General features: G+C 58.8%; 50 protein-coding genes, 3 tRNA genes and 1 riboswitch (2 of these 54 cut by a window edge). Of the genes, 17 read left to right on the forward strand and 36 right to left on the reverse strand.

What is annotated here, in order from left to right; all coding sequences use genetic code 11:
* The 6 genes from lon to DTI93_RS03595 all read right to left on the reverse strand — a co-directional run.
* On the reverse strand, nt 1-2,281 hold the 5' portion of the coding sequence (gene lon, locus DTI93_RS03570; protein WP_249079665.1) for an endopeptidase La. The gene continues 323 nt to the left of window position 1, outside the view; the window shows 2,281 of its 2,604 coding nt (coding positions 1-2,281); it begins with the start codon at nt 2,279-2,281; its stop codon lies beyond the left edge, outside the window.
* A gap of 171 nt (nt 2,282-2,452) precedes the next feature.
* Complete coding sequence (clpX, locus tag DTI93_RS03575; RefSeq protein ID WP_043559908.1) at nt 2,453-3,715, reverse strand: ATP-dependent Clp protease ATP-binding subunit ClpX; 1,263 nt, start codon at nt 3,713-3,715, stop codon at nt 2,453-2,455.
* Nucleotides 3,716-3,784: 69 nt separating this feature from the next.
* Entirely contained in the window at nt 3,785-4,426 is a 642-nt protein-coding gene (locus DTI93_RS03580) for an ATP-dependent Clp protease proteolytic subunit (protein WP_043559905.1), read from the reverse strand.
* Between the two features lie 149 nt (nt 4,427-4,575).
* On the reverse strand, nt 4,576-5,904 hold the full coding sequence (tig, locus tag DTI93_RS03585) for a trigger factor (RefSeq protein WP_043559902.1): 1,329 nt from the start codon (nt 5,902-5,904) through the stop codon (nt 4,576-4,578).
* A gap of 67 nt (nt 5,905-5,971) precedes the next feature.
* Nucleotides 5,972-6,056, reverse strand: a tRNA-Leu gene (locus DTI93_RS03590).
* Between the two features lie 146 nt (nt 6,057-6,202).
* Nucleotides 6,203-7,681, reverse strand: coding sequence for an NAD(P)H-hydrate dehydratase (locus tag DTI93_RS03595; RefSeq protein ID WP_249079667.1), 1,479 nt, complete (start codon nt 7,679-7,681; stop codon nt 6,203-6,205).
* Nucleotides 7,682-7,741: 60 nt separating this feature from the next.
* On the opposite strand from DTI93_RS03595, the gene DTI93_RS03600 reads away from it, so the two are divergent.
* From DTI93_RS03600 to DTI93_RS03610, 3 genes are all read left to right on the forward strand, one after another.
* Complete coding sequence (locus DTI93_RS03600; protein ID WP_043559900.1) at nt 7,742-8,185, forward strand: hypothetical protein; 444 nt, start codon at nt 7,742-7,744, stop codon at nt 8,183-8,185.
* Nucleotides 8,186-8,671: 486 nt separating this feature from the next.
* Nucleotides 8,672-10,663 (forward strand): DEAD/DEAH box helicase, encoded by a 1,992-nt coding sequence (locus tag DTI93_RS03605; protein WP_249079746.1) that lies wholly within the window; start codon nt 8,672-8,674, stop codon nt 10,661-10,663.
* Nucleotides 10,660-11,958 (forward strand): class I SAM-dependent RNA methyltransferase, encoded by a 1,299-nt coding sequence (locus tag DTI93_RS03610; RefSeq protein ID WP_249079669.1) that lies wholly within the window; start codon nt 10,660-10,662, stop codon nt 11,956-11,958. Before DTI93_RS03605 ends, DTI93_RS03610 begins: the two co-directional genes overlap by 4 nt.
* A gap of 39 nt (nt 11,959-11,997) precedes the next feature.
* On the opposite strand, the gene DTI93_RS03615 is transcribed toward DTI93_RS03610, so the two are convergent.
* From DTI93_RS03615 to DTI93_RS03650, 8 genes are all read right to left on the reverse strand, one after another.
* Nucleotides 11,998-12,354: an iron-sulfur cluster assembly accessory protein gene (locus DTI93_RS03615; RefSeq protein WP_043561127.1), complete on the reverse strand. Its 357-nt coding sequence runs from the start codon at nt 12,352-12,354 to the stop codon at nt 11,998-12,000.
* A gap of 45 nt (nt 12,355-12,399) precedes the next feature.
* Nucleotides 12,400-12,846: an SUF system Fe-S cluster assembly protein gene (locus DTI93_RS03620; RefSeq protein WP_081563230.1), complete on the reverse strand. Its 447-nt coding sequence runs from the start codon at nt 12,844-12,846 to the stop codon at nt 12,400-12,402.
* A 7-nt stretch (nt 12,847-12,853) separates the two neighbouring features.
* The gene (locus DTI93_RS03625) at nt 12,854-14,065 is read right to left on the reverse strand and encodes an aminotransferase class V-fold PLP-dependent enzyme (protein ID WP_086441716.1); all 1,212 of its coding nucleotides are present in this window, start codon (nt 14,063-14,065) and stop codon (nt 12,854-12,856) included.
* Nucleotides 14,058-15,257, reverse strand: coding sequence for a Fe-S cluster assembly protein SufD (gene sufD / locus DTI93_RS03630; protein ID WP_081563232.1), 1,200 nt, complete (start codon nt 15,255-15,257; stop codon nt 14,058-14,060). Before sufD ends, DTI93_RS03625 begins: the two co-directional genes overlap by 8 nt.
* Nucleotides 15,254-16,024: a Fe-S cluster assembly ATPase SufC gene (gene sufC, locus DTI93_RS03635; RefSeq protein WP_043559896.1), complete on the reverse strand. Its 771-nt coding sequence runs from the start codon at nt 16,022-16,024 to the stop codon at nt 15,254-15,256. Before sufC ends, sufD begins: the two co-directional genes overlap by 4 nt.
* A 3-nt stretch (nt 16,025-16,027) precedes the next feature.
* Nucleotides 16,028-17,509: a Fe-S cluster assembly protein SufB gene (sufB, locus tag DTI93_RS03640; protein WP_086441718.1), complete on the reverse strand. Its 1,482-nt coding sequence runs from the start codon at nt 17,507-17,509 to the stop codon at nt 16,028-16,030.
* A complete protein-coding gene (locus DTI93_RS03645) occupies nt 17,484-17,978 on the reverse strand; it encodes an SUF system Fe-S cluster assembly regulator (protein WP_081563234.1) in 495 nt (164 codons plus the stop codon). The genes sufB and DTI93_RS03645 overlap by 26 nt, the downstream gene beginning before the upstream one ends.
* 148 nt (nt 17,979-18,126) lie before the next feature.
* Nucleotides 18,127-19,383, reverse strand: a complete 1,257-nt coding sequence (locus DTI93_RS03650; protein WP_081563235.1) for a DUF445 domain-containing protein — start codon at nt 19,381-19,383, stop codon at nt 18,127-18,129.
* A gap of 196 nt (nt 19,384-19,579) precedes the next feature.
* Between DTI93_RS03650 and DTI93_RS03655 the strand changes: the two genes are divergently transcribed.
* Entirely contained in the window at nt 19,580-22,372 is a 2,793-nt protein-coding gene (locus DTI93_RS03655) for a phosphoenolpyruvate carboxylase (RefSeq protein WP_043559893.1), read from the forward strand.
* 142 nt (nt 22,373-22,514) lie between these two features.
* Here the strand turns inward: DTI93_RS03655 and DTI93_RS03660 are convergent, their stop codons facing one another.
* The 4 genes from DTI93_RS03660 to DTI93_RS03675 all read right to left on the reverse strand — a co-directional run bounded on the left by DTI93_RS03660 (nt 22,515) and on the right by DTI93_RS03675 (nt 28,595).
* On the reverse strand, nt 22,515-23,846 hold the full coding sequence (locus DTI93_RS03660) for a voltage-gated chloride channel family protein (protein WP_154981390.1): 1,332 nt from the start codon (nt 23,844-23,846) through the stop codon (nt 22,515-22,517).
* A 45-nt stretch (nt 23,847-23,891) separates the two neighbouring features.
* Nucleotides 23,892-23,980: riboswitch (Fluoride riboswitch) on the reverse strand.
* Nucleotides 23,981-24,085: 105 nt separating this feature from the next.
* On the reverse strand, nt 24,086-26,197 hold the full coding sequence (gene fusA / locus DTI93_RS03665; RefSeq protein ID WP_043559890.1) for an elongation factor G: 2,112 nt from the start codon (nt 26,195-26,197) through the stop codon (nt 24,086-24,088).
* A 153-nt stretch (nt 26,198-26,350) separates the two neighbouring features.
* Complete coding sequence (gene rpmB, locus DTI93_RS03670) at nt 26,351-26,656, reverse strand: 50S ribosomal protein L28 (RefSeq protein WP_043559888.1); 306 nt, start codon at nt 26,654-26,656, stop codon at nt 26,351-26,353.
* Nucleotides 26,657-26,789: 133 nt separating this feature from the next.
* Nucleotides 26,790-28,595 carry an ABC transporter ATP-binding protein/permease gene (locus tag DTI93_RS03675; protein WP_249079670.1) on the reverse strand — a complete coding sequence of 602 codons (1,806 nt, stop codon included), beginning with the start codon at nt 28,593-28,595 and terminating at the stop codon, nt 26,790-26,792.
* Nucleotides 28,596-28,767: 172 nt separating this feature from the next.
* On the opposite strand from DTI93_RS03675, the gene DTI93_RS03680 reads away from it, so the two are divergent.
* Together DTI93_RS03680 and DTI93_RS03685 are read left to right on the forward strand one after the other, a co-directional pair.
* The gene (locus tag DTI93_RS03680; protein WP_249079672.1) at nt 28,768-29,604 is read left to right on the forward strand and encodes an NUDIX domain-containing protein; all 837 of its coding nucleotides are present in this window, start codon (nt 28,768-28,770) and stop codon (nt 29,602-29,604) included.
* A gap of 85 nt (nt 29,605-29,689) precedes the next feature.
* A complete protein-coding gene (locus DTI93_RS03685) occupies nt 29,690-30,805 on the forward strand; it encodes an AI-2E family transporter (protein ID WP_043561113.1) in 1,116 nt (371 codons plus the stop codon).
* A gap of 11 nt (nt 30,806-30,816) precedes the next feature.
* On the opposite strand, the gene DTI93_RS03690 is transcribed toward DTI93_RS03685, so the two are convergent.
* The 7 genes from DTI93_RS03690 to DTI93_RS03720 all read right to left on the reverse strand — a co-directional run bounded on the left by DTI93_RS03690 (nt 30,817) and on the right by DTI93_RS03720 (nt 36,327).
* A tRNA-Pro gene (locus DTI93_RS03690) sits at nt 30,817-30,893 on the reverse strand.
* A 75-nt stretch (nt 30,894-30,968) separates the two neighbouring features.
* Nucleotides 30,969-32,666: a MerR family transcriptional regulator gene (locus DTI93_RS03695; protein WP_249079674.1), complete on the reverse strand. Its 1,698-nt coding sequence runs from the start codon at nt 32,664-32,666 to the stop codon at nt 30,969-30,971.
* A complete protein-coding gene (locus tag DTI93_RS03700) occupies nt 32,663-32,974 on the reverse strand; it encodes an integration host factor subunit alpha (RefSeq protein ID WP_043561110.1) in 312 nt (103 codons plus the stop codon). Before DTI93_RS03700 ends, DTI93_RS03695 begins: the two co-directional genes overlap by 4 nt.
* Before the next feature lie 107 nt (nt 32,975-33,081).
* Nucleotides 33,082-34,077, reverse strand: coding sequence for a beta-ketoacyl-ACP synthase III (locus DTI93_RS03705; RefSeq protein ID WP_283162708.1), 996 nt, complete (start codon nt 34,075-34,077; stop codon nt 33,082-33,084).
* Nucleotides 34,078-34,085: 8 nt separating this feature from the next.
* On the reverse strand, nt 34,086-35,189 hold the full coding sequence (gene plsX, locus DTI93_RS03710; RefSeq protein ID WP_081563495.1) for a phosphate acyltransferase PlsX: 1,104 nt from the start codon (nt 35,187-35,189) through the stop codon (nt 34,086-34,088).
* A gap of 108 nt (nt 35,190-35,297) precedes the next feature.
* Entirely contained in the window at nt 35,298-35,504 is a 207-nt protein-coding gene (rpmF, locus tag DTI93_RS03715) for a 50S ribosomal protein L32 (RefSeq protein ID WP_043559883.1), read from the reverse strand.
* A gap of 220 nt (nt 35,505-35,724) precedes the next feature.
* Nucleotides 35,725-36,327, reverse strand: coding sequence for a DUF177 domain-containing protein (locus tag DTI93_RS03720; protein WP_166651601.1), 603 nt, complete (start codon nt 36,325-36,327; stop codon nt 35,725-35,727).
* A 185-nt stretch (nt 36,328-36,512) separates the two neighbouring features.
* Between DTI93_RS03720 and DTI93_RS03725 the strand changes: the two genes are divergently transcribed.
* Entirely contained in the window at nt 36,513-37,133 is a 621-nt protein-coding gene (locus tag DTI93_RS03725; protein ID WP_373364574.1) for an outer membrane protein assembly factor BamE, read from the forward strand.
* Between the two features lie 91 nt (nt 37,134-37,224).
* Here the strand turns inward: DTI93_RS03725 and DTI93_RS03730 are convergent, their stop codons facing one another.
* Nucleotides 37,225-37,713 (reverse strand): MarR family winged helix-turn-helix transcriptional regulator, encoded by a 489-nt coding sequence (locus DTI93_RS03730; RefSeq protein WP_052349035.1) that lies wholly within the window; start codon nt 37,711-37,713, stop codon nt 37,225-37,227.
* Between the two features lie 253 nt (nt 37,714-37,966).
* On the opposite strand from DTI93_RS03730, the gene rpsU reads away from it, so the two are divergent.
* A complete protein-coding gene (gene rpsU, locus DTI93_RS03735) occupies nt 37,967-38,170 on the forward strand; it encodes a 30S ribosomal protein S21 (RefSeq protein WP_026294133.1) in 204 nt (67 codons plus the stop codon).
* Between the two features lie 82 nt (nt 38,171-38,252).
* Here the strand turns inward: rpsU and DTI93_RS03740 are convergent, their stop codons facing one another.
* Together DTI93_RS03740 and DTI93_RS03745 are read right to left on the reverse strand one after the other, a co-directional pair.
* Nucleotides 38,253-39,665 carry a glycosyltransferase family 39 protein gene (locus DTI93_RS03740; protein WP_249079676.1) on the reverse strand — a complete coding sequence of 471 codons (1,413 nt, stop codon included), beginning with the start codon at nt 39,663-39,665 and terminating at the stop codon, nt 38,253-38,255.
* A 9-nt stretch (nt 39,666-39,674) separates the two neighbouring features.
* Nucleotides 39,675-40,139 carry an Lrp/AsnC family transcriptional regulator gene (locus DTI93_RS03745; RefSeq protein ID WP_043559880.1) on the reverse strand — a complete coding sequence of 155 codons (465 nt, stop codon included), beginning with the start codon at nt 40,137-40,139 and terminating at the stop codon, nt 39,675-39,677.
* Nucleotides 40,140-40,436: 297 nt separating this feature from the next.
* On the opposite strand from DTI93_RS03745, the gene trxB reads away from it, so the two are divergent.
* Both trxB and DTI93_RS03755 read left to right on the forward strand, forming a co-directional pair.
* Nucleotides 40,437-41,408 (forward strand): thioredoxin-disulfide reductase, encoded by a 972-nt coding sequence (trxB, locus tag DTI93_RS03750; RefSeq protein WP_103765589.1) that lies wholly within the window; start codon nt 40,437-40,439, stop codon nt 41,406-41,408.
* Nucleotides 41,409-41,691: 283 nt separating this feature from the next.
* Nucleotides 41,692-42,636 (forward strand): LysR family transcriptional regulator, encoded by a 945-nt coding sequence (locus DTI93_RS03755; RefSeq protein WP_052349033.1) that lies wholly within the window; start codon nt 41,692-41,694, stop codon nt 42,634-42,636.
* Here the strand turns inward: DTI93_RS03755 and DTI93_RS03760 are convergent.
* Together DTI93_RS03760 and DTI93_RS03765 are read right to left on the reverse strand one after the other, a co-directional pair.
* Complete coding sequence (locus DTI93_RS03760) at nt 42,617-42,904, reverse strand: HU family DNA-binding protein (RefSeq protein ID WP_043559877.1); 288 nt, start codon at nt 42,902-42,904, stop codon at nt 42,617-42,619. The genes DTI93_RS03755 and DTI93_RS03760 overlap by 20 nt on opposite strands.
* Nucleotides 42,905-43,038: 134 nt before the next feature.
* Complete coding sequence (locus tag DTI93_RS03765; RefSeq protein WP_249079678.1) at nt 43,039-43,521, reverse strand: MucR family transcriptional regulator; 483 nt, start codon at nt 43,519-43,521, stop codon at nt 43,039-43,041.
* Between the two features lie 211 nt (nt 43,522-43,732).
* On the opposite strand from DTI93_RS03765, the gene DTI93_RS03770 reads away from it, so the two are divergent.
* The 4 genes from DTI93_RS03770 (at nt 43,733) to DTI93_RS03785 (ending at nt 49,380) form a co-directional block, all read left to right on the forward strand.
* Nucleotides 43,733-45,928, forward strand: coding sequence for an FUSC family protein (locus tag DTI93_RS03770; RefSeq protein WP_081847696.1), 2,196 nt, complete (start codon nt 43,733-43,735; stop codon nt 45,926-45,928).
* Nucleotides 45,929-45,991: 63 nt separating this feature from the next.
* On the forward strand, nt 45,992-47,101 hold the full coding sequence (locus DTI93_RS03775) for a glycosyltransferase family 4 protein (protein ID WP_249079680.1): 1,110 nt from the start codon (nt 45,992-45,994) through the stop codon (nt 47,099-47,101).
* Nucleotides 47,098-47,946 (forward strand): fumarylacetoacetate hydrolase family protein, encoded by an 849-nt coding sequence (locus DTI93_RS03780; RefSeq protein WP_249079683.1) that lies wholly within the window; start codon nt 47,098-47,100, stop codon nt 47,944-47,946. The genes DTI93_RS03775 and DTI93_RS03780 overlap by 4 nt, the downstream gene beginning before the upstream one ends.
* 459 nt (nt 47,947-48,405) lie before the next feature.
* A complete protein-coding gene (locus tag DTI93_RS03785) occupies nt 48,406-49,380 on the forward strand; it encodes a flagellin (protein ID WP_249079684.1) in 975 nt (324 codons plus the stop codon).
* Nucleotides 49,381-49,391: 11 nt separating this feature from the next.
* On the opposite strand, the gene rmuC is transcribed toward DTI93_RS03785, so the two are convergent.
* Nucleotides 49,392-50,912 carry a DNA recombination protein RmuC gene (rmuC, locus tag DTI93_RS03790; RefSeq protein ID WP_249079686.1) on the reverse strand — a complete coding sequence of 507 codons (1,521 nt, stop codon included), beginning with the start codon at nt 50,910-50,912 and terminating at the stop codon, nt 49,392-49,394.
* 172 nt (nt 50,913-51,084) lie between these two features.
* A tRNA-Ser gene (locus DTI93_RS03795) sits at nt 51,085-51,174 on the reverse strand.
* Nucleotides 51,175-51,472: 298 nt separating this feature from the next.
* Between DTI93_RS03795 and rplU the strand changes: the two genes are divergently transcribed.
* From rplU to obgE, 3 genes are all read left to right on the forward strand, one after another.
* Nucleotides 51,473-51,787 carry a 50S ribosomal protein L21 gene (gene rplU, locus DTI93_RS03800; protein ID WP_043559869.1) on the forward strand — a complete coding sequence of 105 codons (315 nt, stop codon included), beginning with the start codon at nt 51,473-51,475 and terminating at the stop codon, nt 51,785-51,787.
* A gap of 28 nt (nt 51,788-51,815) precedes the next feature.
* Complete coding sequence (gene rpmA / locus DTI93_RS03805; protein WP_043559867.1) at nt 51,816-52,082, forward strand: 50S ribosomal protein L27; 267 nt, start codon at nt 51,816-51,818, stop codon at nt 52,080-52,082.
* A gap of 116 nt (nt 52,083-52,198) precedes the next feature.
* Nucleotides 52,199-53,206: a GTPase ObgE gene (gene obgE, locus DTI93_RS03810; protein ID WP_248460784.1), complete on the forward strand. Its 1,008-nt coding sequence runs from the start codon at nt 52,199-52,201 to the stop codon at nt 53,204-53,206.
* Between the two features lie 67 nt (nt 53,207-53,273).
* On the opposite strand, the gene DTI93_RS03815 is transcribed toward obgE, so the two are convergent.
* The 4 genes from DTI93_RS03815 to alsS form a co-directional block, all read right to left on the reverse strand.
* The gene (locus DTI93_RS03815) at nt 53,274-53,864 is read right to left on the reverse strand and encodes an LUD domain-containing protein (RefSeq protein WP_249079750.1); all 591 of its coding nucleotides are present in this window, start codon (nt 53,862-53,864) and stop codon (nt 53,274-53,276) included.
* Between the two features lie 11 nt (nt 53,865-53,875).
* Nucleotides 53,876-55,288, reverse strand: a complete 1,413-nt coding sequence (locus tag DTI93_RS03820) for a lactate utilization protein B (RefSeq protein ID WP_043559863.1) — start codon at nt 55,286-55,288, stop codon at nt 53,876-53,878.
* The gene (locus tag DTI93_RS03825; RefSeq protein WP_043559860.1) at nt 55,285-56,028 is read right to left on the reverse strand and encodes a (Fe-S)-binding protein; all 744 of its coding nucleotides are present in this window, start codon (nt 56,026-56,028) and stop codon (nt 55,285-55,287) included. Before DTI93_RS03825 ends, DTI93_RS03820 begins: the two co-directional genes overlap by 4 nt.
* Nucleotides 56,029-56,241: 213 nt before the next feature.
* Nucleotides 56,242-57,671 carry the 3' portion of an acetolactate synthase AlsS gene (gene alsS / locus DTI93_RS03830; RefSeq protein WP_043559859.1) on the reverse strand. It continues 253 nt past the right edge of the window, so 1,430 of the gene's 1,683 nt are visible here — the last part of the coding sequence; its start codon lies beyond the right edge, outside the window — the gene reads right to left on this strand; the stop codon is at nt 56,242-56,244.

Genomic DNA, 57,671 nt, shown 5'->3' on the forward strand with positions numbered 1-57,671 from the left:
GGATGCGTGTCAGCACACTGACGAGAGACGTGGTCAGCGCTGAACCCGCAGAAGGGCCATCCTTCGGCACGGCCCCCTCTGGCAGGTGCACGTGAATGTCCGTTTTCTCAAGCACGGCCGGGTCGATACCGAATGTCTCGGCACGGGACTTCACATAGGAGAAAGCCGCAGACACGCTCTCCTTCATCACATCACCAAGCTTGCCGGTATGACGGATCGTGCCCTTGCCCGGCATGGTCAGGCTCTCGATGGTCAGGATCTCTCCGCCAACCTGTGTCCAGGCCAGGCCCGTCACGATACCGATCTGATCCTCCTGATCAGCCTCACCATGACGGTAACGTGGGACACCGGCATAAACCTCCAGCGTCTCTGGCGTCACCTCGATCTTTTTCACCTTGCCAGACAGAATCTCACGCACGGCCTTACGCGCCAGACGGGCGATCATCCTCTCCAGACTGCGCACCCCGGCTTCCCGTGTATAAGACCGGATAAGCGCCAGAAGAGCCTCGTCTGTCACGTGCCATTCACCAGGCTTCAGATTATGCTCTTTCGCCTGCTTGGCCAGCAGATGCCTCTTGGCGATCTCCAGCTTCTCCTGTTCCGTATATCCAGAAAGGCGGATGATCTCCATGCGGTCCAGCAACGGCTGGGGCATGTCGAGAGAATTGGCCGTGGCGATGAACATGATGTCAGAAAGATCATATTCCACCTCGAGGTAATGGTCCCCGAACGTGTTGTTCTGTTCCGGGTCCAGCACCTCCAGCAGGGCGGAAGACGGATCCCCCCGCCAGTCCGACCCCAGCTTGTCCACCTCATCCAGCAGGAAGAGTGGATTGCTCACCCCGGCCTTCTTGATACCCTGGACAATCTTGCCCGGCATGGCACCGATATAGGTCCGTCTGTGACCACGTATCTCGGATTCATCCTTCATCCCCCCAAGGGAAATGCGGACATATTTCCGCCCTGTCGCCCTGGCGATGGACCGTGCCAGAGAGGTCTTGCCAACACCCGGAGGGCCAACCAGACAGAGGATCGGCCCCTTCAGCTTCTTCGCACGGCTCTGGACGGCCAGATACTCGAGGACACGTTCCTTGATCTTCTCCAACCCATAGTGATCAGCCTCAAGAACGTCTTCCGCCTTCTGGAGGGATTTTGCCAGTTTGGAGCGTTTCTTCCATGGCAGGCTGACCAGCCAGTCCAGATAACTGCGGACCACTGTGCCCTCGGCAGACATGGGGCTCATGCTCCGCAGCTTTTTCAGCTCGCCACGGGCCTTCTCCCTGGCTTCCTGGCTTAGCCCCTGCGTTTCGATCTTCTCTTCGATCTCGGCAAGTTCGTCACGGCCATCCTCGCCTTCACCCAGTTCTTTCTGAATGGCCTTCATCTGCTCATTCAGATAATACTCCCGCTGGGTTTTCTCCATCTGCTTCTTCACACGGCTGCGGATACGCTTCTCCACCTGAAGAACGTCTATTTCCGCTTCCATCCCCGCAAAGACACGCTCCAGCCTCTCCTCCACGGAGAGGGTTTCCAGCAGCTCCTGCCGTTCCGGAATCCGCAGGTTGAGGTGGCTGGCAATCGTATCCGCCAGACGGGACGGATCCTCCAGATGGCTGACCGAGGCCAGTACCTCCGGCGCCACCTTCTTGTTCAGCCGGGCATAATCCTCAAACCGTTTTACGGCAGAACGGGCCAGAGCTTCACGTTCCCCACCACGGGCACCCAGCTCATCAGGAAGGTCTTCCACAGAGCTCTGAAAATAGCCATCCTGCTCCTTCAGGCCAACAAGACGGACACGGCGCAGCCCTTCCACCAGAACCTTCACCGTACCATCGGGCAATTTCAGAAGCTGGAGGACGCTGGCAACCGTCCCGATGCGGAACACATCATCAACAGTCGGCTCATCTTTGCCCACATCTTTCTGGGACACGAGAATGATCTCACGGACATCCTCCGGCATCTGCTCCAGAGCATGGATTGATTTCTCACGTCCCACAAAGAGTGGAACAATCATGTGTGGGAAGACGACAATATTCCGCAGGGGCAGCACCGGCATGACAGGCGCTTCCTTCCGGGGCGACTGAACGGCCACTGTAGCCTTGCCGCTTTCAGCCTTGGAGGACGCAGCCTTCCTGCGAGGAGCCGCAGAAGCCTTGGCCTCTCCATCTTTACGGGTAGCAGACGTGGAAGCCGTACGCCGCGTCCGGGCGACGCTACCCTTGTCGGCATCCTTGGCAGCAGTCTTGCGGCGGGCTGTCTTTGGTTTCTTTTCGTCACTCATGCTTCAGGATCTCCATAACGGACGATCAAACCCCCGCCGCCCTGAAAAAGTGGCACGGCAAGGGGCTCTTTCATTCTGTATCTCTATGTGGGGTATCAAGGCACAAGGGACAATACCCCTGGCGCTGCGAAGCGCTGGCAGATGATGGAAATCTGCCAGCATCCGCCTCTTTCAGTCCGCCTGTTTTTCTTCCTCAGCCTGCTGGCCATGAACATAGACAGGCTCTGCACGGCCTTCCGCCACATCCCGGGTGACGACAACCTTGTCGACATTCTTCCGGCCTGGAAGGTCAAACATCGTTTCCATCAGGATTTTTTCCATGATGGAACGCAGACCCCGGGCCCCGGTCTGCCGCTCGATGGCACGGGCAGCAATCCCCTTGATGGCCTCTTCCTCAAACTCCAGCTCCACCCCTTCCATCTGGAAGAGACGCTGATACTGCTTGACCAGAGCATTTTTCGGCTCTGTCAGAATCTGGACGAGAGCGGCCTCATCAAGGTCATTCAGCGTGGCGATGACCGGCAGACGGCCAATGAATTCCGGAATCAGGCCGTATTTCATGAGGTCTTCCGGCTCGATATCCTTGAGGATATCTCCCAGCTTGCGGTCATCCTCGGAGCGCACATCCGCCCCAAAACCAATGCCACTGCCCTTGCCACGGGCACTGATGACCTTGTCCAGCCCGGCAAAGGCCCCGCCACAGATGAAGAGCATGTTGGTCGTATCGACCTGCACGAACTCCTGCTGCGGATGCTTGCGCCCTCCCTGCGGAGGAACGGAGGCCACCGTACCTTCCATCAGCTTCAGCAGAGCCTGCTGCACGCCTTCACCAGAGACATCCCGGGTGATGGACGGATTCTCCGCCTTGCGGGAAATCTTGTCGATCTCATCAATATAGACAATGCCACGCTGGGCACGTTCAACATTATAATCACAGGCCTGAAGCAGCTTGAGGATGATGTTCTCAACATCCTCTCCCACATAGCCAGCTTCTGTCAGTGTCGTGGCATCGGCCATGGTGAAGGGAACGTCCAGAATGCGGGCCAGTGTCTGGGCCAGCAGGGTCTTCCCCGTTCCCGTCGGACCGATCAGCATGATGTTGGCCTTGCCGATCTCGACATCACCAGCCTTTTCGGACTGCTCCAGCCGCTTGTAATGATTATGCACCGCCACCGAAAGCACCTTCTTGGCTTCACTCTGGCCAATGACATAATCATTGAGTATCTGGCAGATTTCCCGTGGAGTTGGCACCCCTTCACCACTGGTCACAGGGCCTGTGTTCCGCTCCTCACGGATGATGTCCGTGCACAGTTCAACACATTCATTACAGATGAATACGGTTGGCCCGGCAATGAGTTTCTTCACCTCATGCTGGGATTTCCCACAGAATGAACAATAAAGCGTATTCTTTGAATCGCTATCTTTTCCGCTCATTACAGCTCCTCAAACCCGTATGGGAGACGGGTATGTTCAGACCCCTGAATGCCCTGTTCAACAATCAGATCAGGCCCTTTTCTTCTCCGCGGGATGACGTGTCACAACCTCATCCACCAGCCCGAACTCCTTGGCCTCCGCAGCAGAGAGATAACGGTCACGCTCCAGCGCCTCCTCGATTTCCTCCAGCGCACGCCCTGTATGCTCACGGTAGATCTCATTCAGCCGGCGACGGATATGCAGGATTTCACGGGCCTGAATTTCGATGTCCGACGCCTGCCCCTGCGCTCCACCGGAAGGCTGGTGGACCATGACACGGGCATTGGGCAGGCAGAAACGGCGGCCCGCCTCACCGGCAGCCAACAGCAGTGACCCCATGGACGCAGCCTGACCGATACAGACCGTGCTGACCGGTGAACGGATATACTGCATGGTGTCGTACATCGCCAGACCGGCAGAAACGACCCCACCAGGGCTGTTGATATAGAAAGAGATTTCCTTGGTCGGGCTGACACTCTCAAGATAGAGCAGCTGCGCACAGATCAGAGACGAGACCTGGTCATAGACCGGGCCTGTCAGAAAAATGATACGCTCCTGCAAAAGCCGGGAATAGATGTCGAAAGAGCGCTCACCCCTTGAGGTCTGCTCCACCACCATTGGAACAAGAGTGTTATTGAACACGTCCAGAGGATTACGGTCTTCAATGCCCATAGGTATTTTCCTTTACAACTCCCCCTAGCCTAGCACACCCTCTTTGCCCGTGTCTTCGCACAGAATGGACTAATATCAGAGGAATCTTCCTGCCAAGAGCAAAAAAAAGGGGCAGCGGCTGCTGCCCCTTCCTTCCTCAGATGCAGCAATCAGTCAGCATCCGGAATGTTGGCCAGTTCCTCTGCCGTCACTTCCTTGTCGGTCACTTCAGCCAGCTCGATCAGATAATCGACGACCTTATCCTCAAGGATTGGCCCGCGCAGGGTATCGATGGCCTGAGGATTCTTCGTAAAGAACTCGAACACGGCCTGCTCCTGCCCCGGGTAACGGCGAGCCTCCTGCTGCATGGCAGAGAGCAGCTCTTCCTGCGAGACCTGGATGTCCTGCTTGCGGCCAAGCTCGGCCAGAAGCAGACCCAGCTTCACACGGCGCTCGGCAATCCTGCGATAGTCGGCCCGCAGGGTTTCCTCATCCTTGGCAGCATCCTTCTCATCAAGGCTGCCATTCTTGCGCTCAGCCTCGATACGGCTCCAGATCTGGCCGAACTCGGCATCCACCATGCTCTGCGGTGCCTCAAAGTCAACCTTCTCGGACAGGATGTCCAGCAGGTCCCGCTTGATGCGCATACGGGAAAGCTGCTTGTACTCGCCCTCTGCCTGCTCGGCAATCAGCTTGCGCATCTGCTCGACGCTCTCCAGCCCCAGAGACTTGGCAAACTCATCATCAATCGTCGGATCGACCGGCTTCTTCAGCGCATTGGCCTTGATCTCGAATGTAGCTTCCTGACCGGCGAGCTCCTTGGCCTGGTAATTCTCCGGGAAGGTCACCGTGATCGTGCGTTCCTCACCCGGCTTCATGCCTTCCATCTGCTCGGCAAAACCGGGGATGAAACCAGCACCGCCAATCTCGACATTGACATCCTCGGCCGTGCCACCATCAAACGGCACGCCATCCTTCTTGCCAACGAAATTGACGTTCAGCACATCACCCTTGCCAGCCGGACGGTTCTCATCCACCGTCTCGAACTTGCGGTTGCGCTGGGCAACCTCGGCCAGAGCCTTGTCCACAACCTCATCAGCAACTTTGGCACTGTAGCGGGTCAGCTTCGTGCCTGCCATGTCCGGGGTCGGGATTTCTGGCAGGATTTCCATCTCCAACGTGAATTCGAAGGGCTTGCCCTCAGTTCCACCAGAAACGATCTCAACCTTCGGCTGCATGGCCGGGCGGATGTCACGCTCTTCCAGCAGGGACTTCACGCTCTCCTGCACCAGCTTTTCCGTCACTTCCGCCTGGACGGATTCACCAAAGCGCTGCTTGACGACGGAGGCCGGAACCTTGCCCGGGCGGAAGCCGGGAAGCTTCACATCACGAGCCACTTCAGCCAGACGGGCATCGCAACGGCCCTGCAGGTCAGCAGCGGGAATAACTACGGTGAAGGACCGCTTCAGGCCTTCGGTGAGTGTGGGCGTAACCTGCATGAAACCGCTATTCCTTCTCTATGACAAGGGGATCATCGACATTGTTGTACTCAGGAGGAGACTGCCTTGGTGCGGGCGGAGGGACTTGAACCCCCACAGCTTGCGCCACCAGAACCTAAATCTGGCGTGTCTACCAATTTCACCACGCCCGCATGAACCATACGACCTGTTCTCCAGCATCCGCACCCCCTGACAGGCAGGCACGGACCCTTCATCAGTCTGCGGATTTAGCGCATGAGACAGGCATCGGCAAGGGTTTCTCTTTGCAAAGATGTCATTTCTGCCATGGGCGGTCCTGTTATTCTGCCCTCACGCACACACTGTCCCCTTCAGGCCTCTTGGAAGCCGCATGCCGGGCCGCCCCCAGCTCTCCAAAAAGGTCTTCCGGTACGATCCAGCCTGCTTTCCTGCGGGCAGCACGCCGTCCTGCCTCACCATGAACCCAGACAGCCGCCGCAGCAGCCTCCCAGGCGGGCAGCCCTGCGGCGAGAAAGGCCCCGACAAGCCCACTCAGCACATCCCCTGCCCCGGCAATGGCCAGAGCTGGCGTGGCGTGGACGTTGATGGACAAACGGCCATCCGGAGCCGCAATGACCGTATCAGCTCCCTTCAGAACAACCACGACACCCAACCGGGCTGCAGCGCGCCGTGCGGCCTCCAGACGGCTCCCCTCCACCTGCCCGAAAAGGCGGGAAAACTCACCCATGTGCGGCGTCATGACGGAAACCCCCTTCAGTCGCTCGGGGTGCCCGGCCGCCCATGACAGCGCACCGGCATCAGCCACGATTGTTCGACCAGACTTCTGAAGGCATGGCAGTGTCCGCTCCACCTCCTCCAGACACAGGCCGGGGCCACAGACCCAGACGTGCCGGCGCTCATCCTCCAGCGCCTGCTCCATGGGCTGTGCATCCACAATAGCAGCCGGTGAAGCGAGTCGGTACAGCGTGGCAGCCTCGGCTGGCACCGTAAGGCGGACAAGCCCGGCACCGACATGCCGGGCTGCCTCGAACGCAAACAAGGCGGCACCGTGCATGGCAGCACCACCACAGATGCTTACCACGCCCCGTCTGTATTTGTGGTCCCCAGGCCTCTGCGCCGGGAGCCGCCATAAACCCGGTGCATTCTCCCACAGCCGGACACTCTCCATCTGAATCATGGCAGCGGCAGGCGCCGCCAGATCGACGCAGACAACCTCACCACAGAGCGACCGCCCCGGTTCCAGCAGATGGCCCGGCCTTTTGCGGATCAGGGCAATGGTCATCCGGCAGGCTGCCACACGCCCCGAACACGCCCCTGTAGCACCGTCCAGACCAGATGGAACGTCAATGGCAATGATCTGCCGTGCCGCAGCAAAGAAATCTTCGACACATTCCGGCAGGGACCGGTTCATGCCAGCACCGAATACGGCATCAATCACCAGATCAGCCCGTCGGGCCTCTTCCTGCGTGAAAGCCACTACCGGCCCATGCCAGCGCTTTGCCATCCTGTCAGCCAGACTGCCAGGCTCAGGCGGATGCAGCACCGCCACGGACACAGGCCAGCCACGCTCAGCCAGATGACGGGCCAGCACATAGCCATCGCCCCCATTGTTCCCTGGCCCACAGGCCACCAGAGCCCGGCAGGGCCGGACATGCTGGCAGACAGCCCGGGCAGCCATCATGCCAGCTCTCTCCATGATTACAGGCAGAGTCGATGCCATGGCATGATCCATCCGCCGTGTATCCTCAGGAGCCAGAAGAGCCTGCGACAGGGCTTCCTGATACGGAAAACAGGACATAATGGAATCTTCCCTCTATAAGACGTGGCCAATCACTCAGTTACACGTTACGGATTGACCATGACCAGTTCCATTCTCTGGGGGCTCATCCTCGCCCTGCATCTCCTCTGCATCACCTACTGGGTCGGTGGCGCCATCTTCTGCCTCCAGTCCCGCCGCAGCGTCCGCCTGCTGGAAGCACAGCAGGCCAACACGGTTCTGCTTCAGACCTATGGCCGTTATCTCAAGGCGCTCTGCCACGTCGTCCCTGTGGCTGTCCTCAGCGGAATCGCCCTCATCATCCATGCAGGCGCCTATCTGCCTTGGCCGTTCCACCTCATGGCCTTCTGCGGGCTGGTGATGATCGTCATTTTCCTGAGCATGCTTTTCGGCCCACTGCGGGCAGCACGGCGTGCCATCCGCCCTCAGCCGCAGCTTTTCAGCTCCCTGCATCGGCGGGCAGCCCTCATGGCGCTGGCAGGCATCATCGCCATCATCGCCGGTGCTCTTGGTGGCGGCGCCTGACATCCAGCTCTCTTCACTGTGAGCGACCGCCTATTACCTTGCCAAAAACGGCATTTGACGATAACGGATATTAACGAACCGGAGAGGCTGATACCCTTCCTCTCCGGTTGCCTTTCATCTGCCCGACAGGCTGCCGGGCAGCCTGCCCTGTAACAGAAACATTCCGAGAGTCATTTGAGCAGTAAACCATCCTCTGGTCCGTCCAAGACCCGCAGCAGCACCAGCCGCGTGCGGAAAACGTCCACTCCCCGCACGAAGACACCCCGCACCGGGACAGAAACCGGGACGGAACAGCCAGCGGACGATACTGTGCAGGATGACACCACCACTGCCGCCCGCAAGCCAGCCACACGACGCCGCAGCACGACAGCCGGTACTAGGAAGAAAGCCACGACTCCAGCCGCCACGGTTGCTGATGAGACAGCCCCGGCTGCTGAGGCTGCGGAGCCTGCCGAGAAACCCAAGCGCACGACGCGCCGCCGCAGCGTGAAACCCACGCCAGAAGATGCTCCCTCCCCAGATGAGGCGACAGAAAGCAGCGCCTCCACTCCGGCAAAGAAAACGGTAAAGCGCACCCGCCGCAAGGCTGCCACTGCTGAGGAAGCATCTGCCCCGGCAGACCCCACAGCAGATACCGGGAGTGAGGAAGCTCCCCCCGCACGCAAACGCAGGGCGACTACCCGCACCAGAAAAACAGCCGAAACAGAAACTGCCAAAGCCGACGTCCCGGAAAAAAAACCGGCAACGCCTCGCACACGCCGCAAAAAGACGGCCGAAGCCACACCGGCCACGGAAACCGTGGACGACCACGAAGAGTCGGCTACCCCTCCAACACGCCGCCCTTCCACCCGTCGGAAAGCTGCTGAAGAAACGGTCGAAACCACGGCAGGCAGCGCCGCACCAGCCGGAACGGAAGACAAGGCATCCGCCACACCAGCCAAGCCTCGCCGGAAAAGAGCGAAGAAGGCTGAAGCAGAAACGGCTGAGCCGCAGGCAGAAAAACCAGCTGAGGAAACACCCACCGAGACCGGCTCGGAAAGCCGTATCCTCTTCAGCGATCTTGGTCTTTCCGAACCGATCCTCCGGGCCGTGGAGGAAATGGGCTATACTCATCCCACGCCCATCCAGGCACAGGCCGTGCCAGAGATTCTGACCGGGCGTGACGTCCTTGGCGTGGCGCAGACTGGCACCGGCAAGACGGCCTCCTTCACCCTGCCGATGCTGGAGAAGCTCTCCAAATCCCGAGCCCGGGCCAGGATGCCCCGTTCGCTCATTCTGGAACCCACCCGTGAGCTTGCCCTCCAGGTTGCCGAGAACTTCAAGCAGTACGGGGCGCATCTGCGCCTCACCCACGCTCTGCTGATCGGTGGCGGCAAGATGAACGAGCAAAAGGAACTGCTCAACCGTGGCGTGGACGTCCTCATCGCCACCCCGGGGCGGCTGCTCGACATGTTCGAACGGGGCGGACTGCTGATGACGCAGACTGACCTTCTCGTCATTGATGAGGCCGACCGTATGCTGGACATGGGCTTCATTCCCGATATTGAGCGCATCGTGAGCCTGCTGCCCAGACGGCGCCAGACCCTTTTCTTCTCCGCCACCATGGCTCCAGAGATCCGCCGTCTGGCCGACAATTTCCTGAACAGTCCCAAGGAAATCACCGTCGCCCGCCAGTCCTCCGTTGCCAGCACCATTACCGAGGGCCTGCTGGTCGTGGAGAAGAAGGACAAGAGCCGTGCCCTCTGCGCCCTGCTGCGGCAGGATGACGTGCAGAACGCCATCATCTTCTGCAACCGCAAGCGTGACGTGGACACACTGGAACGCCATCTGACACGGCAGAAATTCTCTGTCGGCCACCTGCATGGCGACCTGACGCAGGACCTGCGTTTCGAAACCCTTGAGCGCTTCCGCACAGGTGATCTCCAGATTCTCGTCTGCTCCGACGTGGCAGCCCGTGGCATTGACATTGGCGGGCTGTCCCATGTCTTCAACTATGACCTGCCTTTCAATGCGGAAGATTACGTCCACCGTATTGGCCGCACGGGCCGTGCCGGCAAGGAAGGCAAGGCCTACAGTCTGGCCACACCTGATGAGCAGAAGCTGCTCGAGGCCGTCGAGAGCCTGACAGGCAAGACGATCGAGCCGCTGACTGTAAAAGGCTTCCGCCATCTTGAATGGCGTGGAGAGGAGGATGCCTCCCCTGCCTCCGCCAAGGATGAGAGCAAGGGTCAGCAGCGGAATGGCAGAAACAGGAAAACTGCCGAACCGAAGCAGGAAGACCGTCCGGCCCGCAAGAAGCAGCCGGAGCGTGATCCTCTGCCGGAAGCCCGCAAGCATGACCACAAGCGGTCCGGCCGAGCCGAACTGCTGCCGCCCGTACCGGAAAAGAACGGGATGCAGGATGGCTTTGGCGAGAATGTACCTGCTTTCATGAAGGTCAGCTTCCTGCCGGAACCACGTGATCCGTCCGACTCATGATGGAAACGTCCACGCAGATTCACGCCACTGTCGAACAGCTCGGCCGTTCGGGAGACGGGATGGTGCGCCATGAGGGGCGGGCCTGGTACATTCCCGGAACCCTGCCGGGCGAGCAACTGCATCTGCGATTCCATGACGGCGAAGCGGAACTTCTGGAGCGGGAAAGCACATCCCCCCATCGGGTAGAAGCGCCCTGCTCCCTGTCCGACCTCTGCGGCGGCTGTGCCCTCCAGCACATGGACCAGACCGCCCTGCTGGAGTGGAAAAAGGATCAGGTCCAGCGTGCCCTGAACAGAAGCGGCTTTACGGACCTGCCAGAACCTGCCCTGTACCAGACGCCCCCTCACAGCCGCCAGCGGCTGGACGTAGCCCTGCAAAGGGTACCGGGGGGCATCATTCTCGGGCTGCATCAACGGGGTGGTGACCCGGTGGACATGACGGAATGTCCCCTCATCCGCCCGGAACTGCTGAAGCTGCTTCCTCCACTCCGTGAGTGCCTCTCCTCCCTTGGTGCCCTGACAGGGCGTGGCAATCTGGCCATCAACCTTCTGGACAGCGGCCCGGACCTGACGCTGGAGACACCCGCTCCCCTGAGTGGTTCTGACAGGGAAAAACTGGCCGCTTTTGCACGAGACCATGGGATTCCACGCATCACATGGCGTCCGGCTCCCGGCAGGGTGATGGAAACGGCTGCACAGACGGGGCCGGTCTTCCATCATTTTGGCGGTGTCAGGGTCTCACCCCCACCAGCCAGTTTTCTTCAGGCCAGTCAGGAAGGTGAGCAGGCCATCCGTGAAGCCGTTCTTGCCGGTCTGCCGCCGCTGAACCGGAAGGACCGGATCATCGAGCTGTATGCTGGATGCGGAACCCTGACCTTCCCGCTGGCCCAGCACGGTTTCGTGCAGGCCTATGAGGGCGACAGGGCGGCTATCGCCTCCCTCCGTGCCGCTACCCACGGCAGCCGTGCAGAAGGCTCCGAGCGGGACCTGAATCGCCAGCCCCTCCTGCCGCCTGAACTGAATCAGGCCCGTGTTGTCGTGCTGGACCCGCCCTATGCTGGCTCAGGCAAGCAACTGGCCTCCCTTCTGCGCTCCAAAGTGCAGGATGTGGTCTATGTCAGCTGCAATCCAGCTGCGCTGGAAAAAGAACTCCCCGCCCTGAAGCAGGCCGGTTTTGCCGTGCTGTCATGGAGCGTGATCGACCAGTTTCTCTGGTCCACGGATGTCGAGACCGTGCTGGTTCTTTCCAGAGATCCGAAACGCATCCGCAAAGCCGAAAAAAAGCGGAAGGGATAACCTCCCTCCCGCTTCATCACGTCGCGCCTGCTTCCACCATCAGACGTGGAAACTCTCCCCGCAGCCACAGCGGCCCTTCTCATTGGGGTTGGTGAAGGTGAATCCTGATTCCAGCTCCTTCACCTCATAATCCATGACCGTGCCGATCAGGAAGAGCGTCGCCTTGCTGTCCACCAGCAGGGTCAGCCCATGATCCTCGATCCGCTCATCCCCTTTCTGGACTTCCGGCACGAAATTCATCTCGTAAGACATGCCGGAACAGCCACGCTTGCCCACGCTGATGCGCAGGAACTTTCCCTTCTCGGCTCCCTCATACAGGGTCTTCAGGCGGGCGGCGGCCCGGTCTGTCATGGTCATCAGGGGTGGCAGGCTGCGTTTGGGGGCAGTATCTGTCATGAGGGTACCCTCCCGATCTTCAGTTTCCAGCGTGTTCATTCAGGATCAGAACATGTTCAGGGCAAGACGGGCATTGTCGCTCATCCGGCTCATGTCCCACGGCGGATCCCAGACCACCTTGACGGTCACTTCCCGCACGGTCGGAACGGACAGCACGGCATAGCGCACCATCTGGGGCAGCTCCTGCGCACTCGGGCAGTTCGGGGCCGTGAGGGACATTTCAATATCCACACGCCCGTCATCATGCAGGTCGATGGCGTAAATCAGCCCCAGCTCGTAGACGTTGACCGGAATCTCCGGGTCAAAGACGGTCTCGATGGCGGCGATGACCTCATCCTGCTGTGGCGGCGCGTCCACGGGGGGAGGAACAAGCTCCTCCTGCCCCGCATAGGCCTGCTCCCGTGTCGGAACAGACGGCCCGGCGGGAACGTTCTCTTCCACAGCGGAAGAAACCGCCTCATCTCTGCTCTTCAGCTCGTCTGTTTCTGTCATGACATCCTCACGCAAGTAAGGCACGCGCACGCTCAATGCCGTGGGCCAGAGCGTCTATCTCGTCACGTGTCGTATAAATGGCAAAACTGGCTCTGGCGGTTGCCTGCACGCCCAGCTCCTGCATCAGCGGTTCAGCACAATGCTGCCCGGCCCGGATGGCAATGCCCTGCTGATCCAGCAGCACGGCAAGATCATGCGGGTGTGCCCCCTCCACCTGAAGTGAGAAGACACCGCCCCGCTCCACCGGGTTTCCCATGATGCTCACACCATCCGTCTTTTCAAGCACCTTCTGGGCATAAGAGACCAGATCACGCTCATGTGCTTCGATCGCCTCTGCCCCCAGCTCCTCCACGAAACGGATGGCGGCTCCCAGACCCAGCACTTCCAGAATGGCGGGCGTGCCAGCCTCGAATTTGTGCGGCGCATCGGCCCAGCTTGCCTTCTCGAACGAGACGGAGCGGATCATGTCCCCTCCACCCAGAAAAGGCGGCATCTCCTCCAGCAGGGGCAGCCTGCCCCAGAGGATGCCGACACCCGTAGGCCCATAAAGCTTGTGGCCGGTAAAGACGAAGAAATCCGCCCCCAGAGCCTGCACGTCCACCCTGCGGTGGACGATGGACTGGGAGCCATCCACGATGACTTTCGCCCCGTGCCTGTGGGCCAGCTCCGCCAGCTTTTTCACGGGCGTGATGGTCCCCAGCACGTTGGACATGTGCGTGACGGAAACCAGCGCAACACGGCCATCACCCAGCAGCTCTTCATAAGCGGCAAGATCGATGTCCCCATCCGCATTGATGGGGGCCACACGCAGCTCGATGCCCAGCCTGTCCCGCAGCATGAGCCACGGCACGATGTTGGCATGGTGCTCCAGAGCGGAGATCAGCACGGCCTGACCGGGCCTAAGCTGGCTGCCCAGCGAATGGGCCAGCAGATTGAGGCCCTCCGTGCTGTTCTTGGTAAACACGATCTCCCGCCGGTCCGCCGCATTGAGGAACCGGGCCACATCATCACGCACGGCTTCATAAGCCTGCGTGGTCCGTTCGCTCATGTCATACAGACCACGATGGATATTGGCGTAACAGTGCCGTGCCGCTTCGCTCATCGCCTCGATGACACAGTCCGGCTTCTGGGCAGAGGCTGCGCTGTCCAGAAAGACCAGCGGACGGCCATGAGCCGTTTCGGACAGGATGGGGAAGCGGGCACGCACGTTATCAGACATGGCCGGGCAACGCTTTCAGCAGATAGTCCCGCAGGCTTTCATGCTCCACCAGTTCCACCGTTTCCAGAAGGAAGGCCTGAACCAGCATGTCACGGGCCTGCTCCTCCTGAACCCCACGGGAGCGGAGATAGAAAAGCTGGTCTTCATCCAGCGCACCGACGGTCGCACCGTGGCTGCACTTGACGTCATCAGCGTAAATCTCAAGCTCCGGCTTGCTGTTCATCTGTGCCTTTTCGGACAGGAGCAGGGCCTGGTTCATCTGGTAGCCATCAGTCTTCTGGGCGATCCGGTCCACCAGAATCTTCCCCTGGAAGACACCCTGTCCGTTTTCCGACAGCACGCTCCGCACCGTCTGGCGGGACGTGCAGTCCGGTGACGCATGATGGATCATGGAAGACAGGTCATTCAGCCGGGCACCATCGACAAGCTGGATCGCATTGACGTTCGTGTTGCTGAACGGGCCAGACAGCTGGGTGACGACTTCCTGACGGGCCAGCACGCCCCCCTGATTGAGCGTGAAGCTGTCATAATTGCCACGCTCACCCACACGGGCCCCGACAATGGCCAGACGGGCGGCCTCATGGCTTTCAGCCTGCTGCGTGATGTGGCTGAGATGCGCCTTGTCCGCACAATGGACATCCACCTGCGGATTGGTCAGATACTGCCCCGTGCCAAGCTGGACATCCAGCAGGGTCAGCTGCGCCCCCTCATCCAGCGTGACACTGTGATGAAGATGGGTGGACACGCCATCCCCTTCCGTCAGGCTGACCATGACGATCAGCCCGGCATCCGTCCCGGCCGGAACATGAAGCCGTGCCCCCGGCTGACGGAGGGCCGCATTCAGACCGGCAGAGAAACGCCCCGCCAGCAGCGGCTGCACGGCAGAACCGTCACCATATTCCTGCACGTCCATGCAGTCTGGCAGGTGGGACAGCTCCTTGCAGAAACGGCCATTGGCAAAGACCAGCAGGCCATCATGCTCTGGCAGGTTCAGGGCTTCCACACGCTGCTTCACGGTGGCGGCTTCAAGGGCTGGAGCCTCCTGCCAGGCAATCCCGTTCAGGGACTGGAGCGGCGTGTAATGCCATGCCTCCACCCGACGTGTTGGCAGCCCTTCCGCTCCCAGCAGGGCTGCACGCTCTCCGGCACGCCCCGTCAGGGCCTGCCAGGCTGCTGCACTGTTCTCACTCACGCTGCCGCCTCAAGAAACTGTTTGTAGCCCTGTTTTTCCAGCAGTGTTGCCACTTCCGGGCCGCCACTATGGATGATGCGTCCGTGCGCCATGACATGCACACGGTCCGGCACGATATATTCCAGCAGACGCTGGTGATGGGTAATCACCAGTGATGAGAAGTCCGGCCCACGCAGGGAGTTCACACCCTCCGCCACGATACGCAGCGCATCGATGTCCAGCCCGCTGTCCGTCTCGTCCAGAATGGCCAGAGAAGGCTTGAGCAGGCGCATCTGGAGCACCTCGTTGCGCTTCTTCTCACCACCGGAGAAGCCGACATTCACGGCCCGCTTGAGCATCTCGCCGGACATGGAAAGGCGGCTGGTTTCCTCCCGTGCCAGCTTGAGGAAGGACACGGCATCCAGCTCCTCCTCACCACGGGCCTTGCGCACGGCGTTTACTGCCGTCCGCAGGAAGTTGGCGTTGTTGACACCGGGCAGTTCCACCGGGGACTGGAAGGCCAGAAACACACCCAGTGCCGCACGTTCTTCCGGCTCCAGCTCCAGCAGGTCCTGCCCCTTGAAATGGGCGGAACCACCCGTCACCTCGTAATCCTCACGCCCCGCCAGAACATAGGAGAGCGTGGACTTGCCAGAGCCGTTCGGCCCCATGATGGCGTGAACCTCTCCCTTGGGGATCGTGAGGTCCAGACCCTTCAGAATTTCCTTGGGGGTGCCGTCAGCATCGATCTGGGCCTTCAGCCCCTCAATCTTCAGAAAATCACTCATAGCTCAACCAACGCTCCCTTCCAGGCTGATCTGAAGCAGCTTCTGTGCTTCCACAGCAAATTCCATCGGAAGTTCCTTGAGGACTTCCCGGCAGAAACCGTTCACGATCAGGCCAACGGCTTCTTCTTCTGAAAAACCACGGGACCGGCAGTAGAAGAGCTGGTCCTCGGAAATCTTGGATGTCGTCGCCTCATGCTCGATGCGCGCACTCATGTTGCGGCTCTCGATGTAAGGCACTGTATGGGCACCGCACTGGTCACCGATCAGCAGGCTGTCACACTGCGTGAAGTTCCGACCGTTGCGAGCCTTGGGCTGCATCCGGACAAGCCCACGATAGGTGCTGTCCGACTGTCCGGCGGATATGGTCTTCGCCACGATGGTGGACCGTGTATCCGGGGCGAGATGGATCATCTTCGTACCCGTATCGGCCTGCTGATGTCCGTTCGTCACCGCAACGGAATAGAACTCACCAACAGAACCCTTCCCCGCCAGAATGCAGGACGGATACTTCCACGTGATGGCAGAGCCGGTTTCGACCTGTGTCCATGAGATGCGGGCACGATCACCTTTGCAGATGCCCCGCTTGGTCACGAAGTTGTAGATGCCGCCCTTGCCGTTCTCATCCCCCGGGTACCAGTTCTGCACCGTGGAATATTTGATGAAGGCATCTTCCATCGCCACCAGCTCGACCACGGCGGCATGAAGCTGGTTCTCATCACGCTGCGGGGCCGTGCAGCCTTCCAGGTAGGAAACAGTGGCCTGGTCCTCGGCAATGATCAGCGTCCGCTCGAACTGCCCCGTATTGCGGGCATTGATGCGGAAATAGGTGGACAGCTCCATCGGGCAACGCACCCCCTTGGGCACGTACACGAAGGAACCATCGGTAAAGACGGCCGAGTTCAGGGCCGAGAAGAAATTGTCCGCCACTGGCACGACCGTGCCCAGGTATTTCTTCACCAGCTCGGGATGCTCGATGATGGCTTCGGAAATCGGGCAGAAAATCACCCCGGCCTCGGCCAGGGTCTTGCGGAAGGTCGTGGCCACGGACACGCTGTCAAACACCGCATCAACAGCAACGGGTGTCTTCTGCCCTGCCCCTTCCACGCCGGCCAGCATTTCCTGCTCATGCAGGGGGATGCCGAGCTTCTCATATGTCCTGAGCAGTTCGGGATCGACCTCATCAAGGCTCTTCGGGCCTGATTTCTTCTTCGGCTGGGCGAAGTAATGGGCGTCCTGATAGTCGATCGGCGGATGCTTGATCTTCGCCCAGTCCGGTTCGCTCATGTCCTGCCAGGCACGGAAGGCCTTCAGCCGCCAGTCCAGCATCCACTGCGGCTCTTTCTTGCGGGCAGAAATCAGCCGGACGATGTCCTCATTCAGCCCCTTCGGGGCGAGGTCCATCTCCACATTGGTCTCAAAGCCCCATTCGTAATTGGACTTTGCCAGTTTCTCGACCGCTTCACGGGTTTCTGACACAGCCGGCATGACATTCTCCCTGTTCCTCAGGCCTATGCATTGTCGCTTCCACCGATGTGGCAGAGGACGGATCGAATTTCAGATCGGGGTTGGCCATATCGGCCAGAGTGATGGTCTCCAGGGCCTGCCGGACCGCTGCATTGACCATATCCCACTGCCCTGACAGACCGCAGGTCTCACCATGTGCACATTCCTTGCCATCACAGCAGGCTGTCACGCAGATGGGACCATCCACCACGCTGATGACCCGGGCCACGGAGATGTCGGCCAGCTCCTCGGCCAAGCGATAGCCGCCCCGGGCACCACGGAAAGAGACAACCAGCCCACCTGCTGCCAGCCCTTTCAACAGTTTGGCAACTGTTGGCTCTGGCACCCCCGTCTCCTGCGCCAAAGACGCTGCCGTGGCCAGATCACCACGCACACCAAGACGCACGAGAACAACGGTCGCATAATCAGCCAGTTTGGACAGTCTCAGCACAATGAAAAACCTACATCCTATATCAATGATTCTCTATTTAAGACCCAACAGGTCCCCATTCAAGGGAGTGACCCATATTTTCCCGATGGTCAAGCCTTATGTGCCGCCAGGATAAAGCGTTTTTCATATTTTGTTAAAAAATACCCAATCACGGAACAAGACAGACAAGCAGCCCCTCCAGCACGGCACCTATCACAAAGCCGACGACAGTGCCATTGACACGAATATAGGCCAGATCTTTCCCGATACCAGCCTCCAGCCGGGCTGACAGGCTCTTGGCATCCCAGCGTCCGATAACACGGGCAATCATCCCCGCTACATTCTTCCGCATCTGCGGCAGGGATTTCACGATAGCCTGCCGGACCGCCCTGTCCAGCTGGCTGGCCAGGTCTGTCCTTTGCAGGAGCGTCCCCGTCAGCTGCTGGTAGGCAGTCCGCAGTGCCTGCGTACTCAACCCATCATCCCGCCGACTATCTTCCTCCACCATCAGGCAGAGCCGCCGCCACAAACCGCCACCCCATTCCTTCACACTCTCGTGTGCGAAAAAAGACGTGATGCTGCCCATGAGCTGACGGGCGCTCTCCGGGTCATCGTCCAGATCCTGGATTTTCCGTTTTACCCAGCGTGTAAACCCATGCCGGATATCGGAATCCATGGGGTCCACCCGGCCCAGCTCCGCCTTCAGGGCTGTCAGCACCTGCGTGGCCACCGAGGCCCCGATGGCCCAGCCAACCAGCCGCCCCCCCTGCTCACGCACCCGCCTCTCCACAAACCGGTGCAGGTCATCCTCCTTCGTGCTGACCAACTCCTTGAACTGCGCCAGAAAGAAAGAAAAGACTTCCTGATGGATATCCTCATCCACCATGGCTCTCAGGGCACGGATGACAAGTGCCGTAACGTCATCCCTTTTCATTAGGGTCGGAAAGAGGGTGACCAGAAAAGAGCCTCCCCGCCCATCTCCGATGCGCTCCAGCACCGCCGGGGCCAGACCACGAAGGTGACGCAGCAGAACCTCTTCCGTCTCCTTTTTCTGAAGAAGACGGGCCAAGGCCGCTGGCAGATCGGCACCTTCCAGCAGGCGCAGCATTTCTTCTTCTGTCAGGAAATGCTCAGCCATGAAACGGCCCAGCGCATCCCCCAGCTGGGCCTTCCTCTGTGGCAGGATGGCCGTATGCGGTATGGGAAGCCCAAGAGGATGCCGGAACAGGGCCGTAACGGCAAACCAGTCTGCAAGCCCCCCCACGACACCCGCCTGGCTGCCAGCCCGCAGCATTTCCAGCCAGAGTGAGGGGCCAAACAGCTTCTGCCAGACGCTCAGACGGCTGATGACAGCCAGCACGGACGTCCCCACCAGCAACAGGCCTGCCCAGAGAGAGGCCCCGTTTTTCCTCACCGGAAGAAACATGACGATGGACTGCCCTCCTGCATGACCGTTGGTTGCCGCCCTCCTGCCAACTTCAGGCAGGCCGAACAGAAAGCACTTCTTATTAACAAGACTTGGCGCTTTATCACAATTGAGCCTATACAGGAACGATCACGCCGGCGATGGAGCCACACCGTTCCCGGCCCATATGTGACCAAGACAAGCGAGACTGTTCCCCATGCCAGATTGCGCCTCCCAGACTGACGCATCGCCTGCTGAACTGATTGAATCCTGCACCACTGCGCTGACATACTCTCCGCATGATTTTTCCAACCTGATCATTTCCCTTGCGAAAAAGGCAGGTACGGAAAATGGTCTGGAAGCAATCGGTCAGACCGTACGTCTGTTACGGGACCGCAACTTCATGACCCGGGCCGACGCCCTGCGCCGGTATGTGGGGCTGGAGCATGACGGAGCCGAATGCCCGCCGGAGCCCCGGCTGCGCAAGGTCGCCGAGCAGCTTGTCGCACAGGCACGGACACCGGATGACCTCTCCGTCACCGGTTTTGCTGCTGTCTTCACCGCTCATCCCACCTTCGCTCTGGCCAATGATGTGTACGAACTTCTGGCCCGTCGGGCGGAGGATCCGTCCTGCCCTGTTCCCACCCTGCCGACGCATCGCCGCAGTGCGCCTCCAACACTGGATGAAGAACAGTCTCTTGCCCTGGCTGCCATCACCCGTGGGCGGGATGCGCTGGACAGCCTTACCATGGAGATCCTCCAGACAGCCCGTCGCCGCTGGCCTGAAGCCAACGAGATGACCCCTGCCCCTGTCCGGCTGGCCAGCTGGGTCGGGTTTGATACGGATGGCCGCAATGACATTGGCTGGTGGGACACCATCCGCATCCGTCTTGGCCTCAAGATTGCCCAGCTGGAACGTCTGCTTGAAGGACTGGAACAGATCGGACTGAAAGAAGGTGTGCTGAGTCGGCGTGTGGCCGAAGCCCTTGCCGCCACGCAAAAGCAGCGTGACATCTGCCCCCGCTCTGTCCCCGGCCAGACCATGAAACCGGAAGACATCGCCCGCTTCGCCCATGTCCTCATCGACCTGCGGGAAACGGCCCTGCTCAATGCTGATGAGCTACGCCCTCTCTTCCGTGAGGAGGCAGCCCGGCTGGATGGTGAAAAAGCCCATCGGCTGGATGTCATGCGTACGGGGTTCCTCAATCACGGGCTTGGACTGTCCCACATCCATACCCGCCTCAATGCAGCCCAGATTTACAACGTGGCCCGTACAAGGCTGGGCCTGACAGATGATCCGACCCTGCCTTTCCATCGTCGGGCGCTTCTCTCCCATATTGATGCCGCCATGGATGACCTCAAGCCGCTGGCCATCGATTTCGGGGCCCTGCTGGTAGAGCCCAGTGCCGCCTCACGCCTGATGATGACGATGGCGCAAATCCTCAAACATGTGGATTCCGGCTCCCCCATCCGCTTCCTGATTGCCGAGACGGAAAGCGGCTACACCCTGCTGGCCACGCTATGGCTGGCCCGGCTCTTTGGCATCCGTGATGACCAGATCGAGATTTCCCCACTCTTCGAAACGGAAACGGCTCTGGAGAACGGTGCCGAGATTCTGGAGGAAGCCTTCCGCTCACCACACTGGCGGGCCTATCTCCGGGCCAATGGGCGCCTGTCCCTCCAGTTCGGTTATTCGGATTCCGGGCGTTATGTCGGCCAGCTGGCGGCCGGCCCCATGGTGGAACGCCTGCGCCTGCGGACACTGGAGCTGATGAAAGAACATGGGCTGGAAGACATCGCCCTGACCATGTTCGATACCCATGGTGAAAGCATTGGCCGCGGTGCCCATCCTTTCAGCCTGAAAGAGCGTCTGGAATATTTCTCTCCGGCCAACACAAGGCAGGCGCTGCACAAGGCGGGCATTACAAGCCGGGTTGAAGCTGCGTTTCAGGGAGGGGACGGCTACCTCGCCTTCGGTACGGACAGGCTGGCGGCCTCCACCATTGCAACGCTGGCTGAATTCGTGGCAGCCCAGGGCGAGCCCATTGCGGCTGACAAGCTGAATGATCCACTTTTCAGCAAACCCGATTTCGCCATGGACTTCTTCTCCACCATCGCCCTGAAGATGGGTGACCTGGTGAACGACCCGGGCTATACCGCCCTCCTCAGCGCCTTCGGCCCGGCGCTGGTGGACAAGACCGGCTCCCGCCCCTCTGCACGTCAGTCCGATACAGCACGGGTAACACGCATAACCCATCCAAGCCAGATCCGGGCCATCCCCAACAATGCCATTCTCCAGCAGCTGGGCTGGTGGGCCAATGTCCTGCATGGTCTCGGCAGTGCTGCCCGCCGCCATACAGAGCAGTTTGAACGGTTGCGTCACAGCTCGCCCCGCTTCCGCCAGCTTATGGATTTTGCCTCCCAGGCTCTGAACCATTCAGACCTTGATGTCCTCCGGGCCACCATCCATCAGCTGGACCCCGGCACATGGCTGAACCGGGCTGCGGACTGCGACAATGCTGATGATCGGGTCCATTTCCTCAACATTGCCCGTGACCTTGAGGAGCTGGAATTCTGGAAGAGCGTCCCGGCCCTGTTCCGGCGCATCCAGAGGGAAGATATCGCCCTGCGCTCTGCATGGCCTGAAGCCCCTCGCATGGATGTGGATGAAAAGCTCCTGCACGTCATCCGCTTTGCTCTGATGGACCGCATCTGGACCCTGGGAACACACATCCCCTATTTCGGTCCCCGTGGTACTCTGACACGGGAAGCCATCACGACACTCATCCTGTGTCTTGATGTGCCACGGGCTCTCCGCCTGCTGGATGACCTCTTCCCCATCACGGCCCCCAGCATTGCCGATCTCGATTTCGGTGAACCGGGTGGCGCTGCTGTGGCACAGGGCTTTGCCCGTGAGCATCGGGAGATATTCCAGCCACTGCAAAACGCCTTCGACCTGCTCCGGGAGGTCGGCGTGGCCATCATGCACGCCAATCACTGCTTCGGCTGACATTCCTCCATCAGGCGAAACACGACCATGAAAAAGGGCCTCCTTCCCAGTGGAAAGAGGCCCTTTTTCTATCCTCACAGACTTGCAAAACGGAGACGATCCACACTCTTCCCACGTTCCTCTCCATCCATTCTGGAGACGTTCAGTCTTCTGTCCAGATACCTTCCCTCGTACGGCGCAGCGCTATACCAGGGACAAAATCAGGTCGCCATATTTTGGGCACCCCCACTTTCTGGGACAGGTAAATCCCCGTATGCCCTGAGCAGAGATAGGCGATGAAACAGCCCGTGGCGTAATAGACAATGTTCGTCCCACCAAACAGCTCCACCCCCATGACCGTACAGGCCAGAGGCGTATTGACGGCTCCACCGAACACGGCCACCATCCCCACACCGGCCAGAAGATCACCAGGCACACCGAGCACCGGTGCAAGGGCATTTCCCAGTCCAGCTCCTACAAAGAACAGAGGCGTAACCTCTCCTCCCTTGTAGCCTGTGGCAAGAGCCAGGACTGTGAAAACCAGCTTCAGCAGCCAGCTCCACTCATAATGGGTCGTGCTGAAAAAGTTGACGATGGACGCTCCGCCCGCCTCCGGTGCCACGACACCAAGGCCCAGATAATCCCGTGTTCCCAGCAGCCAGACCAGCAGAATGGTCACGACACCGCCAATGGCTGGCTGCAACCAGGGTGTCGGACAGATTTTCTTGATGACCGGACCAAGCCTGTACACACCCTCTGCAAAGGCACGGCTGGCAAACCCGAAAGCCACAGCCGCCACAGCAACCTTTACCCACAGCAGGGCATCAACATGGAAAGGCGTCTGCCCTGGGGCTGCCAATCCCCTGAATGTAACGGGATAGACCGCATGATGTATCCCCCATTGATGGCATGTCCAGTCCGCAATGATGGACGTAACAGCCACAGGCAGCAGGGCAGAATAATCCAACGTACCAAGGGTCAGGACTTCCAGGCCAAAGACCGCCCCCGTGATGGGCGTGCCATACACGGCGCCAAGGCCGGAGGCTACACCAGCTGTCAGCAGAATGCTCGTGTTGCGGCTGTCCAGCCGGAACAGTCGGGCAAAACTGCTGGCCAGACTTCCACCCATCTGCACGGCAGTGCCTTCACGCCCCACGGATGCCCCAAAAAGGTGACTGACCACTGTCCCGATGAACACAAGCGGGGCCATGCGCAGCGGTACCCCTTCCGAAGGTTTGTGGATTTCATCAAGGATGAGATTATTACCGCCTCCTGCACGACCGCCCCACCAGTAATAGGACAGGGCCACGGCCACACCGGCGACAGGCAATCCATAGAGAATGTCAGGATGGTCAAACCGGTATTGCGTCACCCATTCCAGCATCCAGAGGAAAAGAGCGCAAAAACTGCCCACCACAACTGCCAGCGGTACCAGTACACAGAACCACTGAAACAGACGGGACAAAAAAGAAACGCTTTTCTGGAAAAACAACATGACAAATTCCCCCTAACGCACCCTCACCGATCACTGCGAGGGATTCTGTTGGCAGGAATCATCAGCCTTCCCCGGCAACCGGGTGGCGGTTCGGCCCACAAGGAACCCGGTGGCAATCCATCACCGTTCCCTCTCAAAAACACGATCCCATAATACCTGTCAAGCAGACGCAAAAAGAAAACCCCCCGCCAGCACGCTGGCGGAGGGCCTCCCTCACAGAACAGTCAGCAGGGAACGTATCAGCTACGCTCTGCGATGATCTCATCCTGCACGTTACGAGGCACCGGCTCGTAGTGGTGGAACTGCATGGTGAAGGACGCACGGCCCTTCGTGGCAGAACGCAGATGGGAAATGTACCCGAACATTTCCTTCAGCGGCACTTGGGAGCGGATCAGAACCGTGGAACCCGAGGTCTCCTGGTTCTGGATGATACCACGACGACGGTTGAGGTCACCCACCACGTCACCGACGTGATCGTTCGGCGTGGTGATCTCCACATCCATGATCGGCTCCAGAATGACCGGACCGGCCTTCTTCATACCTTCACGGAAGCAGGCCTTGGCAGCGATTTCGAAGGCCAGAGCCGAAGAGTCAACATCGTGGTACTTACCGTCTTCCAGAGTGAACTTGAAGCCCACCGTATCGAAGCCAGCCAGTACACCCGTCGTGGACTGCATGCGCACGCCCTTTTCGACAGCCGGGATATATTCCTTCGGCACGGCACCACCGACGATCTTGTTCTCGAACAGAATCTCCTCGGCACCCTTCTCCGTCAGCGGCTCGAAGGTGATCTTCACCTCAGCGAACTGACCGGAACCACCGGACTGCTTCTTGTGGGTGTAGGTCTCGGTGTGGGACTGGGTAATCGTCTCACGGTAAGCAACCTGCGGGGCACCGATGTTGGCATCAACGCCATATTCACGGCGCAGACGGTCCACGATGATGTCCAGATGCAGCTCACCCATACCGGAAAGAATGGTCTGACCCGTTTCCTGGTCTGTCCGCAGATGCAGGGACGGATCTTCGGCTGTCAGCTTCTGGAGAGCCAGCGTCATCTTCTCGACGGCGTCCTTGGTCTTCGGCTCGACAGAAATGTCGATCACCGGAACCGGGAACTGCATGCGCTCCAGAATGACCGGATCAGCTGCATCGGCCAGCGTGTCACCTGTCACGGTATCTTTCAGACCAACGAAGGCAGCAATGTCACCAGCACCAACAGACTTCACTTCCTGACGCTTGTCAGCGTGCATCTGGAACATGCGGCCAACGCGTTCCTTCGTGCCCTTGGTGGTATTCAATACGGTGTCACCCGTGTTCAGCACGCCACGATAGACACGGACGAAGGTCAGTGTACCGTACTTGTCGGAGATGATCTTGAAGGCCAGACCAGCAAATTTACCTTCCGGGTCCACCGGGATGATCGGCAGGAAGCTCTCGTCAACTTCCTTGTCTTCCGGCGGAGCAATACGGATGCCCTCGACCTCGTCCGGTGCTGGCAGATAATCAACCACGGCATCCAGAAGCGGCTGCACACCCTTGTTCTTGAAGGCCGTACCGCACAGCACAGGACGGAACTCACCAGCGATGGTGCCCTTCTTGATGCAGCGTTTCAGGGTTGCGACATCCACCTCACCCTTCTCGAAATACTCTTCCATGGCGGCGGTATCGACGCTCAGGGCGGTATCGAGCAGGTTCTGGCGGGCTTCCTCGGCACGCTCCTTCATGTCGGCCGGAATCTCTTCATAGTGGAACTTGGCGCCCAGCTCACCGCCTTCCCAGACGATGGCACGCATTTCCACCAGGTCCACCACACCGACCATGTTCTCTTCAGAGCCGATCGGCAGCTGAAGCGGGATGGCCACGATGTCCAGCTTCTCCTTCAGTGTGCTGAAGGCGTAGTCGAAGTCGGCACCGGTACGGTCCAGCTTGTTGATGAAGATGATGCGGGGCACGTTGTAGCGGTCAGCCAGACGCCAGTTGGTCTCGGACTGCGGCTGCACGCCAGCCACACCTTCAATCACGAAGATGGCGCCATCGAGCACACGGAGGGAACGGTTCACCTCGATGTTGAAGTCGATATGGCCAGGGGTGTCGATGATGTTGATGCGGTGGCCGTCCCACTCGCAGGTCACGGCAGCAGACGTGATGGTGATGCCGCGCTCACGCTCCTGCTCCATGTAGTCGGTTGTGGTGTTCCCGTCATGCACTTCACCGATACGATGGGACATACCGGTGTAATAGAGCATACGCTCTGTTGTTGTCGTCTTACCGGCATCAATGTGAGCGGTAATACCGATGTTGCGAATCTTTGAGAGAGCGGACTTCGCGCCCTGAACGCTGTCGTCGGTCACGGGAAACCTCCAAAATGCAAGGAAAGGTGCCACCGCCTGCGCCGGGGCACCCTCATCAGGCCCTGTATGAATACCAGAAAAACAGACTACCCCGGCAGAGCCACCCCGGAACAGCCGCCCGTCCTGCGGAGAGAACGGGCTTCAGTTGCCTGATCAGGCAGCTGACTGGGCAGCCTTGCGCTCCTGCACACGCAGGATGCGACGCTTGATGACCAGAGCTTCTGGCGTCAGTTTCCGGTTCGGTGTGCCCAGCAGGAAGGAATCAAGCCCGCCATTATGCTCGACCGTACGGATCCCCTTGGCGGAAAGGCGCATACGCACCGGAGCCTCGAGAATATCGGACAGGAGCGTGGCTTCCTGAAGGTTCGGCAGGAAACGGCGACGGGACTTGTTGTTGGCGTGGCTGACGTTATTGCCCGTCAGTACCCCTTTGCCCGTGACATGGCAACGGCGAGACATAGAACTTCCTCGATACTGTGATACGCAGGGCCGCAAGGCAGACCTGCATGTTCCGTAAATAAGGCGGGCTTATGACTTACTGACGCTGATACGTCAAGTCTTTCCTGCCTTTCATACCGACAGAAGCAGCCCGCTACCCCTCTACATCCGAATGACTTTCAACGGAACCCCTTCTTGCCTGCAATCTCCACATTCCTGCATAAATGCCACCTTTTTCCAACAGCTGGCGATGGGTTCCCTCTTCCACCACCTCTCCGTTCTCCATCACAAGGATATGGTCTGCCCTCTGTATCGTGGAGAGACGATGGGCGATCACGAGCGTTGTCCTGCCAGAGGAAAGGCTCTCCAGCTCTTTCTGGATGGCCTCTTCCGTCCGACTGTCCAGGGCACTGGTGGCTTCATCCAGCACAAGCAGACGGGGATTGCGCAGGATGACACGGGCAATCGCCATTCTCTGCCTCTCCCCGCCCGACAGCCGCACCCCCCGCTCACCGACCAGTGTATCGAACCCGTCCGGCAGACTGTCCACAAAAGGACCAAGCTGGGCCGCCTCGGCTGCCTGCCTGACCTCCGCCATGCTGGCCCCTGCCCGCCCGTAAGCAATATTCTCGGCAATCGTGGCATTGAAGAGTGAGGTCTCCTGCGCCACCACGCCGATCTGCCCCCGCAGGGCATCAAGCGACAGTGCCGGAAGTGGCACACCTTCCATTCGCACGGTTCCTTCCAGCGGGTCATACAGCCGGCTGACGAGCTTCGCCACTGTGGACTTTCCGGACCCGCTCCGCCCGACAATGGCGAGCATTTTCTCTGCCGCCAGCGTGAAACTGACATGACGCAGGATCAGCCGCTCCGGGTCATATCCGAAAGAAACATGCTGCATGTCCAGCGTCACGCCATGTGCCTGTCCGGCAGGCAGGGGGACAGGCGCTGGCGGAGACTGTATCTCTGGTACCAGCCCCATCAGCTCCAGATAGGCTTCCATGTCGACACGGGCATTGCGCCAGCCTGCACCGACATAATTCAACGCCCCGACCGAGGCATAAACACTCCGGAGATACGTGCCCATCAACACGAATTGTGCAACACCGAGTCGATGCGCATGAATATCCCGTATGGCCATCCCCAGCAATACAGCCGTGGCGAGGGCAATCAGACTGTTGCGAATGGCCTGGGAACCTCCAACAAGCCCCTGCAAACGGGCCTCGGCCGTGCGCAGCGCCTGCCAGGCCCCCTCCTGCCGTCTGCATTCATGGGCGGCATTGCCGAACATGCGGACAATGTCCGCATTGAGCAGACTGTCCACCAGATGCCGATGTGCATGGTTGTTCGCCTGATTGCGCTCCCGTCTGGCCTGCATCCGCCAGCGGGTAAACAGGAAAGAAACAGCGGAATAGAGGATCAGCGTGGCACACAGCAGCACCAGGTACCAGCCATCAAAAACGCGCAAGACGACCAGAAAAGTCAGGGCCAGCCCCAGAAGGTTCGGCATGACGTTGGAGAAGGTCATGTCAACGATCATGCTGGCAGCATCAGCGCCACGATCGATGATACGGGTCAGCGCACCTGTCTGCCGCTGCTGATGGAACCGGGCCCCCAGCTGATGGACATGCTCCAGCCCCAGCAGGCTGATCCGCTCCCGCAGGGCCGTCCTCACCGGCACCATGAGCAGGCTGCGCAACGGCCCGGCCAGAGCACCTGCCATGCGCAGGACCGTATAGGACGCCAGCAGGGCCATGACCGCCGCCATGACCGCTTCCTTCCCCGAAAGCCGGGCCACCATGTCGCTGAACAGCCAGGGTGTGGCAACGGCCGTCACACTCTCTACGACCAGCAGAACACAGGAACAGAAGAAGCGCAGAAACCAGCTCCTCAGGGAAGCCGGGCGAACCAGCCGCCAGAAAGCCCGCAAAGGCAGGTGTCCGATCTTTGTTGATGTCATAAAAACCTGATAGATGATCTGCTGCCATGTCTGGCATTGTTGCCGGGGGAGCTTTTACACGGTCCTCCCCATCCTGCCAGCCTTTGCCAATTGAATGATGCCCCAGAGACAGGCAGGCTCTCCGCTGCTGTCCGTCCTCCGTGCCATCATGAATGAACATCAGAGAGAACCCATGCTGTCCTCCGCTGCCGCTCCCTTTCTCCGCCATATTAAGCGGTGCCGCAATGTCACCCTCCCGGCGGGGCGCATCCCCCTGCTGCATGACGGCCTGTCCATCGGTCTGGTCGACCCTGCCTGCCTTGGCTGGCTGGCCGCTCCTGCCGAGATGGGCCTGCTGGAAATAGGGAACGGGCACATCACCCTGCCCGATGGACAGGGGCTGTCCCAGATAAGCCACATGCTGGCCGAGCAGGAACGCTATGTGCCCTTCCATGAATGGTTTGATGTCCGCTCACCTGATGGAACAATCATCGGGCAGATTGACCGGGCTCTGATCCCGGTTTTTGGTGTGGAAGCTTCTGGTGTCCACATGAATGGCCTTGTCCAGAAAAAAACGGGGCTGCACCTCTGGGTTGCCCGCCGCAGCCCACAGAAACGGCTGGACCCAGGCAAACTCGACCATCTGGTTGCCGGCGGGATGAGCAGCGGCCTCACCCCAGAGGAAACACTCGTCAAGGAAGCCGGAGAAGAAGCCTCCATCCCCACCGCCCTTGCCCGCCACGCCCGCCACGCCAGCACGCTCCATTACGCCATGACACGTCCGGAGGGGCTGCGACGCGACCGGCTTTACTGTTACGATCTCATGCTCCCGGAAGATTTCGTTCCCCAGGCCAATGATGGTGAAGTGGAATCCTTCCATCTCATGCCTGTCGAAAACGTCTTCCAGCTGGTCCGGGACACAGACGATTTCAAATTTAACGTTAATCTTGTCCTTCTGGACCTTTTCCTTCGACTTGGGATGTTCGATAAGCAGGATAGTCTGATTCTGGCAGAAACTTTACACGGGTGACCCCACATGACCACCCTTTCCAGACCAGCCCACTGATGTGGCTGCTTCATTCCATTCTGGCACGCTGACCGAGACACCACGCACCATGACCCATCCACACCACAGAACCACCCAACCGCTGCGGCTCTCTCCGCCCTCCAAGACCCTACAGAAACGGGCCCGTGGTTTTCTGGCACTGTTTTTCGTGCTGGCAGCCCTCTGGACACTCAGACACATGCTGCCAGCTCTCCTCTGGGGCGGCATCTTCGCCATTGCCCTCTGGCCGCTATACAAACGCTCGACAAGGCGGTTCGGCCACACGATATGGCTTCCCCTGCTCTTTACCGGTGTACTGGCGCTGATCTTCCTCGTCCCTGTTTCCTTCATCAGCATCAAGACGGCTGACGAAATCCATTCGGCTTTCCTGTGGCTTGATACGATCCGCCATCAGGGGCTGCCGGCCCCCGCCTGGCTGGACCGCCTGCCAGTGGCTTCCGGACCGGCCACCGCCCTCTGGACCGAGCATCTCAGCAATCCTGATGCCCTGAACGATTTGTTCCATTCCCTGAATCTGGGACATGGCATGGCCGTGGGCAAACAGTTCGGTTCGGAAGTCCTGCACCGGGGAATCCTGTTCGGCTTCTCCATGCTGACACTTTTCTTCCTGCTGAAGGATGGCGACAGCATCATCCGGAAATGCATGATCGGCTCGCAGCGTCTCTTCGGAGCGCAGGGAGAAAGCCTTGCACGACAGATTGTTGCTTCCATTCATGGCACGGTTTCCGGCCTGGTTCTGGTCGGGCTGGGTGAAGGGGCCATCATGGGCGTGTGCTACGTGGTTGCCGGGGCCCCACAGCCGCTCATCTTCGGGCTGGCGACAGCCATTGCGGCCATGGTCCCTCTGCTCGGCTGGATCGCCGTGACAGGCGTATGCCTGCTGATCGCCTTCAAGGGTAGCATGCTGGCCGCCGCCATCGTCTGGCTGATTGGTGCGGTCGTGCTGTTCGTGGCAGACCACTTCATTCGCCCTGTCCTGATAGGCGGCAGCACAAAAGTCCCATTCCTCTGGGTGTTGATGGGTATTCTGGGCGGTGCGGAAACATGGCAGCTGATGGGCCTGTTCATCGGACCAGCCATCATGGCAGCCCTGCACCTGCTCTGGACACTCTGGACCAGCAACAAGGTTTCTGGCCAGCGTACGGGACATATTGTGAGGGAGTGAACCGCAGGAGATGGTCGGGCAGGCGGGATTCGAACCCACGACCCCCAGTCCCCCAGACTGATGCGCTACCAGACTGCGCTACTGCCCGTCGTCCTGCGGTGAGGAAGCTCTAGCAGCCCCGGCCCATTCCTGCAATGGCCCGGGGCTTTTTTTTAATATTTTTTCAGAGGGTAAGGGTTTTTTTCATCTCGGCCAGCTCGCCAAGAAGATCATGCAGCAGCCTGTCCAGCTCATCCTTCCGCCGGACCTGGAGACGGTTTTCCATATCCTGGGCTGTCAGCTTCTGTTGCAGGACAACGCCTTCCCCCTCAAGGGTACGGATACGTTCCACTGCCTCGGCATGGCGTTCACGCTCACCGGCAAACCCGGCCTGCGCCTGCTTCAGCTCGCCATTTTCCGCTTCAAGATGCTCCACCCTGCCAACGATGACAGCCTGTGCTGCCAATTTTGCCTCACTCTCTTTCAGGGAACGCTTGAGACGGACATTTTCATCCTCAAGGGACTGCATGATCAGAACAGACTGTTCCAGCTTCCGCACAAGCTCCTGCCGCTCTGCCCCTACAGCCTCCAGACGACTGGCAAGCTGTTTCTGCTGGGCAGCGCCTTCCGACTGCAAGGTCTGCACCTGCTCATGCTCTGCCTGCAGGGTTTTCAACTGCCCCTGAAGAGCCTGCACCTCATTCCGCCTGGCTTCTTCTGCCAGCACCTGTTTTCTGGCGTCAGCTTTCAGCCGATCAACAGTTTCCCGCAGAGACGCAGCCTGCTTTTCCAGTTCCTGCTGTCTGGCCTGACCCGCTGTCTGCCGCTCCATGGCAGCCCTGTGCAGTGTCTCGATTTCAGCTTCCAGCCCCCGGCACCGTTCTGCCTCAGCACGGGCTTCTTCCAGCTCCCTGCTCAGGGTCTGTATCCGCCCATGTTCGACCTGCATGTCGGCCAGCTTGACCCGCAGCCCTTCCAGCTGGCTCAAACGTTCCTTCCGGGACTCTGCCTCTTTCTGATGCTCTCTGGCTTCAGCCATCAGGCGATCAACAGTTTTCTGCAACTCGGCGTTACGCTCTTCCAGAACACGTCCCTGAGTGGCTTCCGTTTCACGCTGCTTCTGCCCAGCCGCACGCAGCGCCCCGTTCTCGGTTTCAAGACGCCTGATGTCCGCCCGTACGGCCTCAAGCTCCTCATGCAGGACCGACGCCCTGTCACGCTCCGCCCGCAACCCGGCAAGCTCTGATCGCAGCGTCTCCAGCTGGAGCCGCTGCTCCTTCCCATCGGCAACCGCCTGCTGATACGTGGCCGTCTCCGCCGTCAGACGCTCAACCGTTTCCTGCAAAGCCAGATTCTCTTCTTCCAGCTCTGCAACATAACCACCCTTTGCGTCCTTCTGAGGCTGCGGGGCAGACCGGGACTGCTCCAGCGCTTCCTTCAGGGAAGCATTCTCATCTTCCAGTGTCTTGAGGGAGAGCGCAATCTGACCAAACTCCTCAAGACGATCGCTGAGCGTTCTGTTTTCCTTCTGCAACTCCTTCAGCTGGTCAGGTGAAGAGGTTTCGCCGTGACCAGCTGTCTCCGCCCCGCCCGAGACGGAAAGCGGCGTGCCATCACTGATGATCCCCTCACGCTTCAGCAATGGAACAACCTCATGGCTTCTGGCACCATCCTGATAAAGGAGCCGGGCGATATTGCGCACGACCGTGACAGCCTGCTCATCGTAATAACTTTGCCCGTCTTCACCCTGCTTTACCCTGAAAACAGGATAAAGACTTTCCCATGAATGCAGACGGTACAGAGGCAACCCCAGCTCCCCTGCAACGCTGATGGCTGTCCTCAAGCCCCCATGCTGAGGCTGAGATGAATCAGTGGACATCATTGATGGGCATCCTGAGCTGATGGTCTGCCATTGACGCTGTCCCGCAGAAGACGGGATGGCCGGAAGAACGGCACACGCCGGGCCGAGATGATGGCCTCTTTCCCTGTCAGGGGATTCCGCCCCAGACGGGTTGCTTTATCCCGTACAGCGAACGTACCGAAGCCGCTGATCTTCAGCGACTTGCCCTGCTCAAGAGTCTGGATGAACAACTCAAACATCTTCTCCAGAAACAGGGTAGCCTGCTGCCGGGAAAAGCCATGCTCCTCCTGGAGGAGCTCTATCAGATCAGCGCGTGCAATTGTCTCCATAATGGGAAAAGGTATCACGAGCCATCTGATTAGCACACTGAAAAAACGAACTCCCCTGCATATAAATCAGGGGAGTTTCAGAAGCGCTGATTCCGCCTGGAAAGGCCTTACATTCTCACCAGAGCAGACCCCCATGTAAGGCCACCACCAAGGGCCTCCATGAGGATCAGATCGCCCTGCCTGATCCGCCCATCCCGGACCGCTTCATCCAGAGCAAGGGGGATTGATGCCGCCGACGTGTTGGCGTGCCTGTCTACCGTCACCACGACACGATCCGACGGCAGGGCAAGCTTCTTGGCCATGCCATCAATGATCCGCAGATTCGCCTGATGCGGCACCAGCCACTGGATGTCCGTGCCCTTGAGACCGTTTGTCTCCAGCGCTTCATCAACAGCGGCAGCAAGGTTGACGACAGCATGACGGAACACCTCCCGCCCATGCATTTTCAACGCCACCTTGCCAGACGCACAGCCAACGGCACCATCAACATAGAGCAGATCACCAAGACGGCCATCTGCGTGAAGATGCGTGGACAGGATACCCTCTCCCTCACCTGCGCCTGCCTCGAGCAGGACCGCACCAGCGCCATCCCCGAACAGCACACAGGTGGAACGGTCTTCCCAGTCCAGAAGACGGGAAAATACCTCCACACCGATCACCATGGCACGCCTGACCTGACCGGAGCGGATCATGGAATCAGCCACTGTCAACGCATACACGAAACCAGAGCAGGCTGCGCTGACGTCAAACCCGAAACCACGTTCCATGCCCAGAGCCGCCTGAACACGTACGGCAACGGAAGGGAATACCTGATCCGGCGTTGATGTTGCCACGATGACGGCATCCACATCATCTGCTGTTCTGCCAGCATGTTCCAGCGCCCGCTGGGCTGCCAGATGCGCAAGGGATACGGCGGATTCATCGCCAGACACAATATGCCGCTGACGGATTCCGGTCCTGGTCCTGATCCACTCATCCGACGTATCAAGTCTGAATTCGGCAGCCAGCTCCTCATTGCTGAAAGCACGCTGCGGAAGAGCACTGCCGACACCTGTCAGACGGGCACCCACTGCCGCTCCCCGGACCTGTTTATCCTGCGCCATGGAAGACGTCACTCCTGCTCTCTGCTTTCTCCAGACTGCCCCAACATGCCGAGCTGATCCAGACGATGGCGGATCTTGTCATTCAGCCTGTTTTCCACCGCATCCACGGCAACATCCACCGCAGAGGCGAAACCCTCGGCATCTGCCCCACCATGTGACTTCACCACGATGCCATTCAGCCCCACAAAAACGGCGCCATTATAGCGGCTGGGATCGATCCATTCCTTCATGCGGCGCAGACCGGGGCGGACCAGAAGATAGCCGATCCGGGTCAACCAGCTGCTCATGAACACGCTCCTGAGCAACCCGAAAGCCAGCTTCAGCGCCCCTTCACCAGTCTTCAGTGCCACATTGCCCGTAAAACCATCCGTCACGACAACATCGGTCACACCGGCGGTAATGTCATGCCCCTCCACAAAACCGTGGAAACGGTCAGACAACACACTGTCCCGAAGGCGCTCGGCAGCCTGCTTCAGGCGTTCGTCGCCCTTCAGCTCTTCCGAACCAACATTGAGCAGCCCGATGCTGGGCGCCTTGAGGGACAGGGCCGCCTGCGCGAAGGCCTCCCCCATGATGGCGAATTCGACCAGATTGCGGGCATCGCATACGATGTTCGCACCCAGATCGAGCATGACGACATCACCACGGGCGGATGGCTGGACAGCCGCCATGGCCGGGCGAGAAATACCGGGCAGGGCTTTTACGATGATCTTTGCCAATGCAAGCATCGCACCACTGTTCCCGGCGGACACGACGCCACGAGCCTCACCAGAGGCAACAGCCTCCATGGCGACCCGCATGGAGGATCCCCGCACGCGAAGCGCCGCAGTGGGTTTCATCTCCATGGGAATGCTTTCCGGCGCATGGCGCACGGTGCAGATTCCAGAAAGTTTGGGATAATTTGCGAGTGATGCGTTCAGGACCTTCTCATCACCTATGAGAAGAATCCGGATGTCCGGGTGACGGATGGCCGTCATCTCCAGTCCCGCAAGAACGATCTCGGGGGCGTTATCTCCCCCCATGGCATCAACGGCCAGAGTAAAAGGAGCCGGGGATTGTGCAGCCTGCTTTTCGACTCCACCCTCAGCTCTGACGCCAGACGCCTCCGTCATGAGTGCAGCCCCCAGAAATTCCTTGTTTTTCCTGCTCAGGCAGGATGCACGAAAATGCAACCCCGGACCGGAAGCCCGGGGCGGCAGTATCCCTCAGGATACGGGCAATCAGGCGCGAACGGCTGTCTTCAGCGCACGGCCCTCTGCACTGACAACCTCACGGCCATCATAATGGCCACAATGGCTGCACACATGATGCGGGCGCTTCATCTCGCCACAGTTGGCGCATTCAGCATGCGCCTCAACACGAAGAGCCTGATGGCTGCGACGCATGCCACGACGGGACGGCGTAGTCTTTCTCTTAGGGACGGCCATGGGTATCTGCCTCTCACTGGGTTGCGTATCCGGCTTCTGCTACCGCACGGCGCGGCCTCAAGCCAGAGAAATCTCATTAGGTCTTCACCACCGCCATAAGCCACGGTGCTCAGGCGTGGGGCTCTAGCAGAGAGAGCATCTCTCTGCAAGCATCAATGCCACTACGGCATCGCTCCTTACTCCCTGCCTTTACCAGAAAGGCGGAAAGATTACCACTCCTTCACGGCTCCTTCCTGAGTTTTTTCAGCACGTCAAAAGGATTTTCCCGGGCTGCGCCGGGCCGTGCATCCAGCTCATCATCAGACGGTGTGACCTCCACGAACTGCTCCAGCCCTGCTCCTGCCCGCCGCGGATAAGGAGTCAGGCAGAGGGCCAGCTGTTCTGCCGCAGCCTCGCCCAGATCAATCATGCGGCCATCATAAGGAACATCATCGGCATCTTCCTGAAGCAGAGCCTCAATATCGATATCCTCTTCATCAGGCATCTCGGAAACCGGGACGAAACGTAAACTGAACGGCTCGTCGATCACCTCTTTCACCGGTTCACCCGTGATGATGCAGGCCTGCTCCACCTCCGCCCGGATATGACCTTCCGCCAGTACGATATTCTCCGCCCCCCGCCTCAGCGCAAAAGTGCAGGACAGCTCCTTCAAAGACAGAAGACCAAAGCGCTTCCGCAGACCTTCCCTCTCCTCAGCATTGGCCTCCACATGCTCTTCAAGAGGGCGGCCCGTCTTTGCCAGTGGAATGCGGCGCGAGAACTCTGGCGCAATCCTTTCTTCTGGCTGTGTTCCGGCGTCTGCTCTGCCTCCAGATGACATCATGACCTCACGATAATTTACCAGGGTGCCTCTTTCAGAAGGGGCTGACGCCATGAAGTCAAGCCTAAACTGCTGCCGGACAGCCACAGCCCGACAATCCACGAAAAAGATTGACATGCTGCCCTCTCTGAGGCACCGGAAAGAGCACGTATGGCTTGCCCGCATATCATCAGGACAGTTTGCCCTTCATGACCAGCTTCTCTACTGCCTCCACCCCGGACAAGAGCTCCCCCTTCCCCCGTCTGGCCCGCTTCATGGCACTGCGACGCCGTTGCTGGACAGGCCTTCTGGCCGGTGGGGTGCTGATGCTCAGCGGCTGTGAGGCCATCAGCCCGCCGCCCATCCCGCGCGGGGCGCTGATCGAGAAACTGGATTATGACCAGCTGGTCCTCAACTCCAGCACCCAGAATGATGCCCTGAGCATACTGGGCTCTCCGACAGCCCATGCAACCTTCAATGACAATACATGGATCTACATTTCCATGACGAAGGACCTCGTGCCGCTGGCTCATCCGGTTGTGGACAAGCAGCAGGTCCTGGTCCTGAATTTCGACAATGCTGGCGTTCTCCGCAAGATGAACGTGCTGGACAGGCATGATGCCATCCGTGTCTCCATGGCAGGCGGAGCTACACCGACACCGGGCACGCATATTTCTGTTCTGCGGGAGCTGCTGGGCAATGTGGGCCGCTACAACCCGATGAGCAGCATGGGCAGCACCTTCGGCGGACTGGGAAATGGTGGCATGGGTGCCGGCCCGATGAGTGGCCAGGGCACCGGCAATGGGGGCGTCGGCAACTCGATGCCCTGATCCATCCATCCAGCAGCCTGGTGACGGGCTAACGGGCTGAAAAATCCCTTCCATGAAGGGGAAGAGTCTTTGTCCGGCTCCTCCCCTTTTCTTATCCCCCCTCCGAGAGCGGCCCGCCATATTCGGCAACATGCAAGACCCTGCGGAACCCATCAACAGCGGCTCCGTCAACCTGCCTGTATGCCCGTGTCAGGACAGTGCGAATGGCAGCAAAAAGTTCTGCCTCAAGCTGTCTGCCCTCATCTGTCAGAAAAACGGGCCGCTTCCTCCGGTCCCCTTCATCCTGTTTCTGCTCGACCAGTTTTTTCGCTTTCAACTCGCCAAGGGCCCGGCCCAGCGACTGTTTGGTAATGCCAAGCCGCCTGCACAGCTCACTGGGCAGCAATCCGCCATGGCTGCCCAGAAAAAACATGATCCGGTAATGGGCAGGCCCCAGACCGTGAGAGTCGAGCCCTCCTTCACAAGCAGCGGACAGGGACCGCCAGAGGGCCAGGAGCCCCTCAAAGGACTGCCTGATGGAATTTTCACGCAGATACAGGTGCGCATCCACCATGGTTCGCCTGTCATTCTGTACCCCCATCCCGTCCTCCTCCTGTTCACCACACACTCATCCACATGCACCATACGCCCACCAGCCATGAGGAACCATCAGACAGGCGAAATAATCCACAGATAAAGAGGGCCTCCACCCTTTATGCCCATCAGAAACTATTGTCTGTCGTTTTGGAGTATGATAGGCCACTTCACACTGTAATCGGATCCGCGTCCTTCAATGGGTGATGCTACAGACACCGCTCGGGAAGGATCAGAACCCCAAAGGAGATGACGACACCGTGCAGGTTCTCGTTCGTGATAATAATGTTGACCAGGCGCTGAAAGCCCTCAAGAAGAAAATGCAGCGCGAAGGCGTCTTCCGTGAGATGAAGCTCCGTCGCCACTTTGAAAAGCCGTCCGAGCGCCGCGCCCGCGAGGTTGCCGAGGCCGTGCGTCGCGCCCGCAAGATGGAGCGCAAGCGCTTGGAGCGCGAGGGCTTCTGAAGTCAGCCTGTTCGTATTTGTACGAATGAGAAAGCCATCCATGTTCGGATGGCTTTTTTCATGTCTGCCTTCATGCCGCCCATCAAGGCCGCTGCACGATCCAGCCGGAAAGGTCGTGCCGTTTTTCCAGCAGATAGACCCTTACAGGCCGCTTCCTGTCCTTCCGCCATACGGCCCAGCCGCCTGCGGGCACCGGTCCATACCGGCCATCCTTCAGATACAGGACCGTCCTGACCGTCTCATGAGGAAGCCCTGCCACATAGCCCCATCGGGAATCCTTTCCCAGCACCGCAAGACCTTGCGGTTTCTGAAACGCCAGAATTGAGGCTAGGGCATAATCGTCCGTTGCCAGACATGAAATCCCTGCCTTTTCGGCCTCTTCTGCGACCGCTGCTGCCAGATCACTCCAACCTGCCCCCAACCTTGCGATGGGATCCATATGCGGGGGCAGTGGCAACCATCCCGTCAGACACTGAGCATAGACCAGAACCGTGCAGATGCCCCCCGTCATACAGGCTCCCCTGGGCCGACCCGCATAAGCGGCCCCGGCCAGGATAAGGGCTGGATACAGCACCCAGACCCAATTGGGCTGGACACGCTCTCCCGTCACATTCACCAGAAACAGCAGCAGCGCAGGAGCGGACAGCCACAACAGCACACGCTGCCCATGGCGGGCACGCCATAGCCCCATGAAACACAGGACAGCAACCCAAGGGGTCAATAGGGCCAGCTGCCCCGCCAGCAGTTCCCCCAGAAACTGCCCGGCCCGTTCAGGATGCCAGTACGAAGCCCGTCCGCCCTGTTTCAGCAAACCCGCCCAGCCATGCCTTTCATTCCAGACCAGGGTTGGCAGCACCATGAGGGCTGCTGCCCCTCCCCCCAACCAGGGGCCGGCCATACGCCAAGCCCCCCGGCCGCCAAACAGAACAAACCCCACCAGACCGAGCCCCGGCAGAAGAGCCGTGTATTTGGAATCGGCTGCCAGACCAAGACCAATACCGCACAGCACCCACCAGCCACAGGCTGCCGCCCCATGGGACTGCAAGGCTCCAGACAAAGCCCATAACATCAGACAAAGGAAAACAAACAGAGGGACATCTGGCGTGGCCGGAACAAGCCCCACAGACGCCATCAGGGTCACATTCAACAGCAGAATCGCCCGACCCCCCACCCTGTCACGAGAAGGGAAAAAACGACGGGCGGCCAGAAAAAGCCATATGTTGGCACAGACAAAACCGACCAGACCACAGAACCGTACGCCAAACGGCGTATCCCCCCACAAGAGGGTTCCCAGCCGAATCCACAACGCCACCATGAAGGGATGGTCCAGATACCCTGCCTGCATATGGCGGGACCAGAGCCAGTAATAGGCCTCATCAGGTATGAGAGGTACTTCAGCAGCCAGAAAAAGCCGCACCATGAGCCCCAGAGCCGCACAGCAGAACAGGATATGCAATGGCTTCCAGCGCCTGAAAAAGCGGACAGGTTTCAGCATGATCCGCTCCTAGAGCGGAACGCCGGCTCTCTCACAGCTTGTCCTGATGACCTGGAAAGTCTGTACCCGTACGACGTGCGTTACCTCGATCAGGTCCCGTGTCAGACGATTCTGATGTTCCGCATCCCGGGCCATGAGACGGAGGAGGAAATCCTCCCCTCCCCGGATCATGTGGCATTCCTGCGTTTCCGGCCATTCTGCGACCAGGGCCTCGAACTCTGCCAGCACGGCACCTTTCTGGCTGTCCAGCCCGACCAGAACAAAAAATGTGATGGACCAACCCAGCATCGCCGGAGCCAACGTCGCATGATAGCCTTGGATGAGCCCCATCTCCTCCAGCCGCCTGACACGACGCAGACAGGGCGGCGCAGAAATTCCCACCCGTCGGGCCAGCTCCACATTGGTAACACGGCCATCCTGCTGGAGCTCCGCCAGGATACTGCGGTCAATCTCATCAAGGTCTGCAATGCTCATATGGTTTCCAGCAACTCTGCTCACAGAACCCCCATGCGGCCCGGATGGGGAACGGGCTCATCCGCAGGGGGTTATCCCCGCCTGTATAGACTGATCTTTCTTATGTGAAAACTCTTCCCATGGAAAAGAGAAATAATATTTCGTTTCTCCGCAAGATAATTATTTTTACCGAAATCTTTCATATACTATATCTATTATCCTCCAGCCCGTAGCGGACCTAAGATCACCCCGCCCCTTCGAAACCATTCCTCTCATCCCCCTAGCCGGGAAGATGATCCCTTTACCACGGAGCTTTCAATGGCAGAGACACATCATACCGACATGCTGATCGTCGGGGCCGGACCGGCAGGCTATACAGCAGCCATCTATGCCGCCCGGGCTGGCATGCAGCCTCTTCTGGTTACCGGCATGCAGCCCGGTGGCCAGCTGACCATCACGGATGAAATCGAAAATTTTCCCGGTTTTGCACAACCTGTCCAGGGGCCATGGCTCATGGAACAGATGCGGGAACAGGCTGAACATGTCGGGACGAAGCTGCTCTATGACCTCATCACGGAAGCCTCCCTCAAGCAGGGCCCTGATGCAGAAGGCTATTTCCACCTGAAAGGGGATTCTGGCGACCTGTTCCTGGCACGTACGGTCGTCATTGCCACGGGCGCCCAGGCCAAGTGGCTTGGTCTCGACTCTGAAAAAAAATATCAGGGTGCCGGCGTGTCTGCCTGTGCAACCTGCGACGGCTTCTTCTACCGCGGCAAGGACGTTGCCGTCATAGGCGGGGGCAATACGGCCGTGGAAGAAGCCCTCTATCTGACCCACCACGCCTCTACCGTGCATCTCATCCACCGGCGTGACAGCCTGAAAGCCGAACGCATCCTCCAGAAGCGCCTGCATGACAATCCCAAGATCAAAGTTCACTGGAACCGGTCTGTCCGCGAAATCATCGGTGAAGGTTCACCCGCCGTCGTGACGGCCCTTGAGCTGACAGACACGCAGGATAACACGAAAACGGAGCGTCTCGCCGTGGATGGCGTGTTTGTGGCCATCGGCCACAGCCCCAGCACAGGCCCCTTCCGGCATGAAGTCCTCTGTGATGAAGAAGGCTACATCACAACCCAGCCGGGAACTGCCTCAACGTCCATTCCCGGCATCTTCGCAGCCGGCGACATTCAGGACAAGACATACCGTCAGGCTGTCACGGCTGCCGGTACGGGCTGCATGGCCGCTCTGGAAGCGGAACGTTACCTTGCCGAAAAAAAATATGGTGCCTGACAGACCTGCACAGGGGCAGACCATCTCTCATTTTCGCCTTGCTGAAAGATGATCTGCCCTCTATCAGTCAACACTAGCTAAAATGGACTAAACTCTATCCTTTTCATGGCCTTTCATCTTCATTTAACGAAAATATAACCAACTTTAGAGGCATTCTGCCCTTGACCGATCGTTTCTTTTCGGGAATTTTTCATGAAATAGATAGACGGTTAAGGTTACGATGCGGGGCGTTATGAGCAGAGCTGGCCATGATTATTGCGAAGGGGCGTACGGGAATCAGAAAATGGACTGGGACAAACTCCGTATCTTTCATACCGTGGCGGAAGCCGGCTCCTTCACTCATGCCGGTGATCGTCTCAACCTGAGCCAGTCTGCTGTCTCCCGACAGATTTCTGCACTGGAAGACGTACTGGGCGTACCTCTCTTCCATCGCCACGCCCGTGGGCTTATCCTGACCGAACAGGGCGAGGTGCTCCACCGCACGGCCCGGGAGGTCTTCTCCAAACTAGCCCTGACCCAAGCTTTCCTGAGTGAAAACAGGGAGAAAGCAGCCGGGAAGATCAAGGTCACGACCACATCAGGCTTTGGCCTCTCTTGGCTGACACCCCGTCTCCATCACTTCATGGAACGTCATCCCCATGTGGAAGTCACGCTCCTGCTTGAGGATTCCGATCTTGACCTGAGCATGCGGGAAGCTGATGTCGCCATCCGTCTCCATCCTCCCACCCAGCCCGACCTCATCCAGCGTCACCTAGCCAGTTTTCACATGCCCATCTATGCCAGCCGGGAATATCTGGAAGAACACGGTACCCCCACCACACTGAAGGATCTGGCCGACCACAATCTGATCGGCTTTGCTGGCTGGCACCTTCCCCTACCCCATGTAAACTGGCTGATTGAACGGCTCGTGAAGGACAAAATCATCCTCCACCCCAAGGTCCGCCTTGCCGTCAACAACATTGCGGCGGTCGGCATGGCCATTGCGCAGGGCAACGGCATCGGAACCCTGCCTTTCTACACGGCTTCCGCCCATCCTAACCTTGTCCGTATTCTCCCAGATGTGCATGGCCCGCTGGCAGAGGCGTTCTTTGTCTATCCGGAAGAGCTGAGAAGCTCCAAAAGGATTTCAGTCTTCCGGGACTTCCTGCTGGAAGAACTCAATACGGCCCGTACGGGGAAAGAAACCCCCTCACATAGCGCAGAGCCGTTCATTTCTTCGGCTGATTGACCCTCTCGCGCAGGTCTTTTCCAGCCCGGAAAAAAGGAACACGCTTCGCCCTGACAGCCACGGACTGACCCGTTCTCGGGTTCCGTCCTTGGTGGGCAGTGTGCTGGCGTGTTCCAAAACTGCCTATGCCACGCAGTTCGGCCCTGTTCCCTGCTGCAAGGCCAGAAGCGATACGGGAAAATATCCCATCAACAGCCTGATCAACCTTATCTCTGGAAATACCCTCCAGGCGGGAGGTCAGTAAAGCGACAAATTCCGAGCGTGTCATCCAAACTCTCCGTCACTGATCATTCTTCCGAAGAGTGACAATAGGACGCCAGAAACGTCAAGAAAAAATGCTCTACTATGAAAAAAGCCGGGTTTACGCCCGGCTTTTTTTCAGATTGATGTTAATAAACGGTTTCAGTTTTTACGGCCATTATCCCGTTTATTCTCGGCTGAGACACCAATATTACGCCCGAGCCCAATCGTTCTGGCCAGCTCGGACCGCCGTGCAGCATAGGCTGGCGCCACCATCGGGTAATCCGCAGGCAGGCCCCACTTCTCCCGATACTGATCCGGCGTCATGTCATACGTGCTCTTCAGGTGCCGCTTCAGCATCTTCAGCTTCTTTCCGTCTTCCAGACAGACGATATAATCAGGGTAGACGGACTTGCGCACGGGCACGGCCGGCTGCTGCCGGGTCTGCTCCACTACGTCACCGCTTTCTCCCCCCTGCCCGGCAAGTGCCTCATAAACCTGGCGGATCAGTCCCGGCAGGCTGTCAGCAGAGACATCAGAACCAGTCAACTTTGCGACGACAATATCAGTCGTCAGCTCCAGCAGCTTTCTGCGCTCTTCATTCGGGGCCGTCTGAGTTCCTTCAGCCTGAGTATTGTCCGTCATTGAATAACCTTTGCAGCTACAAGTCTTCAGCAGAATTTTCAGAAAAGTTTTACTATTTTTCCTTTAAACAAAAAAGAGAAATATTCCATGATAATGAAAAAAATATTCCCTCTGAAATCATTCCGATATTTTTGTTCAATTATAAGTGTGACCCCTCGCATCCATGCGTAAAGGGCAGTAATCTCCCGTCCTGAAAGCCACTGGATGCGCAATGATCACCCGTTTTCTGAACTTCAGGACCCCGTCCTTTTTCTACTGGATCTTCACCCCGTCCCTGGATGGATTTCTCTTCGCCCTGCGGACTACCATTGCAGCCTGTCTGTCTCTGGGGATCGCTCTCTGGCTGGAGCTGGACAGTCCCATCTGGGCCCCCATGACGGTCTGGTCCGTAGCGCAGCTGACACGAGGAGAAAGCCTCTCCAAAGCCCGTTGGCGCATCATAGGAACATTGGCTGGCGGTGTGGCGGCCCTGATCTTCGTCGGCATATATCCGCAGGCTCCCTGGCTGTTTTTCCCGATCATTGCCCTGTGGATTGGCCTCTGCAGCGGGCTGGCCACCTTTGTCAGCAACTTCCGCTCCTATGCGCTGGTTCTCTCCGGCTACACCTGCGCCATCATCTGCATGGATGTCGTCCCGCATACGGGCAGCATCTTCATGTTTGCCGTATCCCGTGCCAGTTACATCATCCTCGGCGTGCTGTGTGAGGCCTTCATCGGGCTTCTCTTCGCCTTCAACCAGGACCGTGTAGCCCATCTCAAGATACGGCAAAAACTGGAATCGGCCCTGACATTGGTGGCCGACACCCTCCACCATATTCTCCAGAGGGACACCGGCGCCCTGACGGAAGCCCGCAAGCTGTTCGGCACCATCCTCTCCATCAACGACCAGATCGAATTTGCGGAACTGGAAATGGGTGCGCATGGTCATGAAGGCGACCATGCCCGTGCCGCCCTGGCCGCCGTATCCGCCCTGCTCTCCCGCAGTTTCGGTATGGCCACACGGTTGGAGCTGCTCTCCTCCAACCATCAGGATTTTGACACGGTGGCACGGGCGTTCCGGCATTTTCTGAAGGACTTCTCCAGCCGCCTGCCCCAGGAAGCCGAAATCTCGGAACTTCTCGCCGAGCTCCAGCACCTCCGGGACATCTGCCGCCGTTATGCAACCCCACACCGGCAAAAGATCATCTCCACCTCTGGCCCACTAACCCCTCTACGGGACAAGACCACCATCATTACTGATTCCGCACTGGATGAACGTATTCTGTTCTCATCCCTTGGGGATCTGATCGGTGATCTGGAAGAAGCCATCACGGAATATCACGCCAGCACGCACAGTGTGCGTGGTGACCATTTCCAGTTCCAGCGCCATACGCACCGGGACGGGCGACTTGCCTTCAATAACGGGTTCCGTGCGGCGCTGACCATTCTGGTCACATCCTTCATTTATGAAATCACGGCATGGTCCAATGGCAACACACTCATCAGCATCACGGCCCTGATCTGCGGCCTTTTCGCCACAAAGGAAGACCCCGTACTGGGAACAATCAAATTCCTCAAAGGGCTTGCGGTAGGCTGGTGCGTGGCCTGGCTGCTCTGCTTCATCTTCATTCCCATGGTCACGACATATGAACCTCTGGTGCTCATCCTGTCCTGCGTGATGATGATCGGAGGGTTAGCCCGGGCCAACCCCGCCACAGCCCCGGCAGCCTCGGCCTTCAACCTGCTGATGCCCCTGATGCTGGGCATCCAGAATCATCATGTCATTGACGAGACGAAATTCTACAACACCAACCTCGCCATCATCCTTGCAGGTGTAACGGCCGTGCTGATCTTCCGCAGCATCCTGCCTTTCAACCGCAAGGCCGAAGAATTCCGGCTGCGCCGTGCCACATTGCGGGAGCTGCGCAATCTTGCCAGCCTGAGCAGCACACCGCAGATCAGCGCATGGATTGGCCACAGTACGGACCGCTTCTCTCGCCTTCTCAGCCACGCCACCACCCTGTCCCCCCTTGTGGAGGCCGGTATTCAGGGTACGCTGGCTACCCTGACACTCGGGCTGAACATCATCCGCCTGCGAGGGTTGCTCAACCGTGAGTATCTGCCGGAAAGCGCCCGCCGCCCCATCACGCTGGTTCTCTATTACATTGAACACTCATCCCGCCGGCATGACCGGGCAGCCCGCCTGACCCGGGCCGCCATACGCCGCCTGCGTGAGCTGGACACACAGGACCATGAGGCCATCATCCGGCTGGAAATAACCCGTGCCCTGGCCCATCTTGTGGTGATCGAACACACCTTGCGGACAAACGAGAATTTTCTGGATGCCAGCAAGCCCTTCCGTGGTGAAGGCCCCATCCCCCTGCCCCATGATGAGGATTCATACGCAGGCCACCCGCAAAGGGCTTGATCTCCCGCCTGTGGGCAGCCAGACTTCTGCCTCCCTGCCCTTGTCCGAGGTTCTGCCGTCTCCATGAAGATCCATTATGTTGTCACAAGCCTGGAAACGGGTGGGGCTGAATTTGCCATCCCGGATATCGTAAAAACCCTCGAACAGTTCGGCCATCAGGTGGATGTCACCGCCTGCGAGCCTCGGGACATGGGGGCAGCTCCTCATCTGGAACAGGCCGGAATCCCCTACCATCTTCTGGACAGCCGGCGCCGCAGTTTCTTCCTCACGCTGATCCGTCTCCTGCGCCTGCTCCGCCGGAACCGGCCCGACATCATCTGGACCTCCCTGAGCCGGGCCACACTGCTGGGCCAGCTGGCCGGAGCACTCCTCAATATTCCCGTTGTCAGCTGGAAGAACAGTGCCAGCATCCGTTTCACCACCACGGCAGGCCGTCGCATTACCCGGCTATGGGTTGCAGATTCCGCTTATGTAGCCCGTTTCCTTCGGGAAAAAATGAACATTCCGCCGGAGAAAATCACGTCCTGGCCTCTTTATGTGGCCGCCCCCGAAAACCACCCGGCCCCGGACTGGAATGGCGGGACACCTCTGCACATCGGCAGCACGGGGCGACTGCATGAGGTGAAAAACTATCCCCTGCTCATCGAAGGTCTGGCCCTGTTCCGCACACGTCATCCCCAGTGGGCAGACCTCGTGCACCTGTCCTTTGCAGGCGATGGCCCCCAGCGGGCGGAGCTTGAAACCCTCATCCGGCAGCACGGGCTGGAAAACCACGTCTCCCTGAAAGGTTTCCAGACGGATGTTCCGGCCTTTCTCTGCACGCTCCAGCTTTACGCACAGCCCTCACGTTATGAGGGCATGTGTCTGGCTGCCCATGAAGCCATGAACATGAGCCTGCCTGTCATGGCGACACCGGTCGGGGAAATGCGCAACAGCGTCCAGCCCGGTCAGACAGGATTCCTGCTGCAACCTGACAGGATTCCTGAAACCTTCTGCGACACGCTGGCAGAAATTTTTCAGAACCCGGCCCTGCTGAACGACTACGGCAAAGCTGCAAAACGTTACATCGAACAGCATTACAGCCGGGAAGCCTTCACGCAACGATGCGGAAAAATCGTTGAAAAACTGGAGCGGATGACCACCCCGCAACCCTCAGGAAAAACCCCGTCATGACAAAACTCTGCCGCTATGGCCGCCCCGGCTCTGAAAAGCCCGGACTGATCGACAGTTCCGGTACACTGCGTGACCTTTCGGGACTCTGGAGTGACCTGACGCCGGAGCGCCTCTCCCCACAATCCCTTGCTCAGGTGGCAGCCATTGATGCAGCGACCCTGCCAGCCGTGGAAGGCTCTCCCCGGTTCGGCGTGCCCATCAGCCATGTCTCCAAATGCGTCTGCATTGGCCTGAACTATGCCGATCATGCCGAAGAAGCCGGTCTTCCCATCCCGCAGGAACCAATCGTCTTTCTGAAAGCTCCTTCCGCCCTCTGCGGTGCCCATGACGACATCCCCATCCCGCCCCATGCTTCACAAGTGGACTGGGAAGTCGAGCTCGGCATCGTCATCGGCAGCACAGCCCGCCATGTGACGGAAGCGAAGGCTCTGGAGCATATAGCAGGCTACTGCATCGTCAATGATGTGTCAGAACGCAGTTTCCAGATGCAGTCCTCACAATGGGACAAGGGCAAGGGCTGCGACAATTTCGGGCCTGTCGGCCCCTTCCTTGTCACGGCTGATGAGATCGCTGATCCGCAGAACCTGCGCCTCTGGCTGGACGTGAACGGAACCCGTCGTCAGGACGGCTCGACAGCCACCATGATCTTCTCTGTCCGTAAGATCATCGCCTATCTCAGCCGGTACATGACGCTCCTGCCCGGCGACATCATTGCCACCGGAACACCGCCCGGTGTCGGGATGGGACACAAGCCGCCCCTGTGGTTGCAGGAAGGTGACGAAATGCGGCTGGGCATTGAAGGGCTGGGGGAACAGAAGCAGACACTCGTGCGATGGATACGATGAAAAAACAGAACAACCCCATGAAAGACAGAATGACAGAAACAGATACTTACAGAACTGTCCTCTGAATCCACCGCCTGCCCGCGCCATTTTCACCTGCCACCAGCTGGATGGCCATTATTCTCGTGGACATGGAGCACTGGTTTCACAATACCGGACCGGAAGAAACCCATGTCATCCTGACGCTCCTTGGCTCATGAAGTTGAAATACACATATGCCATTTTCACGACATGTCGCCATGAAATCCATATCATATAATTAAAACATTACTCATATTTCTCTATTATAAACAATCAGCTCTCGACATGATGAATCTTAATGGCGCTCTAATGTGACTTTCATAAAACAAGTGAAGAACCATTTTTCATTCAAAATTTAAGAAGCTTGTAAAATTTTCGTGTTTCCTTGCATCCGCCAGCAGATGTCCGTTGGTTCCGCTTAATGAACTGGGAGAAAGGGCCATGAGTCTTTCCATCAACACCAACCAGTCTTCCTTGGCTGCCCTGGAAACACTGAACACGACACAGACGGATCTGGCCCACACGGAAAACGCTGTTTCCACTGGCAAGAAAGTGGCCAATGCCTCCGACAATCCAGCCGCTTTCGGCATTGCCTCCCAGATTGGCGGGGACATTGCAGGACAAAGTGCTGTCAATGACGGGCTAAGCTATGCCTCCCAGGTTCTCAGCGCTACCAACTCTGCGGCCAACAGCATCATCAAGGTTCTTCAGAATGTCCAGAATGCCGTGACAACCGTTGGCAACAACATCGGCAATGAATCATCTCTCGGCCAGCTCAACAAAGAGCTGACAGGTTACATGAAAAGCATCGACACCATCGCCCGAAACGCCACGGTGAAAGGCGTCAATCTTCTTTCCGGCGGCACGCTGAGCGGCACGGGGGACGGAATGGGCATTACCTCCAACAGCCTGACCTTTGTCACCAGCCTCCAGGGAGACACGCAGACACTGAACAGCTACGGTTACATGATCGGCCTCACGACCGGTTACGGGATCGGCCACATCATGACGGAACTGTTCGGCATGACACCCGGCAGCGCAATGCCTGGGGAAGACCCCACCGTGAACAACTTCCTGACGGCCACTCCTGACGGTGCCCGCATCAGCGACGGTTTCAATGCGGCGGCCACGGCCCAGCGTCTTCCCAGAATGATCCAGATCACGCAGAACGCCATCCAGGCGATGACCAACGTCACATCCGACCTTGGCGCCAACCAACAGCTCATCGAATCCATGAGTTCCTACGGCCAGAAATCGTCCGATTCCCTCACGGCAGCATCCGGTGCGCTGACGGATGCTGACATGTCTGCCGAGTCTGCCAAACTGACATCTCTCCAGACCAAACAGTCCCTCGGCATCAAGTCCCTGTCCATCGCCAATGGCCAGTCACAGAACATCCTGTCCCTCTTCCAGTAAGGGCGGCGTGCTCAGGCACCGGTCGCCGGTACCGGCTGCCCGGTGCCGTCTTCCACCGGTTCCACGATCAGACCGAGACGTTCCGTTTCAAAATCCATGTGCTGGGCCTCCAGCCGGGGCAGATTTTTGCTGACCTTGGCTGAAAGCTGCCTGAAACGGTCCACCCGGCCATACAGCCCCTGCTGCCCGGCCAAGGCCCTGACGGCACTGTTGTAATGGTTACTTGCCGTGTTCAGACTTCCGCCCAGCTTATTCAACCTTTCGGCCACAAGGCATACCGAATTGTAGATGTCCCCCGCCCTCTCGCTGATCTCACGGGCTTCCCGGTTGCTCCGTTCGATCATCCACAGATTGGCGACCGTCCGCAGGATGGGAATGAGTGTCGTGTGGGACACCAGCACGATGCCCTTCCTGTACCCATAGTCAAACAGGTCCCGGTCCGCCTTCAGGGCACTGATGTAGGCCGGCTCGATCGGCATGAACATGAGGACAAAACCGGGACTGCGCATCCCGATCAGGTTCGTGTAATCCTTGGAGGCCAGATCATCCATGTGCCGGCGGACGGATTTCACATGCTCCCTGAGAGCGGCCTCGTGCTCCGTCTGGCTCTCCGCCGCCACGGCCCGGTCATAGGCATTCAGTGACACCTTGCTGTCGATGATGATGTGTTTGCCTTCGGGCAGCCGGATCAGATAGTCCGTCTGCTTCTGCCGCCCCTCCGCATCCCGGAAGGAACTCTGGACCTCATAATGGGCTTCTTCCACAAGACCGCTCATCTCCAGGGTCCGGCGAAGCTGCGCCTCCCCCCAGGCACCACGCTGCTGGGAATCCCCCTTCAGGGCTGATGTCAGGTTGGTGGCCTCCTGACTCATCTTCAGGCCGATCTCCAGAACCTTCCTGATCTCCGCATTGAGGGTGCTGTTCCCCTGGAGGGACGCATCATGCACCTCATTGACCCGCTTCTGGAAACCTTCGATCTGCTCCCGGAACGGCTTCAGCATGGACGACAGGCTGACCTGACTGGCATCAGCGAAACTCTTACCTTTTTCCTCGAATATCCTGTTGGCCAGATTTTCGAACTCTTTCCCCAGCGACTGCCTAGCCTCGCCAAGCTGCTGCATCTGCTCCCGGAAATGTTCCTCTTTCCGCTCCAGCGTCGTTCTGATTTCCACATGCTCTTTTTCCAGCATGCCATATTTCTGGAGGAGGGCCTCATACTGTCCGCCCCGTTCCGTCAGGGCCGCATCCAGCCGCTGGACCGTCTCATGGGCATTGCGCAGCTGCGTGCGGGCCGTATTGTCCGAAAGCTCCACGTCATGAAGCCTGCTCCTGAGCTGGGCAAGCTCCGCTCCGTCCCTGTCATTCCGGTCACTGGCCTGCTGGAAAGCCACCTCCATCTGCCGGACCTGCATGGCAAGATCAGATATCTGCCACCCGGCCCGCCTCATGGCCAGCAGATACCCCAACCCGGCCGCCAGAAACGCCACGACAGCCATGGCGACGGTACCGATCACCAGTACGGATATCTGCATGTTGCTCCCTCCCAAAGGCCCCGGTTTGGGACCATGTCCTCCGTAAACCAGTCTGAAGGAGGCAGTCCATATCTTACGGGGTATCAAACTAACGGGCTATCAGGCCACAGGCCAGCCTGCCGGTGAACAACACCCGGCACCGAAAGTTTACATGCAAAGGGAACGATCATCATGGCGGAGAGAGAGGGATTCGAACCCTCGGAACGCTTGCACGCTCAACGGTTTTCGAGACCGCCCCAATCGACCACTCTGGCACCTCTCCGGGGAACTGGGATGGAACAGGGGCAGCGCCCACCATCACCAGCTGATGGCCGGTGTTATGGCGGGATTTTACAGGATTGGCAAGAGGCAGCCCTCTTCCATCCCGCCTTCCCGCCGCAAATCCTGCTTTTTTATTGACGGTGCAGGAGAAAAGCAGTACAGAACCCCCCTGTTCCTACGGTTTTCCGCTGCTGGCGGGGCACCATCTGAACCAATGACAAAAAGCGAGCAGGCCATCCTCCTTTCGCAGAAAGGAAGGAACACGGCCAGAGGCTTCGGTAACATAAAGAGAGTTTTGCATGTTTGCAGTCATCCGCACGGGCGGGAAACAGTACCGCGTCGCCAAGGACGCCATCCTGAAGGTTGAGAAGCTGGATGCCGAGGCTGGCAGCACAGTCACCTTCTCCGACGTTCTGATGGTCGGTGGTGAGGCTGGCACGAAGATCGGTGCCCCTCTGGTCGAGGGTGCCAGCGTGACCGCCGAGGTCGTCGCACAGGACCGTCTGCCGACCGTCATCATCTTCAAGAAGCGCCGCCGTCAGAACAGCCGTCGCAAGAACGGCCATCGTCAGCCGGTCACCGTTCTGCGCATTACCGCAATCAACGCTGCGTAATTTCGCCCGTTCCTAAGGAGACACAGTCATGGCACAAAAAAAAGCAGGTGGTTCCAGCCGTAACGGACGCGACAGTGCGGGCCGCCGTCTTGGTGTGAAGAAGTTCGGTGGCCAGAGCGTCATCGCCGGCAACATCATCATCCGTCAGCGTGGCACCAAGGTGCACCCGGGTGAGAACGTTGGCATGGGGCGTGACCACACCCTCTTCTCACTGGTTGATGGCCGCGTGCGCTTCCAGCGTCGTGCTGGTGGCAAGGTACACGTTTCCGTTGCCCTGGCAGAAGCTGCCGAATAACGCACTCTGCCTGCCCTGACGGGCACAGAGCATGAAGAAGGGTCGGCTACCATCAATGGTGCCGGCCTTTTTTCTTCCTGTCCCTTTCCCCTCCCCCTTGCTGTGGCGGCCTTCCCATGAAGTTTCTTGACCAAGCCAAAATCTATGTCCGCTCCGGTGATGGAGGAGATGGCGTTGTCGCCTTCCGCCGGGAAAAATACATCGAATTCGGTGGGCCGGATGGCGGTGACGGTGGCCGGGGTGGCCACATCTATTTCCGTGCCGTGCCGAGCCTCAACACGCTGATCGACTTCCGCTATACGCAGCACTTCCGTGCCCGCAAGGGTGGCAACGGGGCTGGCTCCAACAGGACCGGGGCGGGAGCGGATGATGTCATCATTGATGTTCCCATCGGCACGCAGATCTTCGATGAAGACCGTGAGACCCTGCTGGCGGACCTTGATGAGGAAAACAAGACCGTCCTGCTCTGTCAGGGTGGCGATGGTGGCCTGGGCAACGCCCATTACAAGAGCAGCACCAACCGTGCCCCACGCCGGGCCGACAAGGGCTTCCCCGGGGAGGAACGCTGGGTCTGGCTCCGGCTGAAGCTGATTGCCGATGTCGGGCTTGTCGGCCTGCCCAATGCGGGCAAGTCCACCCTGCTCTCAGTGGCCTCCCGTGCCCGCCCCAAGATTGCGGATTATCCCTTCACGACCCTGCATCCACAGCTTGGTGTCGTGCGCCTCAATGCCGTGGAAGAATTCGTCATTGCCGACATTCCCGGCCTCATTGAAGGTGCCAGCGAAGGAACGGGTCTGGGTGACCGCTTCCTCGGCCATGTGGAACGCTGTGCCGTCCTGATCCATCTGGTTGATGGGACGGATGAAAACTGCGTCCAAAACTGGAAGCTCATCCGCAAGGAACTGAAGGCCTATGATGAGGGGCTGGCAGCCAAGCCGGAGATTCTCGTCCTGAACAAATGTGACGCCCTGCTGCCGGAAGAAATTGAGGAGCGAAAGGCCGCCTTGGAGGCCGCCTCCGGTACCGAGGTTCATCTGCTTTCCGGCGTCAGCCGGGACGGCCTGCCAGAACTGCTACGCCATCTCCAGGACCGCGTGACGGCCTCCCGCAACGAAGGTCTCTGATCCAGAAAAAAAGGGCCGTGCGACATAGTATCGCACGGCCTTTTCTGTATCCTGTTCCCGGAAGCCGTCAGGCCCAGATGACAGACAGGCTCCTCACACCCTGCGCCCCACGGATCAGGACGCCCTGAATGTCCGCCGTGGCGGAAGGGCCACTCATCAACACTCCATACCCTGCCGTCCGAAACTCGGAACGTTGCTGATAGGCATTGTGCATGTTGCCCACCAGCTCATCCTTCGAGAGCAGGACGATCAGATGCTGCGCCAGGTGGACATCGGCCAGATGGTCTTTCAGCTCCACCTCACTCAGGAAGACGCCACCCGTTTCCGCCACGCCAAAAGCAGCCCGCACGACCATCACATCCACCGTGTCGGCCTGTTCGTGCGTTTCCAGGTCTTCAATCCGCAGCGTCCCTTCCACCTCCGGTACGGCGGTGCAGAGATTGCGCATCTCCGGGAACGCACGCCTGATGGCCTGCTCGACCCCTTCCCCATCCTGCAAGGAGAGCATCTTGCCGCCCATCAGGGCCAGACTGGCCTCGAACCGTTCCGGGCTGGCATCCTGATCCCCCAATGTCACGACAGGCGGCAGCGGATAGGCCCCTTCCTGCGGAGACTTTTTTTCCTTCAGACGCTGCATAATGACATCACGGGCACTCATCGTCTCGTCACTCATGCCTGTGTCTCCTCATGCTGTGCCTTGGTCCTGTTCAGACGGTTTTTCTTATACCAGCTGTGGAATGTCTCCTTCACCGGATGAGGCAGCTCCCGATGTTTGCCCCACGGATTCAGATAATTGTACAGCACGAAACGAGGCATGGTCTTCAGGGCAACCTCCGTCCCGCTGATGGCCAGACGGTACATGGCCGGCTGGGCCAGCAGCCGCCCCGCCATCTTCATGATCTCCCGTTTAACGAACGGAATTTCATGCCGTTCTGCCAGAACACGCCGCCATTTATAGAGCTGCTCGTGGATGTCGATCTTGACCGGACAGACATTGGTACAGCTTCCATTCATCGTGGAGGCGAAGGGCAGCGTGCTGAATTTTCTGGCGTTGAAGGTCGGGTCAATGATCGCCCCGATCGGCCCGGAATAGACGGACCCGTAAGACTGCCCACCAGACCGGCGATAGACCGGGCAGGTATTCATGCAGGCCCCACAGCGGATGCACTTCAGAGAGGTCCAGAAATCATCCATCCCCAGCCGTTCGGACCGGCCATTATCCACGAGGATGACATGCATCTCCCCGCCCTTCTTCGGCCTGCGGAAATGGGTCGTGTACTGGGTGATCGGTGAGCCGAGCGCACTGCGGGACAGAAGGCGGATGAACACGCCAAGGTCCGCCATGCGGGGGACCAGACGTTCAATCCCCAGCGTGGCAATATGCAGGTTGGGCAGATTGGCACTGAGGTCCGCATTCCCCTCATTGGTGCAGACGACAAAGCTGCCCGTCTCCGCCACAAGGAAGTTGCCCCCCGTCATGCCCGTATCGCCACTCAGCAGGACCGGACGGGCCGCATTGCGCTGCGCCTCCGCCAGAGCGTGCGGGTCATCAATGTTCGGGTCGGTATTGTAATATTTGGCAAAGGTCTTTGCCACATCCGTTGTCAGCTTCTGGACAGCCGGAACAACCACATGGCTGGGCAGCTGGTTGTCCAGCTGCTGGATGCGTTCGCCAAGGTCCGTCTCCGTCACGCTGACGCCCTTTGGCTCCAGATACTCCCGCATCTCGCACTCATCGGTAATCATCGACTTGCTCTTGATGATGGATGAGTGGCCGTGATCCTTGAGAATCTTCTCCACGATGCGGTTATGTTCCGCACCATCCCTGGCCCAGTGGACATGGATGCCATTGCGGCGGGCATTCTCCTCAAACTGCTCCAGATACTGGGGCAGATGGGCCAGCGTATGTTCCTTCAGCCGGGATGCCTGCTCGCGCAGCTCCTGCCATTCCGGCATGATGTGCATCTGCTCGTCACGCTTCTGGCGCATGTCCCACAAGCGTTCATCATGAAAGTGACGATGCGGCTCATCCTCCAGAAACTCCGCCGCCAGTTTGGCATGAGGGACTGGTCTGTTGCTCATGCCCTCGCTCCATTCAGAATTTCAGCAATATGGATGAAGCGGATGGGCACGCCATTGCGCTCGGCGCAGCCCTGCTGGTGCATCATGCAGGACGTGTCGGCAGAGACGATATACTCCGCACCGGCATCATGATGATCCGTCACCTTGTCCAGCCCCATGCGGGCAGAGACGGCCTCTTCCGTCACGGAATAGGTGCCACCGAAGCCACAACATTCATCCGGGCGTCGTGGTGCAGCAAAGGAAATGCCCTTCACGGCGGAAAGAAGGGTCTTGGGTTTGGAGAAAAAAGGCTCGCCCAGCTCGGACATGCTGGCCGTCCGCAGGGACCGCAATGTGGCGCAGCTGTTATGCAGCCCGACCTTGTGAGGGAACTCCGCCCACGGGAATTCACGCACCTTCAGAACATCATGAATGAACTCGACAAGCTCATATGTGTTCTTGCGCACATGCCGGACCTCATCCGTCTGCTCAATGGCATCAAAATTGTCCCGGATATGATGCACGCAACTCCCTGAGGGGGAGACAATCACATCATATTTCGAGAAATTGCGGATAAAGAGAGCTTCCGTCTCTTTGGCATCACGGTTGCACCCGGAATTCGCCATGGGCTGACCACAACAGGTCTGGTCCATGGGATACTCAACTTCCTGCCCCAGCTTTTCCAGCAATTCCAGCGTGGCAATACCCGTCTGGGGATAGAAGGCATCCATGTAACAGGGAATGAATAAACCTATCTTCATAATGGGCGCTTATAAAAAAATATCACCCACTCAACAATAAAACAAAACGTGACTGACAATCTCTACTGCAAAAAATCTCATTTAAATAGAAGAAATACAATTTTTTAAAATGATACTTATTATCAATTAATTGAATAACCCTCAGAAAAAAGGGGCGTCCATGACGCCCCTCTCCTCATCCACCCTTCTGCTTCAGCAGAAGTGCGAGCTATCTTATTTGCTCAGCTCCGGCAGAGGGTTCATCAGGGCCGGGTTGTCGGCATAATCAACCGGCACGGCGATGACCACCGGTCCCTGCGTTTCCATTCCTTCACGCAGGGCAGCCTTCAGGCTGTCCACACTATTGACGTTGATGCCCTTGGCGCCAAAAGAACGGGCAAAAGCAGCAAAGTCGATCGGGCCGAAGGCCACGGCAGCATCACGCCCGTACTTCTTCTCTTCCTGAATACGGACCATGTTGAAGTGCTGGTCCACCCAGATGATGTGGATCAGGTTGCTCTTCAGGCGAACGGCGGTCTCAAGGTCCATGGAGGACATCATGAAGCTGCCGTCACCGGAGACGGAAATGACCTTCTGGGCCGGGTTCACGATGCTGGCAGACATGGCCCATGGGAGAGCCACGCCCATCGTCTGCTGGCCATTGCTGATCAGCATCTGGCGGGCACGGAAGACCTCAAGGAAACGGGCATGCCAGATGTGGAAGGACCCCATGTCCAGACAGATCGTGATGTCCTGCGCCACGAAATCTTCCATCACCTTGATGATCTCAAGCGGATGGAGCATCCCCTGCTGGGTGCTCTTGGCCTTGGCAAAGGCAGATTTCTGGGAGGCACGATAAACCTCCAGAATCTTGTCCAGCGCAGCGCCGGATGTCAGGGCGCCTGTCTCCCTGGTCAGGTGCTGCACGCTCAAGGCGATGGAGCCGATCAGCTCGATCTCGGGATTGAAAGCATTGTCCAGCTGGGCCGGAACAACATCGATATTGATGATCGGGCGGGCTGATTTCCTGTTCCACAGGCACGGATCATATTCGATCGGGTTGTAACCGATGGCCACGACCAGATCAGCCTCATCCAGCAGGTAATCACCATACTGGTTGTGGAAGAGACCGACACGGCCACCGAAACGGGAGACCAGATCCTTGGAAACAGCGCCAGCAGCCTGATAGGTACCAACAACCGGAAGGTTCGTCTGCTTGACGAAAGCACGGATGGCCTCGGCATTCTCCGGCTTGCTGGCCTTCATGCCCAGCAGGACGACCGGCTTCTTGGCCTTCTTCAGGGCAGCGGCAGCCTCCTTGATGACGTCTTCCGGTGCAGGACCGGCCTTGACGGCATTACGGTTGCCCATCACCGGATAATCTTCCGTGATCTCGGAATTCAGGACATCCATCGGTACGCTGACGAACACGCCACCCTGACGGGGGCTCTCAGCCGCACGGAACGCATTGCCGATGACCTCCGACGTGGCCGCTGGAGCACCGATCTCGGCGCTGTACTTCGTCACCGGGCGCAGCATGCTGACCGTATCCATGCTCTGATGGGTCAGCTTCAGCAGGTCGGCACGGCCGACAGCTCCACCGATCGTCAGTACCGGGTCACCTTCGGACGTTGCCGTGGCCAGACCCGTTGCCAGATTGGACA

It is taken from the genome of Parasaccharibacter sp. TMW 2.1884 (assembly GCF_023337695.1).
GTDB lineage: Bacteria > Pseudomonadota > Alphaproteobacteria > Acetobacterales > Acetobacteraceae > Bombella > Bombella apis.

Bases quoted from the DNA above. Each gene is read 5' to 3' on its own strand.
- DTI93_RS03680 (WP_249079672.1), top strand. From the start codon at position 28,768: ATGCTGTCCTCCGCTGCCGCTCCCTTTCTCCGCCATATTAAGCGGTGC.
- tig (WP_043559902.1), bottom strand. From the start codon at position 5,904: ATGCAGGTTACGCCCACACTCACCGAAGGCCTGAAGCGGTCCTTCACC.
- clpX (WP_043559908.1), bottom strand. From the start codon at position 3,715: ATGAGCGGAAAAGATAGCGATTCAAAGAATACGCTTTATTGTTCATTC.
- DTI93_RS03705 (WP_283162708.1), bottom strand. From the start codon at position 34,077: ATGGCGCAGGATAAACAGGTCCGGGGAGCGGCAGTGGGTGCCCGTCTG.
- DTI93_RS03615 (WP_043561127.1), bottom strand. From the start codon at position 12,354: ATGACAGATACTGCCCCCAAACGCAGCCTGCCACCCCTGATGACCATG.
- DTI93_RS03760 (WP_043559877.1), bottom strand. From the start codon at position 42,904: ATGACACGCTCGGAATTTGTCGCTTTACTGACCTCCCGCCTGGAGGGT.
- rpmA (WP_043559867.1), top strand. From the start codon at position 51,816: ATGGCACAAAAAAAAGCAGGTGGTTCCAGCCGTAACGGACGCGACAGT.
- rplU (WP_043559869.1), top strand. From the start codon at position 51,473: ATGTTTGCAGTCATCCGCACGGGCGGGAAACAGTACCGCGTCGCCAAG.
- trxB (WP_103765589.1), top strand. From the start codon at position 40,437: ATGGCAGAGACACATCATACCGACATGCTGATCGTCGGGGCCGGACCG.
- rmuC (WP_249079686.1), bottom strand. From the start codon at position 50,912: ATGCAGATATCCGTACTGGTGATCGGTACCGTCGCCATGGCTGTCGTG.
- DTI93_RS03780 (WP_249079683.1), top strand. From the start codon at position 47,098: ATGACAAAACTCTGCCGCTATGGCCGCCCCGGCTCTGAAAAGCCCGGA.
- DTI93_RS03815 (WP_249079750.1), bottom strand. From the start codon at position 53,864: ATGAGTGCCCGTGATGTCATTATGCAGCGTCTGAAGGAAAAAAAGTCT.
- DTI93_RS03775 (WP_249079680.1), top strand. From the start codon at position 45,992: ATGAAGATCCATTATGTTGTCACAAGCCTGGAAACGGGTGGGGCTGAA.
- DTI93_RS03745 (WP_043559880.1), bottom strand. From the start codon at position 40,139: ATGAGCATTGCAGACCTTGATGAGATTGACCGCAGTATCCTGGCGGAG.
- DTI93_RS03580 (WP_043559905.1), bottom strand. From the start codon at position 4,426: ATGGGCATTGAAGACCGTAATCCTCTGGACGTGTTCAATAACACTCTT.
- rpmB (WP_043559888.1), bottom strand. From the start codon at position 26,656: ATGTCTCGCCGTTGCCATGTCACGGGCAAAGGGGTACTGACGGGCAAT.
- DTI93_RS03610 (WP_249079669.1), top strand. From the start codon at position 10,660: ATGATGGAAACGTCCACGCAGATTCACGCCACTGTCGAACAGCTCGGC.
- DTI93_RS03765 (WP_249079678.1), bottom strand. From the start codon at position 43,521: ATGACGGACAATACTCAGGCTGAAGGAACTCAGACGGCCCCGAATGAA.
- plsX (WP_081563495.1), bottom strand. From the start codon at position 35,189: ATGACGGAGGCGTCTGGCGTCAGAGCTGAGGGTGGAGTCGAAAAGCAG.
- DTI93_RS03595 (WP_249079667.1), bottom strand. From the start codon at position 7,681: ATGTCCTGTTTTCCGTATCAGGAAGCCCTGTCGCAGGCTCTTCTGGCT.
- DTI93_RS03740 (WP_249079676.1), bottom strand. From the start codon at position 39,665: ATGCTGAAACCTGTCCGCTTTTTCAGGCGCTGGAAGCCATTGCATATC.
- DTI93_RS03720 (WP_166651601.1), bottom strand. From the start codon at position 36,327: ATGATGTCATCTGGAGGCAGAGCAGACGCCGGAACACAGCCAGAAGAA.
- DTI93_RS03770 (WP_081847696.1), top strand. From the start codon at position 43,733: ATGATCACCCGTTTTCTGAACTTCAGGACCCCGTCCTTTTTCTACTGG.
- DTI93_RS03730 (WP_052349035.1), bottom strand. From the start codon at position 37,713: ATGGGGGTACAGAATGACAGGCGAACCATGGTGGATGCGCACCTGTAT.
- DTI93_RS03755 (WP_052349033.1), top strand. From the start codon at position 41,692: ATGGACTGGGACAAACTCCGTATCTTTCATACCGTGGCGGAAGCCGGC.
- DTI93_RS03700 (WP_043561110.1), bottom strand. From the start codon at position 32,974: ATGGAGACAATTGCACGCGCTGATCTGATAGAGCTCCTCCAGGAGGAG.
- sufC (WP_043559896.1), bottom strand. From the start codon at position 16,024: ATGAGTGATTTTCTGAAGATTGAGGGGCTGAAGGCCCAGATCGATGCT.
- DTI93_RS03820 (WP_043559863.1), bottom strand. From the start codon at position 55,288: ATGAGCAACAGACCAGTCCCTCATGCCAAACTGGCGGCGGAGTTTCTG.
- obgE (WP_248460784.1), top strand. From the start codon at position 52,199: ATGAAGTTTCTTGACCAAGCCAAAATCTATGTCCGCTCCGGTGATGGA.
- sufB (WP_086441718.1), bottom strand. From the start codon at position 17,509: ATGCCGGCTGTGTCAGAAACCCGTGAAGCGGTCGAGAAACTGGCAAAG.
- DTI93_RS03625 (WP_086441716.1), bottom strand. From the start codon at position 14,065: ATGTCTGATAACGTGCGTGCCCGCTTCCCCATCCTGTCCGAAACGGCT.
- DTI93_RS03600 (WP_043559900.1), top strand. From the start codon at position 7,742: ATGACCAGTTCCATTCTCTGGGGGCTCATCCTCGCCCTGCATCTCCTC.
- DTI93_RS03725 (WP_373364574.1), top strand. From the start codon at position 36,513: ATGACCAGCTTCTCTACTGCCTCCACCCCGGACAAGAGCTCCCCCTTC.
- DTI93_RS03650 (WP_081563235.1), bottom strand. From the start codon at position 19,383: ATGTTTCTTCCGGTGAGGAAAAACGGGGCCTCTCTCTGGGCAGGCCTG.
- DTI93_RS03785 (WP_249079684.1), top strand. From the start codon at position 48,406: ATGAGTCTTTCCATCAACACCAACCAGTCTTCCTTGGCTGCCCTGGAA.
- DTI93_RS03620 (WP_081563230.1), bottom strand. From the start codon at position 12,846: ATGACAGAAACAGACGAGCTGAAGAGCAGAGATGAGGCGGTTTCTTCC.
- DTI93_RS03825 (WP_043559860.1), bottom strand. From the start codon at position 56,028: ATGAAGATAGGTTTATTCATTCCCTGTTACATGGATGCCTTCTATCCC.
- DTI93_RS03685 (WP_043561113.1), top strand. From the start codon at position 29,690: ATGACCCATCCACACCACAGAACCACCCAACCGCTGCGGCTCTCTCCG.
- DTI93_RS03695 (WP_249079674.1), bottom strand. From the start codon at position 32,666: ATGATGTCCACTGATTCATCTCAGCCTCAGCATGGGGGCTTGAGGACA.
- DTI93_RS03675 (WP_249079670.1), bottom strand. From the start codon at position 28,595: ATGACATCAACAAAGATCGGACACCTGCCTTTGCGGGCTTTCTGGCGG.
- DTI93_RS03660 (WP_154981390.1), bottom strand. From the start codon at position 23,846: ATGTTGTTTTTCCAGAAAAGCGTTTCTTTTTTGTCCCGTCTGTTTCAG.
- DTI93_RS03655 (WP_043559893.1), top strand. From the start codon at position 19,580: ATGCCAGATTGCGCCTCCCAGACTGACGCATCGCCTGCTGAACTGATT.
- rpmF (WP_043559883.1), bottom strand. From the start codon at position 35,504: ATGGCCGTCCCTAAGAGAAAGACTACGCCGTCCCGTCGTGGCATGCGT.